Below are 56,042 nucleotides of genomic sequence, written 5' to 3' on the forward strand. Positions count from 1 at the left end.
GTCGTTGAAAACTGTTTCCTGACGCTCCGTCGCCTGCTCGAAAACGAACAGGCCGGATATGAAGGGAGTGTCTGAAGCGCCCGGCCTCTCTTTATCGTTACTGATGTACGATTGAGGCCGGGAAAGCGGCATTTTCCTGTCGCACTTCATGGAAACTTAGGTTAAAGAGGCGCCTTGAAACCTTAGGTATCCAGCCTTCGGCAGAAGGTTTTCGGGTACCGCAGCCTGCGACGGGGTTCCCCATTTCCATGACTATTTCCAATACGCGAGACATCACGCCTGAATTGATCGAAGCGCATGGTCTTAAGCCGGACGAGTATCAGCGCATTCTCGGTCTGATCGGACGCGAGCCCACCTTCACAGAGCTGGGGATTTTCTCGGCCATGTGGAACGAGCATTGCTCCTACAAGTCGTCCAAGAAATGGCTGCGCACCCTGCCAACCAGTGGACCGCGCGTCATTCAGGGGCCGGGCGAAAATGCGGGCGTCGTGGATATTGGCGATGGCGATTGCATCGTCTTCAAGATGGAAAGCCACAATCACCCCTCCTATATCGAACCCTATCAGGGTGCGGCGACCGGTGTCGGCGGCATCCTGCGCGATGTCTTCACCATGGGTGCGCGTCCCGTTGCGGCGATGAATGCGCTGCGCTTCGGCGAACCGGATCATCCAAAGACCCGTCACCTCGTTTCGGGCGTCGTTTCCGGCGTCGGCGGCTATGGCAATTCCTTCGGCGTGCCGACCGTCGGCGGCGAAGTGAATTTCGACAAGCGCTATAACGGCAATATCCTCGTCAATGCTTTCGCGGCGGGTCTCGCCAGAACCGATGGCATTTTCTATTCCAAGGCGGAAGGCGTCGGCCTGCCGGTCGTTTATCTCGGCGCGAAGACGGGCCGCGACGGCGTCGGCGGCGCGACGATGGCATCGGCTGAATTCGACGAGTCGATCGAAGAAAAGCGCCCGACCGTTCAGGTTGGCGATCCCTTCACCGAAAAATGTCTGCTTGAAGCCTGCCTTGAACTGATGGCTTCCGGCGCAGTGATCGCGATCCAGGACATGGGCGCGGCGGGCCTCACCTGCTCCGCCGTCGAAATGGGCGCCAAGGGCGACCTCGGCATCGAACTCATCCTCGATCATGTTCCTGTCCGTGAAGAGAACATGACGGCCTATGAAATGATGCTTTCGGAAAGCCAGGAGCGCATGCTCATGGTTCTGAAGCCGGAAAAGGAAGCTGAAGCGCAGGCCATTTTCCGCAAATGGGGCCTCGATTTCGCCATCGTCGGCAAGACGACCGACGATCTGCGTTTCCGCGTCATCCATCAGGGGGAGGAAGTCGCCAACCTGCCGATCAAGGATCTTGGCGACGAAGCGCCGGAATATGATCGTCCGTGGATGGAACCCGGCAAGCACGCGCCGCTTCCTGCCAGCAATGTGCCGCAGGTGGAAGATTATTCCGCGGCCCTTCTCAAGCTTATCGGCTCGCCCGACCTGTCGTCGCGTCGCTGGGTCTACGAACAGTACGACACGCTCATTCAGGGCAACTCGCTGCAGGTTCCGGGCGGTGACGCGGGTGTGATCCGCGTGGAAGGCCACGACGCCAAGGCTCTCGCCTTCTCTTCCGACGTGACGCCGCGTTATTGCGAAGCCGATCCGTTTGAAGGCGGCAAGCAGGCGGTTGCCGAATGCTGGCGCAACATCACCGCGACCGGTGCCGAGCCGCTGGCATCGACCGACAATCTGAACTTCGGCAATCCGGAAAAGCCGGAAATCATGGGCCAGCTCGTCAAGGCCATCGAAGGCATCGGCGAAGCCTGCCGCGCGCTGGATTTCCCGATCGTTTCCGGCAATGTCTCGCTCTACAACGAGACCAACGGTCAGGCCATTCTGCCGACGCCGACCATTGCCGGTGTGGGGCTCATCCCGGATTGGTCGCAAATGGCGAAGATCGGCGGCATGCAGGATGGCGACACGCTGGTGCTGCTTGGCGGCGACGGCACCCATCTCGGCCAGTCGGTTTATCTGCGCGATCTGTTCGACCGCGCCGATGGTCCTGCCCCGACGGTCGATCTTGCGCTTGAAAAGCGCAATGGCGAATTTGTCCGCTCAGCCATCCGCAACGGTCAGGTCACGGCCTGTCACGACCTTTCCGATGGCGGCCTGGCGATTGCCGTTGCGGAAATGGCAATCAAGTCCGGCAAGGGCGCCGTGATCGATGCCGGAGACGGCCTGCCTCATGCCGCACTTTTCGGTGAAGATCAGGCGCGTTATGTCGTCGCGGCCACGGCTGAAATGGCAAAGCTCATCGCCCTCAATGCCGAAGGCGCTGGGGTTCCGTTCCGCGTGCTCGGCACTGTCGGCGGCGACCGCCTGAAGATCGGCGATCTGGTCGATGTCAGCGTTGTCGATCTGACCGATGCTTTTGAAGGCTGGTTCCCGGCCTTCATGAGCGGCGAGCCTGCAACCGATAACTGACCTCGGTCCGCATCGTCGATACCTTTTGCCGCCCGGATGGAAACCCTGTCCGGGCGGTTTGCTTGTCTTTGATTTAAGCGTTAGACAGATGGTTGTTGACGTTCCACGATGGTGCGTTACGATTCGACCGAACGATAAGAAAAGGCCGGAAACGGCAGGAGATTTTGCATGGCTATGGACGCACATGAGATCGAAAAACTGATACGCGAGGGGATTCCCGACGCAAAGGTGACGATCCGCGACCTTGCCGGAGACGGAGACCATTATGCCGCCGAGGTCGTCGCGGAGAGTTTCCGCGGCAAGTCCCGCGTGCAGCAGCACCAGATGGTCTATGACGCGCTGAAGGGCAATATGGGCGGCGTGCTGCATGCACTCGCCTTGCAGACAAGCGTACCGGAATAACGGACGGCCGTTTCGGGGGGAGCAAGCCCTGCTGCGGCAAGATGCAGCTCCCCCGGAGACGGAATTCTCGCGCATTTGACTTGCTTTCGCCCGAACCGGGTGGTTACCAGCATTCAAAGCGACTATATTCGGGAAGACCTCCCAGTTTACGCCGGAATTTGCCTCGGCGTATTTGTTTAGCGCATGATCCTGTCCGGAAAGTCAGGCAACTTTTCGGGGTTATGCTTGGAAAGGACCGCAAATGACCGGCATCAACGATTTCATCAACAATGAAGTGAAGACCAACGACGTCGTGCTTTTCATGAAGGGCACGCCGGGTTTCCCGCAGTGCGGTTTCTCCGGTCAGGTCGTCCAGATCCTCGACTATCTCGGTGTTGAGTACAAGGGCGTCAACGTTCTGTCCTCGGACGAACTGCGTCAGGGCATCAAGGAATATTCGAGCTGGCCAACCATCCCTCAGCTTTATGTGAAGGGCGAATTCGTCGGCGGCTGCGATATCGTGCGTGAAATGTTCCAATCGAACGAATTGCAGGCACTTTTTACCGATAAAGGTATTGCCACCAAGGCGGCTTGAGGATTAATTGCCGGTTATACGGCTTCAGCCTCACCTTTTCCGAAGGCGCCGTTCCACGGCGCCTTTTGCATTTTGCTAGATGTTCAACGACGGATTTCCGTCTGTCTGCTTCTGCTTTCTAAATTTTGTCTTTCGTATCGTGTCCCCCGACGCGATGCGCTACTTTGCCAGGGAATGCCAGTCATGCCGCTCGACATCAAGAACGGTTCGCCGGACCAGAAAACCTCCATGCGCGGACGCGGCGAATTCATCGCGCTCATCGCAGCCATCATGGCCATCAATGCGCTGGCGGTCGACATCATGCTGCCCGGCCTGCCGCAGATTGGCGCAAGCCTTGGCGTGCAGTCGGAAAACCACGTCCAGTTCGTCATTACCGCCTATCTGCTCGGCTTCGGCGTTTCGCAGCTGTTCTACGGACCGTTGAGCGACCGCTTCGGCCGCAGGCTGCCGCTGTTCGGCGGGCTTGTCATCTACATTCTCGCCGCGTTGACGTCGGCTGTCGTCACCGACTTCACGACGCTGATCGTCCTGCGCGTCCTTCAGGGCCTTGGCGCAGCCGGTACGCGCGTGATCGCGGTCTCGGTGGTCCGCGACAAGTTCGCCGGCCGCCAGATGGCGGAAGTCATGTCGCTCGTCATGATGGTTTTCATGATCCTGCCCGTCGTCGCGCCTGCAACAGGCCAGCTCATCATGCTGCTCGGCGAATGGCACCTGATCTTCCTGTCGATGGCGCTGATGGCGCTTATCGTCGGCATGTGGGCCTTCTTTCGCCTGCCTGAGACCCTTCCCGCATCCAACCGGCGTCCGCTGACGGTCAGGAGCGTCATCGGCGGCTTCGGGATCGTTCTGTCGAACCGCGTCGCCCTGTTCTATATGCTCGGCACCTCGTTCATTCTCGGCGCGCTGTTCGGCTATATCAACTCGGCCCAGCAGATTTTCGTCGGCATTTATGAGCTTGGCGCGCTGTTTCCGCTGGCTTTCGCAGCCGTTGCCATGACGCTGGCACTTGCCTCGTTCATGAATTCGCGCCTTGTCGGCCGCTTCGGCATGCGCCGCATTTCGCAGTCGATGCTGCTGGTCTTCACCGGTTTCAGCCTGTTGTGGATGGTCCTTTCGGTCACGATGGAAGGACCTGTGCCCTTCCCGCTCCTGATGGCGATCTACATGACCATCATGTTCTCGTTCAGCCTCGTGACCGCCAACTTCAACGCGCTGGCGATGGAGCCGCTCGGCGAAGTCGCAGGCACGGCCTCCTCCGTTCTGGGCTTTGCGCAAACGGTGATCGGTGCGGCGTTGGGCGCGGTTATCGGTCAGGCCTTCGACGGCACCACGACGCCGGTTGCAACCGGCTATTGCGTGCTCGGATTTGTGGCGCTCGGCTGCGTTCTGATCGCTGAACGCGGGCGATTGTTCAGGGTACAAAACCCGCCCGCCGAACACGTGATCTGACCGACTTCACTATACAAAACAATAAAGGCCCGCCGATGTAGCGGGCCTTTCCATATCGGGCTTTATTCAAGCGGTATTACTCTGTCCAGAGCGCGGCCTGAATGGACTGCCAGCTCTCCCTGCTCGGCGCAACAATAAGCCCGCCGCCGGTGTGAGAAGGCAGGTACGCGCTGCCGTCCCAGCGCGCGATGTACCCACCCGCTTCCTGATGGATCAGCGCTCCGGGAAGATGGTCCCAAGGCATAAGCTTGTTGTAGACGGCGAAATGCGCCCCGCCGGTCGCGATAATCCGATATTCGTGCGCCGCGCAGCGATAGCCGATCTGCGACAGGAATTTCGTATGATTGCGCGCCAGCCGCGACCGTATTGGCTCGGCAGTATATTGCCATGAAATCGAGCCGGTCATCTGGTCGATCGGAGCAGGCTTCGCAACGCTTACCCGGCTTAGATCGCCGTTGGCATGGCGAATATGGCTCCCGCCGCCTCTGGACGCCATGATCCAGTCATTGCCGACGGGATCGTGAATGATACCGGCGACCGTTTCCCCCTTCGACACCACCGCCAGCATCACGCCAAAAAGCGGAACGCCTGATGCGAAGTTGAAGGTGCCGTCAACGGGATCGATTGTGAATGCAAGTTCCGCGTCGTTCAGACCATCCAGCAAGGCCGGATTGTCCGAGCAGGCTTCCTCGCCCACGATCACCGCGTCGGCAAACCGCTCCTTTAGCCTGGCTGTGATGTAGCGCTCCGCATTCACATCGGCTTCCGTGACCAGATCGGCAGCAGAAGTCTTCTGCTTGATATCGCCCGCATCCAGCCTGCGGAATCGCGGCATGATCTCCTCACGCGCCGCATCGGCCAGCAAATCGGCCAGCCAGTCCATCTGTCCTTCATCAAAGCGCATGATCGTCCTCTCCTGCATCGTTCAGCGTCAGTCCCGCGAAATCGAACAGCTTGCGATCCAGCAGGTGGCTTGGACGAACATTCGTCATGGCGCGGATCATCGTGTCCTTGCGGCCCGGCATGCGCTTCTCAATGTCGGTCAGCATGGCTTTCATCGCATTGCGTTGCAGCCCTTCCTGACTGCCGCACAGGTCGCACGGAATGATCGGAAACTGCATCGCGGTCGCGAATATCTCCAGATCATCCTCCGCCGCATAGGCCAGCGGACGGAACACCATCAGGTCGCCCTCGTCATTGACGAGTTTCGGCGGCATTGCCGCAAGGCGTCCGCCATGGAACAGGTTCATGAAGAAGGTTTCGAGAATGTCTTCCCTGTGGTGGCCGAGCACCACCGCCGAGCAGCCTTCCTCACGCGCGACCCGATAGAGGTTGCCGCGGCGCAAGCGCGAGCAAAGCGAGCAATAGGTGCTCGTTTCCGGCAGCTTGTCGGTGACGATCGAATAGGTGTCCTGATATTCGATGCGATGCTCGATTTCGTAGCGGTTCAGGAAATCCGGCAGAATGTGCTTGGGAAAGTTGGGCTGGCCCTGATCCAGATTGACCGCCAGCAGCTCGACCGGCAGCAGGCCGCGCCATTTGAGATCCAGCAGCAGCGCCAGAAGCCCATAAGAGTCCTTGCCGCCCGAAAGGCAAACCATCCAGCGTTCGCCGGGTTTGACCATCGAGAAATCCTCGATGGCCTGCCGCGTCAGGCGCAACAGACGTTTGCGCAGCTTGTTGAATTCAACCGTGGTCGGCACATCGCGGAACAGCGGGTGACAGCCGTCGCTGCCCGCATCTTCTGCAATATCTGGATCGAAAGCGTTCATGGTGCTTCCCGAAAATTGAGGATGTTGCAGGCTTCATACCGAAAAGCGGGCGCGGGGAAAACCGGGAAACCATAATTGTTTGCGAAAGACGCAAAACCGCTTCGCACTTTTGCTGGAAATGCTCTTTTAAACTACGCATTATCCCGCGCAAAACCGCTTCGCACTTTTGCTGGAAATGCTCTTTTAAACTACGCATTATCCCGCGCAAAACCGCTTCGCACTTTTGCTGGAAATGCTCAATCAAGCTACGCATTGCCCTGCGCAAAACCGCTTCGCACTTTTGCTGGAAATGCTCAATCAAGCTACGCATTGCCCTGCGCAAAACCGCTTCGCACTTTTGCTGGAAATGCTCATTCGAGCTACGCATTGTCCTGCGCAAAACCGCTTCGCACTTTTGCTGGAAATGCTTAACGAAAAAGCCGCGCTGATGGACAGCGCGGCTTTTCGATTTCGGCAAATATCCAGCGCGCCAGAGCGCGCATGGAATTAACGCGAATAGAATTCGACGACCAGGTTCGGTTCCATCTGAACGGCGTAAGGCACATCCGTCAGGGTCGGAACGCGGGAGTAGGTCGCAACAAGCTTGTTGTGGTCGACTTCGATGTAGTCCGGAACATCACGTTCAGCGAGCTGAACAGCTTCCAGAACGATAACCAGCTGCTTCGACTTTTCGCGAACTTCAACAACGTCACCGGCCTTCAGGCGGTAGGACTGGATGTTGACGCGGCGACCGTTCACATTCACGTGGCCGTGGTTGATGAACTGGCGGGCAGCGAAGATCGTCGGAACGAACTTGGCGCGGTACACGACTGCGTCGAGGCGCGATTCCAGCAGACCGATCAGGTTTTCACCGGTGTCGCCCTTGCGGCGAGCGGCTTCTTCGTAGGTCTTGCGGAACTGCTTTTCGGAGATGTCGCCGTAGAAGCCCTTGAGCTTCTGCTTGGCGCGCAGCTGCACACCGAAGTCCGACAGCTTGCCCTTGCGGCGCTGGCCGTGCTGGCCCGGGCCATATTCACGACGGTTTACCGGGGACTTCGGACGGCCCCAGATGTTTTCGCCAAGACGGCGATCAATTTTGTACTTAGCGGATTCGCGCTTGCTCATCGCATTTCCTTCAAAGGTTATAGCGCCCGAAGACGCTGGAGGAAACGCGCCCTCCTCTGCCCTCCGTTTTCGAGGACTGACAGGATGAAGCGCGCGAGCGCAATCTTCATCCACGGGACACGTCAAATGAAACGCCAGCGCGATGACGCGCCAGCGATGGCGGCTTTTAGTCATCCAGCTCTTATCTTGTCAAGCGCGCAGGGTCGAAAAAGCCGGAAAAACCGGTGTTCGGCATGCGTTTCCTACCATTTGCTACGCTCTGCCATCAAGCGTGAAGGAACGCCATTCCCTGTTTCGTCATTAGCCCTGACGGAACCGCTACTCATGAGGCGTCAATGGCTTTGTCTTTTTTTCCGTCCGGCAAGGGTGCATTCACCGCGCTGATCGCGCTTGGCCTCGTTGCAATGCCGTCCTTGTCCGGCATTCTTTCCGGCGAGGCGCAGGCGCAAACCTTCATCGAACGCATCCTCAAACAGGACGCCCAGAAGGCAAGGCAGCATCGCAAACGTCCGGTGGCAAGACATACCCAGAGAAAACCAGCCGCAAAGCAACAAACGGCAAGACAAGCGAGCCCCGCACCGACGGCTGAAGCAAAACCGGCGCCCGGCTTCGCCATACCCGTTCCCATCCCGCGGCCGGAGGATACAGCAAACAAGAAACCGGAGCCGGAACCCACGCCCCTTCCGGAGGAAAAGCCGGATTCCGAACCACAGGAACAACCCCGCCCGGCCCCGGCTCCATCTCCGGAGATTCCGACAAGACCTGCGGAACCGGCAGGCAATCCTAAACAGGCTGACGAGAAACAGCAGGACGCCAAGCCGGAAATCGAAGAACGAATCTATCAGGTGTCCTGCCCGGCGCTCATTTCCGGCCAGGTCGAGGGCAAGCTCCTGCCTCCGATCAAGGACGGCGAGCAATGCGGGGTTCATTCCCCCCTGTCCCTGACCGCCATCGGCAAGGACGAGCCGTTGAAATTCGCCAATGCAGTGACCACGAATTGCGCAATGGCCGTCACGCTGGCGCAGTGGAGCAGCGAAGTGACGAAAGCCGCGAAGGATGTTTACGGCCCGGATTCAAAAATCACGGAGATCGGCGTCGGCTCGGACTATCAATGCCGAAAGGTAAACGGAGCCTCGTCGGGGCGGGTTTCGGAACACGCCTTTGCCAACGCGCTCGACATCATGTCGTTCACATTCGCGGACGGCAGCAAAACGCAACTGGAAAGCGGCTGGAACGGCAACGACAAGGAAAAGGCATTCTGGCGCGCCGTGCACGGTGCAAGCTGCAAGCTTTTCATGACCGTGATCGGTCCGGATGGCGACGCCGCGCACCGCACCAACATGCATCTCGACCAAGGCTGCCACGGCAAATCCTGTCTTGCACGCATTTGCCAATAAGCTATCGTAAGCGTTGGAAATTCATAAAAAAATCAGAATTGCGCCTGTAATCTCGGTTCCATTATCGATTCAACCCCGCCTGATCGCCAGTGAAAGACGGGTCTCCAGAAGGACATGGGCATGAAATCGACCAAACTTGTAGTTTCCGCAATTTTCACACTTGGTTTTTGCGCTGCGGCTCATGCCGATGCCGTTCCGAAGCGCTCGAAGGATTTTACAGGAAATTACCAGACGCTCGTCAAGGATCAGCGGGTCGCGCCGCAGATCGCCGACTGTATCGCCAGCGGCTATGACTATGTGAAGAAGAGCAAGAAATATGATCGTCTCGGCTTCACCAAAGACGATATTTCCGACGCGCAAACCGATGATAAATCATCGAAATTCAGTTCCAGCGACCCGCGCAAGGTGTCGGCGGTGATTTCGGTTCCCGGTGAAGCCCGCAACAAGGGTGTTTCCGCGAAGTGGGACAGCATCACGCTGCGCTGCGGCATCACCGACGGCAAGCTGAAAGCAATCGAACTCGCCCCGAACAAGGCCGACAAGTAAAGATCACATGGCGAGTGCCAGACGGCGCTCGCCTGTCCTGTTCAGTGCTTCTTGCCGCCGTCTACGTGCTCCGGCAGGCTTTTGCGCTTGGTTTCGGCAAACTCTTCCAGTTCCTTTTCGGTCATCGATTCATACATTTCCTTCGACGCGCCGATGAGTTCGCTTTTCTTGATCTCGCCGCGTTTGGCAGCAAGGGCAGCTCCGGCTGCCTTCTGTTGGGCTTGTGATTTAGCGGGCATGGCTTTCTCTCCTGTCTGACAAGACAAACGCACGGCGAGTCGGCCCGGTTCCCCTTTTATTCGTTGCCTTCGTCAAAACGAGCGCGTGCATCGCGAAGCAGGTCGCGGTTCTTGACTGCCCATTGGCCGAGCACATCGATCGGCACGGCCAGAGAATGGCCAAGCTCGGTCAGTGAATATTCCACTTCGGGCGGAGATGTCGGGCGAACATGCCGCGAAACCAGCCCGTCCCGCTCCAGCGACCGCAGCGTCACCGTCAACATGCGCTGCGAAATGCCTTCGATGGATCGCCGCAAGGCATTGAAGCGCATCGAACCTTCCTGAAGATTGAAGACGACGAGAATGCTCCACGTGTCGCCCACCCGATCCAGCACTTCGCGGATCGGACAGGCGCCGTCCCCATCGGTTTTGAAGGCCGGAGTGGATGAGAGCAAGGGCGTCTTGCCGTCAGGCCGTGTCGATATCGTCATCTGCTTCTCCTCGGACAGGCGGTCCACCGCCCGGCGCGCATTTTATTCTTCGAGCCTCGCCGCTTTCGAACGCACATGGTCTATGTTGGCGGCAAAATCCCGGTAAAACAATTGGTTAGATCGATCCCTGCCTTTCGGCTTCGTCGAAACCGCCCTGAACACTTGCCTTCGACGCGGTTACTTCCATGTACCCTGAACATGTAAAAGTGCGTTCTTCACACGCTTGGCAGCATCACTTATGTAGTTATCAGAAATAACCTGATTACGAAACATACCTCAATTCATTCGATACGAGAAGATCGGAAAGGAAAATGCCATGACCAGAATCGCACTGATCGGCGCAACGGGTTTTGTGGGCGCCGCAATTCTCAAGGAAGCCGCAGCACGCGGCCACCAGGTGACCGCACTGGTTCGCCATCCGGAAAAAGTGGAAAAGCTCGCCAATGTCACAGCGTTAAAGGCTGACGTATTCGATACTGATGCGCTTGGAAGCCAGCTTGCGGGGCATGACATCGTGATTTCGGCCTACAATCCGGGCTGGAGCGACGAAAATATCCGCGAAAATCACATCAATGGCAGCCGCTCCATCACGGAAGCCACCAAAAAGGCCGGCATCAAGCGCCTTATAGCGATTGGTGGCGCAGGCAGTCTTTCGATCAATGGCAAGCAGCTGGTCGATTCGCCCGAGTTTCCTGCCGAGTGGAAGGAAGGCGCGCTCGGCGCCCGTCAGGCACTGGAAGACCTCCGCGGCGAGGACCAACTGGAATGGACATTCGTGTCGCCGGCGATCATTCTCCAGCCGGGCGAACGCACCGGAAAATACCGTCTCGGCGGCGACGAACCGGTGTTCGACGACAAGGGCGAAAGCAAGATTTCCGTCGCCGATCTGGCGGTCGCCATTCTGGATGAAGCTGAAAACGGCCAGCATATCCGCAAGCGTTTCACAGCCGCCTATTGAGGCAAATCACAGATTTGCCGCATTTTTGACGGGCGTTCGCCACAAAATCGGTGGTGAAATACACACATCACCACCGGTTTTTTGCGCAAAAAGAACGCAAAACGAGCTCGCCGCCACTCTGTCTTAATTACCTCAAACCAGTTCCACGTCCACGACACCGTGAATGGCTTTCATGGCGCTCGCGATCTGCGGGCTGACGCGATAACGGTGCGGCAGTTCGATCTCGACTTCGCGCTGGCCGTTGTCCTTGATGACGATGAGGCTCACCTGCCCGTCGCCGCGCGTATTGAAATGCGGCGCGATATGACGGACCGCATCGGCGGAGCGCAGATAAAGCCGCATCGCCTTCTGCATCCGACAGGCCTCGTCTTCGAGCGACTGCACCGTCTGGATACGCAGCCCGATGCCTTCGGGACGGTTTTCCGCCTGAACAGTAATCACCACCGACTTGCCGCTTTCCAGAAGATCGCGATATTGCGCGAGCCCTTCCGAAAACAGCACTGCTTCGAACTGGCCGCTGGCATCGGACAGTTGCACGATACCCATCTTGTTGCCGGTTCGCGTCTTGCGCTCCTGACGGGCTGTCACGGTGCCCGCCAGACGTCCGGCATTGGCGCCGCGCTTGACGGCTGCGGAAAAATCCGCCCAGCTTTGAACACGCATCCGGTTCAGCACATCGCGATATTCATCGAGCGGATGGGCCGACAGATAGAAGCCGACCGCCTGAAACTCGCGATGCAGCATTTCCGATGGCAGCCAGGGCGCTGCCTGCGGCAGGATGAGCGTTTCCTTGGGCGCGCCGGACAGGCCGAAGATATCGGACTGGCCGCTTGCGGCATTTTCCTGCGTGCGCTGGGCAAAGCCCATGATGCGATCCATGCCCGCACTCATGGCCGGACGCTCGCGACCGAAGCAATCCATCGCACCGGCATTGATGAGGCTTTCCAGCACCCGCCGGTTGACGATGCGCGGATCGACCCGCTCGCAGAAATCCTCAAGGCTTTCAAAAGGCTTCTCGGCCCGCACCTCGACGATATGATCGACCGCCGCCTCGCCCACGCCCTTGATGGCGGCAAGCGAATAGAAAATCTGCTTCTCGCCCACTTCAAACGGACGGAACGACGTCATCACCGACGGCGGCACGACCTCGATGCCCAGACGATTGGCCTCGCGGCGGAAATCGTTGAGCTTGTCGGTGTTCGACATATCGTAGGTCATCGACGCGGCGAGGAACTCGACCGGGTAATGCGCCTTCATATAGGCCGTCTGGTAGGAGACGATTGCATAGGCAGCGGCGTGCGACTTGTTGAAGCCGTAGTCGGCGAACTTGGCCAGCAGGTCGAAGATCATGTTGGCCTGCGCCTTGTCGACACCGCCTTCGATCGCGCCATCCACGAAACGGACGCGCTGCTTGTCCATCTCCTCGCGGATCTTCTTGCCCATGGCGCGGCGCAAAAGGTCAGCTTCACCGAGCGAATAGCCGGAAAGCACCTGCGCGATCTGCATCACCTGTTCCTGATAGACGATAACGCCCTGCGTTTCCTTGATCAGGTGATCGATCTTCGGGTGAATGGAGGCGATCTCCTCCTCGCCGTTCTTGCGCGCATTATAGGTCGGGATGTTCTCCATCGGGCCGGGACGATAAAGCGCCACAAGCGCAATGATATCCTCGATCCGGTCCGGGCGCATGCCGAGCAGCGCCTTTCGCATGCCGGCACTTTCAACCTGGAACACGCCGACCGTTTCACCGCGCGACAGCATTTCATAGGTGAGCGGATCATCGAGCGGCACATGGGACAGGTCGATCTCGATCCCCTTGCGCGCCACCAGCTTGACCGCCGTTTCCAGAACGGTCAGCGTCTTGAGGCCGAGAAAGTCGAATTTGACCAGTCCCGCCTGCTCGACCCATTTCATGTTGAACTGGGTGACCGGCATGTCGGAACGCGGATCCCGATACATGGGCACCAGTTCGGACAGCGGTCGGTCTCCGATCACGATACCGGCGGCGTGGGTCGAGGCGTGGCGATAAAGCCCCTCGAGCTTGAGCGCCATATCGAGAAGCCGCCCGACGACCGGCTCCTTCTCGCGCTCTTCGTTGATCTTGGGCTCGGTTTCGATGGCCTGCGCTAGCGACACGGGATTGGCCGGGTTCTGCGGCACCAGCTTGCACAGACGGTCGACCTGACCGTAAGGCATTTCCAGAACGCGCCCCACATCGCGCAGCACGGCGCGGGCCTGCAAGGTTCCGAAAGTGATGATCTGCGCAACCTGATCGCGCCCGTATTTTTCCTGCACATAGCGGATCACCTCTTCACGGCGATCCTGACAGAAGTCGATATCGAAGTCGGGCATCGAAACGCGGTCCGGGTTGAGGAAGCGTTCGAAAAGCAGCGAGAACCGCAGCGGATCGACATCGGTAATCGTCAGCGCATAGGCGACGAGGGAACCTGCACCGGAACCACGGCCCGGCCCGACCGGAATGCCATGGGCCTTCGCCCATTTGATGAAGTCGGCAACGATCAGGAAGTAGCCGGGGAACTTCATGCGGGTGATGATGCCGATCTCGTATTCGAGACGCTCGGCATATTGCTCCGCCGTATAGCCTTCCGCGAGGCCCGCCGTCTCGAGCCGCATCTTCAGGCCCTCGCGCGCCTGCCGCGCCAGCTCGTCGGCCTCCGCCTGGAGGGCCGCTTCCGGATCGTCCGATTCGCCCGTGAAGCGCGGCAGGATCGGCTTGCGCGTCTGCGTGTACCAGCTGCAGCGCTGGGCAATCTCAACGGTGTTTTCGAGCGCTTCCGGCAGATCGGCAAAGAGTGCCGCCATTTCCGCACGGCTTTTCAGATGATGATCCGGCGTCAGGCGGCGGCGATCATCGTTGGACAATATCTGCCCTTCCGCGATGGCCAGAAGCGCATCATGGGCCTCGAAGTCTTCCGCCTTGAGAAAGAACGCCTCATTGGTGGCCACCAGAGGCAGGTCCATCTCATAGGCAAGCGCCACGGTCTTTGCCTCCAGCGCACGGTCATAGCCCGCCTGACGCTGCAGTTCGACATAGAGCCTATCGCCGAAAGCTTCCCGCAGGAAAGCAAGCCGTGCTTCCGCCCTGTCCGGACGGTCGGCGGCAAAGGCGCGGCCGATCGGCCCCAATGCGCCGCCGGAAAGCACGATGACATCTTTCGCCAGGGGCGGCAGCCAGCTCGCCTCGACATGCACCGGATCACCCGCCGGAGTGTCCAGGAACGCGCGGCTGACAAGCCGCACGATATTGGCATAGCCCTCTTCCGTCGTCGCGAGCAACACGATGGGGGCAAGGTCCAGCGCAACCCGGCGATTGGCGCTGCGTCCATTGTCGGCATGGTCGCCAAAGGCAACATCGATCTGGCAACCGATAATCGGCTGCAACCCGTCCTTCGATGCCTTCTGCGCAAATTCAAGCGCACCGAACAGATTGTTGGTGTCGGTGACTGCGATAGCCGGCGCCTCGTCGGCAATCGCCTGTTTGATGATCTTGCCGAGCGGCAATGCGCCTTCCAGCAAGGAATAGGCCGAATGTACCCGCAGATGCACGAAACGTGGCGTCAAAGCACCGTCATTTGCTGCATTGGCTGCTGCTGCATCACTCATACATCGACCCCGATCATCTGCCGAGCCACCCGGATGGACATACATCCGGCGCTCCAAATCCATGTATCGGACTTTCCAGAAATCGATTTCGATCCTGGCGCCGATACAGTAGCCGCCTGATAGCACATTGCTTCAAGCATGAACCACATTCGTGATTCATCGCGGCTGGCGACTCTGTCGCCTGAAAGCATCAGTTTCGGGGAATGAAGTGGCGATGTCCAGTAAGACTATCGCCCCCGTGGCGCGGGTTCACAGGAACCCGCTATTTCCTTCAAATAGCGCTCACCCAGATGGCGAAAGTTGCAATGAACAGGCTTACCGAAATGAAAGACAGAACGTCGTGGACGAGATCGGTCATGTTGGAAACTCCTCTGTGTTCACGTATGTTTATTTTTTGTTCTATTTTTGTTCCTAAGTCAACACCGTTATGCAACGGCATTCATTTTAGGGTTTACGAATAGTGAATACACAACCGCAGGCGGGAACTGCGAGAACAGAGTGAGGGTGACGCTGCCGGGCTCTGTTCAGGCAGAGCCGCACCTCGCCCTTCGAGACGCCGCCTGCGGCGGCTCCTCAGGATGAGGTGCTGGCGGGGCGGTCCATCGCCGCCCGGCCGCCAGGACAAGGTTACAGGAATATAGGCAGGCCCAGAGGCTCGGCCCGATCAAACGCAAGCAGAACAGATGGGAGAGCACTGGCCTGTCCGGTCAGGAACGCGCTGGCAGCGGTGCCGCACCTCGCCCTTCGAGACGCCGCCTGCGGCGGCTCCTCAGGATGAGGTGCTGCTGGTGGAGGCGGTTTCATGGCCGCACGGCCACCAAGACAAGGGGTATGGGAATACGGGGAGGCCTAAGAGGCCCGGCCCGATCAAACGCACAGCAGAACAGATGGGCGAGCATCGGCTGTCCGGTCAGGAATGCGCTGACGGCGGTGCGCACCTCGCCCTTCGAGACGCCGCCTGCGGCGGCTCCTCAGGATGAGGTGCTGCTGGCGGAGGCGGTTCCATGACCGCCCGGCCATCAGGACAAGGGTATGGGAATATAGGCAGGCCTGAGACGCCCCGCCCGATCAAACGCACAAGAGAACAGATGAGAGAGCATCGGCTGTCCGGTCAGGAATGCGCTGACGGCGGTGCGCACCTCGCCCTTCGAGACGCCGCCTGCGGCGGCTCCTCAGGATGAGGTGCTGCTGGTGGAGGCCGTTCCATGACCGCCCGGCCGCTAAGGGGTATGGGAATACAGGCAGGCCAGAGGCCCGGCCCGATCAAACGCACAGCAGAACAGATGGGAGAGCACCGGCTGTCCGGTCAGACAGGAACGCGCTGGCAGCAGAGCCGCACCTCGGCCTTCGAGACGCCGCCTGCGGCGGCTCCTCAGGATGAGGTGCTATGTAGTGTGGACGTTTTAAAGGTCGACGACCTTGCCGTCCTTCAGCGTCACGCGGCGATCCATGCGGCCAGCCAGTTCGTGATTGTGGGTGGCGATCAGGGCTGCAAGCCCGGACTGGCGCACGAGCGCTTCCAGAGCACCGAAGACATAGGAAGAGGTCGTCGGGTCGAGGTTGCCGGTCGGTTCGTCCGCCAGAAGAACGAGCGGCGCATTGGCAACGGCGCGCGCGATGGCGACACGCTGCTGTTCACCGCCGGAAAGCTCCGAGGGGCGATGGGAGGCGCGCTTGCCGATCTTCATATATTCAAGAAGCTGCTGCGCACGTTCTGCCGCCTGCTTCTTCGACAGTCCGCGGATCATCTGCGGCATCATCACGTTTTCCAGCGCGGAAAATTCCGGCAGGAGGTGATGGAACTGGTAGACGAAGCCGATGTCGTTGCGGCGCACCGCCGTGCGCTCGTCATCGGAAAGCTTGCTGCAGGAGCGTCCGTCCAGGAAAACCTCTCCCTCATCGGGACGTTCCAGAAGGCCAGCCGTGTGCAGCAAGGTCGATTTGCCCGCACCCGACGGCGCGACAAGCGCAACCATTTCGCCGCGACGCAGCGTGAAATCGGCGTCCTTGAGGATCACCAGTTCGCGGTCGGCTTCCTTGTAGGCGCGGCCGACGCGTTGCAGCCGCATGATGATTTCAGCCGCCATTATTCATACCTCAATGCTTCGACCGGATCGAGCTTGGCAGCGCGCCAGGCCGGGAAAATGGTGGCGATGAACGACAGCACCAGAGCCATGACGATGACGGAAATCGTCTCGCCGGGGTCCATCTTCGCGGGCAGCTGGCTCAGGAAATAAAGTTCCGGATTGAAGAGCGTCGTGCCGGAGAGCCACGAGAAGAACTCGCGGATCCGCTCGACATTCAGGCAGACGACGACGCCCAGAACCACACCGGCCACCGTGCCGGTGACGCCGATGGCGGCGCCCGTCATCAGGAAGATGCGCATCACCGCGCCGCGGGTTGCCCCCATGGTGCGCAGGATCGCAATGTCATGCCCCTTGTCCTTCACCAGCATGATGAGGCCGGAAATGATGTTCAGCGCCGCCACGAGCACGATCAGCGTCAGGATCATGAACATGACATTGCGTTCGACTTCCAGCGCCGAGAAGAAAGTCTGGTTGCGCTGGCGCCAGTCGACAAGCGAGAGCTGGCGTCCCGCCGCCTCTTCCACCGGGGCGCGCATCGCATCCACCTTGTCGGGATTATCGACAAAGATTTCAAGCGATTGCACCTTGCCTTCCTGATTGAAGAAAAGCTGCGCCTCGGAAAGCGGCATCATGACGATGGAGGAGTCATATTCCGACATGCCGATCTCGAAGATGGCGACAATCGGATAGGCCTTTACGCGCGGATTGACGCCGAACGGGGTCACATCGCCGTCCGGCGAGATCACGCGCAGCGTATCGCCGATGGAAAGGCCGAGATTTTCCGCCATGCGGGTGCCGATGGCGACGCCGCCCGCCTGATCGAAGCCCTGCAGCGTGCCCTGGCGGATATTGCCGGAAACGAGCTTGAGCTTTTCGAGGTCTTCTTCACGCAAGCCCCGGATCAGCGCGCCATTGCCTGCGCCGATATTGCCCTGCACAAGCGCCTGCCCTTCCACCACGGGAATGGCGAACCTGATGCCGGAAATACCGTCGATCCGCTTGATGAGATCGGCATAATCATCCAGCGGGCGGTCAATCGGCTGCATGATGAGATGGCCGTTGATGCCGAGGATTCGCGAAAGAAGCTCGGCACGGAAGCCGTTCATCACCGCCATGACGATGATGAGCGTCGCCACGCCCAGCATGATGCCGGTGAAGGAAAACCCGGCAATGACCGAGATAAAAGTCTCGCGGCGGCGCGCACGCAGATATCGCCATGCGATCATCCGCTCAAAGGCCGAGAATGGACCCGACTTCGGAGCTTTCTGGGCTACCTTTGCCTTGTCCCCGGATTTTGCTGCCGCCGCGTTGCTCATGCTTCTGCCGTCAACAGGTTGATCGCAGCTTCGACGCTCAGGTTCTGGCGTTCGCCGGTCTTGCGATCCTTGATTTCGACTTCACCGGCGGCAACGCCGCGCGGTCCGACGATCACCTGCGTCGGCAGGCCGATCAGGTCCATCGTGGCGAACTTTGCGCCCGGACGGTCGTCCGTGTCGTCAAGCAGCGGATCGACGCCTGCATTGGTCAGCGCCTCGTAGAGCTTCTCGCTCACGGCGTCGCATCCTTCGTCGCCCGGCTTCATGTTGACGATGCCAGCGCCGAACGGCGCGATGGCCTTCGGCCAGATGATGCCTGCATCGTCGTGGAAGGCCTCGATGGCGGCTGCGACAAGGCGCGACGGGCCGATGCCGTAGGAACCCATGGAAACCAGATGTTCCTTGCCGTCCGGGCCCTGCACTTTGGCGCCCATCGGTTCGGAATATTTGGTGCCGAAATGGAAGATGTGGCCGACTTCGATGCCGCGCGCGGAAACCTGATCTTCAGGCTTGACCTTGGCCCAGTCGGCCTCGTCGTGCATTTCGTCGGTCGCCGCATAAGGCGTCGTCCAGCGCTGGACGATGTCGGTCAGCTGCGCATCGTTGCGGAAATCGGTGTCCGCGCCCGGCACGGCCAGATCGAGATAAGCCTTGTCGCAGAAAACCTGGCTTTCGCCGGTTTCGGCCAGAATGATGAATTCGTGGGAAAGGTCGCCGCCAATCGGGCCGGTATCGGCGCGCATCGGGATCGCCTGCAGGCCGACGCGGGCGAAAGTGCGCAGATAGGACACGAACATGCGGTAGTAAGCCATTTTCGCGCCCTCATAATCGAGGTCGAACGAATAGGCGTCCTTCATCAGAAATTCGCGTGAACGCATGACGCCGAAACGCGGGCGCACTTCGTCGCGGAACTTCCACTGGATGTGATAGAGATTGAGCGGCAGGTCCTTGTAGGAACGCACATAGGAGCGGAAAATGTCGGTGACCATTTCCTCATTGGTCGGGCCGAAGAGCATATCGCGCTCCTGCCGGTCCTGGATGCGCAGCATTTCCTTGCCATAGGCGTCGTAGCGGCCGCTTTCGCGCCACAGGTCGGCGGACTGGATGGTCGGCATCAGGATTTCATTGGCGCCAGCGCGGTTCTGCTCCTCGCGGATGATGTCGCAGACCTTGTTGAGCACCTTCAGGCCGATCGGCAGCCAGGCATAGATGCCGGCCGACTGTTGACGGATCATGCCCGAACGCAGCATCAGCCTGTGGGAGACGATTTCCGCCTCCTTGGGGTTTTCCTTCAGAATAGGTAAAAAATACCGCGACAGACGCATCGTAACCACCAATCAAGAGGGACTGCCTGAGTGCTTCAAGAATCAGGCAAAAATTAAGCATATTCGTCGGTTTCTTACCGGGTTATAGATCGGTTGGAAACCCGCCTGGAAAAGCTTTCGCGGCGGCGGATTTCCCCATCCACAGCCATGATCGCCTGCCGAAAGAACTGCCTCCGCCAAATCGGGCATCCAGATTCACATTCAAATTCAATATATTACAGATATATCACTCTCTCCGGGGAAATTTTGCGAAAGAAATATGACGCGATAGAAGATTTTTCGTGACAAAAGCTGTGCAGTTCGCTATTTTTTTCATCATAAGAGCAACAACGGAATAAAACCGTTGGTTTCACGCGGTCAAAGTCTTGGGAGGATGGATCCAGGCGCGACTTTCGCAGCCGCCAGTCAAATGGAAACGGATCGAACGCGTATTTGATTAGCAAGGCGAAAGCCTTGCTTTTTTTTTGCACTTGCGGGACGGCCATGGTCCCCGCAGTTTCGCTATTTTATTTGCGCGAATAACACATTGATTTTGTGGGATTTATCCCGGTGCCCTCTGCGCATCCAAGTATTAAATTTCACTTAAGTATAAATCGATTTATTCATGCACAATTGCCGGGGAAATAGCCTCGCCGTCACAAATGACGGCGGGTTGTAGCCTGTCGGAAATTCAACGGGTTACGCTTAAGGGCTGCTACAGACTACAACTTTTGGTGGAGTGATCCACTTTTCTTTATACAAAAAAGAGGCTGCCTAATTTTTAGGCAGCCTCAAAATTCGTGCCGGAACCGGACCCGTGAAACCCGGTCGGGTCAAGTCAGATCCGGGAAGAAATGCGGGATATCGTCGAGGCCGTAACCGCTGACCTGCGTCAGATAATAATAGAGCAGGAAGATGAGCGTCGCGACGACCGTCGTGCGCAGGAAGGCCCGGCCGATGCGCGGCCTTGCCGGAGCGCTGGCGACCGTGCCCAGGGTCACTTCGTTTTCTTCGGCCTGTGTACGCAAGCCGACCGGCAGCAGCGCGAACAGCGTGGTCCACCAGATGATGAAATAGATCGCGATTCCCGAAACCAGAGACATGATTACACCTCTTCCAGTTCGATCAGTGTGCCGTTGAAATCCTTGGGGTGCAGGAACAGAACCGGCTTGCCATGCGCGCCCGTCTTCGGCTCGCCGTCACCCAGGATGCGCGCGCCTTCTGCCTTGAGGCGATCACGGGCGGCGATGATGTCCGCAACCTCGTAGCAAAGATGGTGCATGCCGCCGGACGGGTTCTTTTCCAGAAAGGCCGCGATGGGAGACCCCTCGCCCAGAGGTTCCAGCAATTCGATCTTGGTGTTGCCGACGTCGATGAAAACCACGGTTACGCCATGTTCGGGCAGCGCCTGCGGCTCGGTGACTTTGGCACCGAGCTTGCCGCGATAAAGCGCTGCGGCGGCGTCAATATCCGGAACCGCGATTGCCACGTGGTTCAAGCGTTCGAGCATCAGCACCTCCCATGCCGGTCATTCTGCAAATATATGTGGTTACCGTATCCTATTGACGAACACGGTCACCACGGGCTTTTTGCCCCATGCTTCATTTGCCGCAGCGCGAACGGCACGGCGCACGGACTCCCGTACCAGCTCGATATCCTTGCGGCGAACACGCGGAATGCTGTCGATGGCCTCGATCGCCGCGTCCAGAAGGATATCTTCCAGCAGGTCGCCCTGCGCATTTTCCTCCGGCACGCCGAAAGTCACGAGGTCGGGTTCATCGATGATCTTGTGCTCGCGGTCGAGCAGCACGGAAACGGCGACATGGCCGACATAGGCAAGCTTGCGGCGCTCGACCATGCCGATTTCTTCCTCGTCGCCGATCAGCTTGCCGTCCTTGTAGATGCGGCCAACCGGCGCTTCATCGATGATCTCGGCCTTGCCGGGCGCCAGACGCAGCATGTCGCCATCGCGAACCTGCGCGACCTGCTCGATGCCTTCCATCGCGCCAAGCGAGCCTTGCGCGACCAGATGCGCGGCTTCGCCGTGCACCGGCACCAGAATCTGCGGGCGAACCCATGAATACATGCGGCGCAATTCGCTGCGGCGTGGATGGCCGGACACATGGACCAGTGCATCCTCGTCGCCGATGATCTTGATGCCGCGATCGATCAGGCGGTTCTTGATGTCGAGTATCGCCTTTTCATTGCCCGGAATGGCGCGCGACGAGTAGATGACCGTATCGCCCGCCGTCAGCGCGAGGCTGCGCATTTCGTCACGCGCAAGCTTGGCGAGTGCGGCACGCGGCTCGCCCTGACTGCCGGTCAGGATCATCACCACGTTCTCGCGGGGAATATAGCCGTAATCTTCTTCGCTGAGATATTCCGGCAGGCCTTCCATGTAGCCAAGCTCGGTCGCAACGGAGATGGCGCGCTTCATCGAACGCCCGACCACCAGTACCTGACGGCCCGCGTCCCGCGCCGCCTCGGTAATCGACCGGATACGACCGACATTCGAAGAGAAGGTGGTGATGGCCACACGACCACGCGCATTTTCGATCAGCTCACGCAGGCTTTCGCCCACCTGTCGCTCGGAAGGCGATTCACCCTCGCGCAAGGCGTTGGTGGAGTCGCAGATCAGCGCCAGCACGCCAGCATCGCCGATGGCGCGGAAACGCGCCTCGTCGATGACGGGGCCGAGCGAGGGTTCCGGGTCCATCTTCCAGTCGCCCGTATGCACGACCGTGCCGAGCGGCGTCGTAAGGGCCAGCGAAACCGGCTCCGGGATCGAGTGGGTGACGGCCACGGCCTCGATCTTGAAAGGCCCGACCTCAAACTTTTCGCCAGCCTTGTAGATCGTGATCGGAATGTCGGGCGCGCCATCCTCCGACTGCCGCTTGGCTTCCAGCAGGCCGGCGGTAAATGGCGTCGCATAGACCGGCACCTTCAGGCGCGGCCAAAGGTCAAGCAAGGCGCCGAAATGGTCTTCATGCGCATGGGTGATCACGATGCCGCGCAGATTGTGCTTTTCAGCTTCGAGATAGCGGATATCCGGCAGGATGAGATCGGCGCCCGGCTGTTCCGGCCCCGCAAAGCTCACACCCATATCCACCACCAGCCACTCGCGGTTGTCCGCCGGGCCGAAGCCGTACATGGCCAAATTCATGCCGATTTCGCCCACGCCGCCAAGCGGCAGAAAGACGAGTTCCGTAGTATTGGATCGGGCCATGAAATTTCCTCTATGACTATCGAGCGGTCTTGCCGCACCAACTGAACCCAAAGTTGTCCTGTTGCAACCCTGGCAAGACAAAACAAAGCAAATTATTTGCGTATTGTAGCAGCAGTTCCGAAATAGACATCGCCAGCCGTTACTGCAACCCGCGAACCATCGTCTTCGCGAATAACAAAACGGCATGCCTCGTCAATCGTATCAAAATGACCTTCGACGATACGGCCTTCGACCTGCATCGTCACACGCTGGCCGAGGCCATGGGCGCGCTCCAGCCAACGCTTGCGAATGTCATCAAGGCCGCGCCCCTCGTTCCAGACGCGGTAATTGACGGACCATGCATCCGACAGGGCCGCGAACAAGGTTTCGGCATCGCATTTGCTGCCAAGCGAGCGCAGGGAAGTCGCCGCGTAGGGCAGATCATCGGGAAAGGCGACCACATTGGTTCCGATGCCGATGGCAACGGCGAACAGGCCTTTTCCCATAATGGAAGATTCGAGCAGGATGCCGGACAGTTTCGCACCATTCAGCAGAACATCGTTCGGCCATTTGAGGCCGATTGTCGGCGGCACGGCAGGCCCGGTCGCGGCGAATACCGCGTCAAGCGCGTCTGCGAGCGACAGGCCCGCGACAAACCCGAGCGTTGCCGCCGTTTTCATTTCGTAGGATTCAACGAGAAGCAGCGTGGAGGCAAGATTGCCTTCCGGCGTGGACCAGGCACGGCCCCGTCTTCCACGGCCGCTTTCCTGTTTCTTCGTGACAAGCCAGAGCCTGCCCGGATCGCCCGCGGCTGCCCGTTCCAGGGCAACGGCGTTGGTGGAACCTACCGTCTCGAAGCTTTCGAGACGGTAGCCCTCATTTTTCGCAACAGGCGAAAGCGCAAAACTCATCTATGCTTCCGCCTCATGCATTTGTCAGAAGAACGTCTTGGCTGCGGCTTCGGCAAAACCACCGATCGGGCCAGCAATGAAGACGTAGAAGAGCACGAAGGCACCCGTTACACCGAGAACCAGGCGAAGCTCGCCCGCGACGGGAACGAAACCGCCGGTCGGCTCATCGAACCACATGATCTTGATCATGCGCAGGTAGTAGAACGCGCCCACGACCGAAGCCACGATACCGATGATGGCGAGCGGCAGGAGACCGGCCTGCACAGCGGCAAGGAAGGTGTACCACTTTCCGAAGAAGCCTGCGAGGGGCGGAATGCCGGCGAGCGAGAACAGGAAGATGGTCATGATCGTTGCCAGCACCGGATTGGTGCGGGACAGACCGGCCAGATCATCGATGTTCTCGACATTGCCGTCCTTGGTGCGCATTGCAAGAATGAACGCGAAGGTGCCGAGCGTCATGGCAAGGTAGACCGCCATGTAGATCATCACGCCCTTCACGCCGATCACCGTGCCTGCGGCCAGACCAACAAGCGCATAACCCATATGGCTGATCGAGGAATAAGCCATCAGGCGCTTGATGTTGCGCTGGCCGATGGCGGCAAAGGCGCCGAGGATCATCGAGGCAAGCGCGATGAAGATGACGACCTGCTGCCAGTCATGGGTGACCGGGGCAAAGGCTTCCGAGACGACGCGGATGATGAGCGCCATGGCGGCCATCTTCGGAGCGGCGGCAAAGAATGCCGTTACCGGGGTCGGCGCACCTTCATAGACGTCCGGCGTCCACATGTGGAACGGAACGGCGGAAATCTTGAATGCCAGGCCGGCCAGAATGAAGACCAGACCGAAGACCAGGCCCAGTTCGCGCTGTCCGCCGGCGACGGCCTGCGCGATTTCGGCAAAGCCAATATGACCGGTGTAACCGTAGACGAGCGAGATGCCGTAAAGCAGCATGCCCGAGGACAGCGAGCCGAGGACGAAGTATTTCAGGCCTGCTTCCGTCGAACGGACGCTATCGCGGTTGAACGCTGCCAGAACATAGAGCGCCAGCGATTGCAGTTCGAGGCCGAGATAGAGCGACAGCATGTTGGAGGCCGAAACCATCAGCAGCATGCCCAGCGTGGAAATCACGATCAGGACCGGGAATTCGAACTTGTCGAACTTCTCCGCCTTGGCGAAGCCGACCGACATGATCAGCGTCACGATGGAGCCGACCAGTGTCAGCACCTTCATGAAGCGGCCAAAACCGTCATTGACGATGGCGCCGCCGAAAACAGCACCGTTCGCCGGGAAAAGGATGACCAGAGCCAGCGCTGCAATAAGCACCGCGACGGATAATCCGTTGACGAGCGTGGCCGCCCGTTCGCCGGAGAACACGCCAATCATGAGCAGTGCCAAGGCGCCTACAGCAAGGAGAACCTCCGGTGCTGCAAGGGTCAGATGAGCTATCAGATCAGTCTGCATGACCTACGCCTTTATTTCTTACTGTGCCAGCACGGCGCTCGCGGAGCCCGCGAGTGCTGCGTCGTAATGTTGGACCAGGGCGTTCACGGCACCGGCGGTCACATTGAAGACCGGGGTCGGATAGACGCCGAAGAAGATGGTGAGCACCACAAGCGGGTACAGAATGAGCTTCTCACGCGGGCTGAGGTCGAGGAGCGCCTTGAGGCTTTCCTTGGTCAGCGCGCCGAAGATCACCTGACGGTAGAGCCAGAGCGCATAGGCCGCCGAGAGAATGACGCCCGTGGTTGCGAACAGCGCCACCCAGGTGTTGACCCGGAACACGCCGAACAGCGTCAGGAACTCGCCGATGAAGCCCGAAGTACCCGGCAGGCCGACATTCGCCATCGTGAAGATAAGGAAAGCCACCGCATATTTCGGCATGTTGTTCACCAGACCGCCAAACGCCGCGATCTCACGGGTATGCATGCGATCATAGATCACGCCGACGCAGAGGAAGAGCGCGCCCGACACGATGCCGTGCGACAGCATCTGGAAGATGGCGCCCTGTAGGCCCTGCTCGTTTGCCGCGAAGATACCCATGGTCACATAGGCCATGTGCGCAACCGACGAATAGGCGATCAGCTTCTTCATGTCTTCCTGCACCATCGCGACGAGCGAGGTGTAGATGATTGCGATCACCGACAGCGCGAAGATGAACGGAGCGAAATCAGCGGAAGCCAGCGGGAACATCGGCAGCGAGAAGCGGATGAAACCGTAGCCGCCGAGCTTCAGCAGGATACCGGCCAGAATGACCGAGCCTGCCGTCGGTGCTTCAACGTGCGCATCCGGCAACCAGGTGTGGACCGGCCACATCGGCATCTTCACCGCGAAGGACGCGAAGAAGGCGAGCCATAGCCATGTCTGCATACCGGCCGGGAAGTCGTATTTCAGCAGCTCCACGATGTTCATCGTGCCAGCCTGCCAGTACATGGCCATGATGGCGATGAGCATCAGGACCGAGCCCAGAAGCGTGTAGAGGAAGAACTTCAGGCTCGCATAGACGCGGCGCTTGCCGCCCCACACGCCGATGATGATGAACATCGGGATAAGGCTTGCCTCGAAGAACACGTAGAACAGGAACAGGTCGAGCGCGCAGAACACGCCGATCATCAGCGTTTCCAGAATGAGGAACGCGATCATGTATTCCTTGACGCGCTTTTCCACCGACACCCAGCTTGCCAGAATGCAGAAGGGCATGAGGAAAGCGGAAAGCACCACGAACAGGACGGAGATGCCGTCCACGCCCATGTGGTAGCTGATGCCGCCGCCCATCCAGTCGACCTGCTCGACCATCTGGAAGCCGGGGTTCGAATTGTCGAAACCGGCCCAGACGACGAGCGACAGGGCGAAGACGAATATCGTCGTCAGCAAAGCGACGTTGCGGATATTGCGACGCGATGCCTCGCTGTCGTCCTTGATCAGAAGGATCAGTAACGCGCCGACGAGCGGCAGAAACGTGACCGTTGAAAGAATTGGCCAGTCGGTCATCAGAAAGAGCTCCCGAGCATCATCCAAGTGACGAGCGCGGCGACGCCGATCAGCATCGCGAATGCGTAGTGATAAAGATATCCGGACTGCATCTTGACGACGCGGTTGGTAACGTCGAGCACGCGGGCCGAGACGCCATCCGGGCCGAAGCCGTCAATAAGCCAGCCGTCGCCACCCTTCCAGAACACGCGGCCAAGCCAGCGAGCCGGACGCACGAAAAGGAAATCGTACAGCTCGTCGAAGTACCACTTGTTCAAGAGGAACTGGTAGAGGCCACGATGACGGGCAGCCAGTTCCTTCGGCGTTTCCGGCGAACGGATGTAGAAGATCCAGGCGACGATGAAGCCGAGAACCATCGAAATGAACGGCGACAGCTTCACCCACAGAGGAACATGGTGATATTCCTCGAGGATCTGGTTGGCAGCCGAGGTGAACAGAGCGCCCTTCCAGAACTCGGCATATTCGTGGCCGAAGAAGAGTTCCTTGAACACGACACCGGCAAAGAGCGCGCCGACGCCGAGGATCAGCAGCGGAACGAACATGACGGCAGGCGATTCATGGACGTGATGCATGACTTCCGCCGAAGCGCGCGGCTTGCCGTGGAAGGTCATGAAAATCAGGCGCCAGGAATAGAAGCTCGTGAAGAGCGCGGCAATGATGAGAAGCGTCGAAGCGTAGCCGCTGGCAGCACTGTGCGAAGCGAAGACGGATTCGATGATCGCATCCTTGGAGAAGAAACCGGCGGTGCCGATGACCGTGCCCGGAATGCCGAGGCCGGTAATGGCGACCGTGCCGATGACCATCATCCAGTAGGTGATCGGGATCAGCTTGCGCAGGCCGCCCATGCGGCGCATGTCCTGCTCTTCCGAAACGGCATGGATGACCGAACCGGCGCAAAGGAACAGAAGCGCCTTGAAGAAAGCGTGCGTGAACAGGTGGAACACGGCGGCGCCATAGGCACCGACACCGAGTGCAGCAAACATGTAGCCGAGCTGCGAGCAGGTCGAATAGGCGATGACGCGCTTGATGTCGTTCTGCACGAGGGCGACCGTTGCAGCGAAGAAGGCAGTCGTCGCGCCGATGATGGTCACGACCAGAAGCGCGGTCTGCGACAGTTCGAAGATCGGCGACATGCGGGCGACCATGAACACGCCCGCGGTAACCATGGTAGCGGCGTGAATGAGCGCCGAAACCGGGGTCGGGCCTTCCATGGCGTCCGGAAGCCAGGTGTGCAGCAGGAACTGCGCCGACTTGCCCATCGCGCCCATGAAGAGCAGCAGGCAGGTGATGGTGATCGCGCCCTGCTTGTCGAGCTGATAGCCGAGGAAGTTCAGAACGACCTGATTGGCATCGGCGGCGCCTTCAGCGGGGAGGAAGTTGGCGGCAGCAGCGAAGATCGTGTTGTAGTCGACCGACTGGAACAGCGCGAACACGCCGAAGATGCCGAGCAGGAAGCCGAAGTCACCAACGCGGTTGACGACGAAGGCCTTCATGGCGGCGGCGTTGGCCGAAGGCTTCTGGAACCAGAAGCCGATCAGGAGGTACGAGGCCAGACCCACGCCTTCCCAGCCGAAAAACATCTGGACCAGATTGTCCGACGTGACCAGCATGAGCATGGCGAAGGTGAAGAGCGACAGATAGGCGAAGAAGCGCGGACGGTGCGGATCGTGGTGCATGTATCCAATGGAATAAATGTGCACGAGAGCCGACACCGAGTTCACCACCACCAGCATGACGCCGGTGAGCGTATCGATGCGCAATGCCCAGTCGAAGGAAAGCGCGCCCGAGGTTACCCAGTGCAGAACCGGGATGCGGACGGTTTCCGCGTCGTGGCCGAGCGGAATCTGGAAGAACACGACCCAGGACAGGACCGCGACGACGACCATGAAACCGGAAGTGATGTATTCGCTCGCCTTGGCTCCGATCTGATTGCCGAAGAGACCGGCAATCAGGAAGCCGAGAAGCGGAAGGAAGACGATCGCGTAGTAGAGCATTTGCCCGTCAACCTTTCATAACATTGACGTCTTCCACCGCGATTGAGCCGCGATTACGGAAGAAAACAACGAGAATTGCCAGACCGATGGCCGCTTCCGCAGCCGCGACGGTCAGAACGAAAAGGGCGAACACCTGCCCGACCATGTCGCCGAGCTGGCTGGAGAACGCCACGAAGTTGAGATTGACCGAAAGAAGGATCAATTCGATCGACATCAGGATGACGATGACGTTCTTGCGGTTCAGGAAGATGCCGAAGACGCCAAGCGTGAACAGGATGGCCGAAACGGTCAGATAGTGGGCGATACCGATTTCCATATGCTTATCCTCAGATGCCTTTGCCCGTTTCGACTTGTTTGATCTCGATCGCCGTTTCGGGCGTGCGAGCAACCTGGGCCGGAATGGACTGGCGCTTGACATTCGGCTTGTGCCGCAGCGTCAGAACGATGGCGCCGATCATCGCGACCAGAAGGACGAGACCAGCAACCTGGAAGTAGAAGACGAAGTCGGTGTAGAGAATGTCACCCAGAGCAGCGGTGTTGCTCCGCTCGGCGATATTCGGGATCGGCACGGCGCCCTGCCCGAGCTTCGGTGCAAACATGTTGCTTGCAAACACGAAGATCAGCTCGCCGAGCAGGATGAGGCCGACGAGAGCGCCAACCGGCGCATATTGCAGCGCGCCGCGCTTCAGCTCGGAGAAATCCACATCCAGCATCATGACGACGAAGAGGAAGAGAACCGCCACTGCCCCGACGTAAACGACGAGCAGGATCATGGCGAGGAACTCGGCCCCCGTCAGCAGGAACAAGGCTGCCGCATTGAAGAATGTGAGGATCAGAAACAGCACCGAATGCACGGGGTTGCGTGCCGCGATCACCATGAACGCGGATGCGATCATGATGAAGGCGAACAGATAGAAAAACGCTGCCGCAATACCTGTCAGCATGGGGATCCCCCAACACCTTTCCGTGAGCAAAGCCTTATTGCCTTGCCCTCTTTAGTCTTTGTTTGCCGCGAATAATCGCGAAACTTAAATTCCAGCAACAAGATGGGCCGCCCCTTCCTGTTGCCGCTTTTCAAACCGGATGCCGAAACCAGGTTTCAGCAGGACCAATCAGCGATATGGCGCATCCATCGCGATATTGCGCGCGATTTCGCGTTCCCAACGGTCGCCATTGGCAAGGAGCTTTTCCTTGTCATAGTAAAGTTCTTCGCGGGTTTCGGTCGCGAATTCGAAGTTCGGACCTTCCACGATGGCGTCCACCGGGCATGCTTCCTGGCAGAAACCGCAATAGATGCACTTCACCATGTCGATGTCGTAACGCACCGTGCGGCGGGTGCCGTCGTTGCGGCGCGGACCGGCCTCGATGGTGATGGCCTGCGCCGGGCAGATCGCTTCGCAAAGCTTGCAGGCGATGCAGCGTTCCTCGCCGTTTGGATAACGGCGCAGTGCGTGCTCGCCACGGAAGCGCGGAGAAACCGGGCCCTTTTCATGCGGGTAGTTCAACGTCGCCTTGGGCGCGAAGAACTGGCGCATGGAAAGAAAGAACGCGCCTACGAATTCCTTGAGAAGGAGCGATTTGGCTGCTTGAGCGAATGAAGCCATGATGATTACTCCTTACGCCAGACCGAAGACTTTGAGGAAGGTCGCGGTTGCGACGACCATGAAGAGCGAGATCGGCAGGAACACTTTCCAGCCAAGGCGCATCAGCTGGTCGTAGCGATAACGCGGAACGAAAGCCTTCACCATTGCGAAGAGGAAGAAGCAGAAGCAGAGCTTCAGCATGAACCAGATGATGCCCGGAACCCAGTTGAGGAACCACACATCCACCGGAGGCAGCCAGCCGCCGAGGAAGAGCGTCGTCATCAGGGCGCACATCAGCGTGATCGCCACATATTCGCCGAGGAAGAACAGAAGGAACGGCGTGGACGAATATTCGATCATGTGACCGGCCACGAGTTCGGATTCAGCTTCGACAAGGTCGAAAGGCGGACGGTTCGTTTCGGCCAGCGCCGAAATGAAGAAGATCACGAACATCGGGAACAGGCAGAGCCAGTTCCAGTCGAGGAACGAAGCCGGCAGGCCGAGCATGGTGCCGAGGCCGGTATTCTGCGAAAGCACGATGTCGGTGAGATTGAGCGAGCCAACCGTCAGCAGGACCGTGACAATCACGAAGCCGATGGAAACTTCGTAGGAAACCATCTGCGCGGCAGAACGAAGCGCGCCGAGGAACGGATATTTCGAGTTCGATGCCCAGCCGCCCATGATCACGCCGTAAACTTCGAGCGAAGAAATGGCGAAGATATAGAGCATGCCGACATTGATGTTGGCGATGGCCCAGCCTTCATTGACCGGAATGACCGCCCAGGTCGCCATTGCGAGAACGGCGGAAACGAAAGGCGCAAGGAGGAAGACACCCTTGTTTGCGCCCGACGGGATGATCGGTTCCTTGAAGACGAACTTCAACAAGTCGGCGAAGGCCTGGAACAGACCCCAGGGACCGACAACGTTCGGGCCGCGACGAAGCTGCACCGCTGCCCAGATCTTGCGATCCGCGTAAAGCAGGTAAGCGACGACGATCAGCAATACGACGAGCAGAACGACCGACTTCAGCGCTATGATAAGCGCGGGCAAGACGTAAGCTGCAAAAATTCCTTCCATTGTTCCGTCTCTCTCTCGCTTACTCAGCTGCCTGTTGGAAGCCGCCGGCCGCGAGCGCCGAGCATTCGGCCATGACGGCGGAAGCGCGCGCGATTGGGTTCGTCAGGTAGAAGTCCTTGACCGGGGAGACGAACGCAGCGCCGCCGCCCGGGTTTGTTGCCTTGGCCGCCAGCGCGACGAGATCGTCGGCGGAAGCAGGCGCGATGGTGTCGATAGCCGCCATATGCGGATAGTCCGCATAGAGCCGGGCGCGAAGCTGCTGCAGCGAATCGAACGGCAGACGCTTGCCAAGGCTGTCGGAAAGAGCGCGCAGGATCGCCCAGTCTTCCTTTGCCTCGCCCGGCGCGAAACCGGCGCGGTTGCCAAGCTGCACGCGGCCCTCGGTGTTGACCCAGGTGCCCGACTTTTCCGTGTAGGCTGCGCCCGGCAGGATAACGTCGGCGGCGTGGGCACCGGCATCGCCATGCGTGCCGATGTAAACGATGAAGCTCGATCCCTTGCGGGTCATGTCGAGTTCGTCTGCGCCGAGCAGGAACACGACATCCAGATTGCCGAGCATGTCGCCGGCAGCCTTGCCACCCTCACCCGGCACGAAGCCGAGGTCCAGAGCGCCAACGCGCGAAGCGGCGGTGTGCAGAACGGAGAAGCCGTTCCACTCGTCCTTGATCGCGCCAACGTCCTGAGCGAGTTTGGCGGCGGCCGACAGAACCGCCCGGCCGTTTTCGCCGGTGAGCGCGCCCTGACCGATGATGATCAGCGGACGCTCAGCCTTGGCCAGCACGTCGCGGAATGCATTCTGGCCGGCAGCCAGTTGGCCCAGCGTTTCGGCGCCAGCACCCAGATATTCGTAATCGTAACGCAGTTCAGCCTTTTCACCGATCAGGGCAACCGGGAAATGGCCCATGCGCTGACGCTTGCGGATGCGGGCGTTCAGAACAGCGGCTTCAACACGCGGATTGGAACCGATGATGAGCAAAGCATCAGCGTTTTCAATGCCTTCGATGGTCGAGTTGAAGAGATAGGTTGCGCGGCCCAGAGCCGGATCGAGAGCTGCGCCATCCTGGCGGCTGTCGATATTGGCGGTGCCGAGCGAAGCCATCAGGCCCTTCAGCGCGTAGATTTCTTCAACCGAAGCCAGATCGCCAGCGACAGCGCCGATCTTTTCAGCCGACGTTGCGGAGACCTTGGCGGCGATGGCAGCGAATGCTTCCGGCCAGGTTGCGGCGACCAGACGGCCATCCCTGCGAACATATGGGCGGTCGAGGCGCTGGGTGCGCAGGCCATCCCAGATGAAGCGGGTCTTGTCGGAAATCCACTCCTCGTTCACCGCTTCATTGACGCGCGGCATGACGCGCATCACTTCGCGGCCACGGGTATCGACGCGGATGTTCGAGCCGACCGCATCCATCACGTCGATGGTTTCGGTCTTGCTCAGTTCCCACGGACGGGCCTGGAAGGCATAAGGACGCGAGGTCAGTGCGCCGACCGGGCAAAGATCGATGACGTTGCCCTGCAATTCCGAGGTCATGGCGCGTTCGAGATAGGTGGTGATCTCGGCGTCTTCACCGCGGCCGATGAGGCCCAGTTCCGAAATGCCGGCCACTTCCGTCGTGAAGCGGACGCAGCGCGTGCAGTGAATGCAGCGCGTCATCACCGTCTTGACGAGCGGACCGATATACTTGTTTTCAACGGCGCGCTTGTTCTCGCGATAGCGGGAACCGTCGGTGCCGAACGCCATTGCCTGATCCTGCAGATCGCACTCGCCGCCCTGATCACAGATCGGGCAATCCAGCGGGTGGTTGATGAGCAGGAATTCCATCACGCCTTCGCGGGCCTTCTTGACCATCGGCGTGTTGGTGAAGATTTCAGGCGCTTCGCCATTCGGGCCGGGACGCAGATCGCGCACGCCCATGGCGCAGGATGCCGCCGGCTTCGGCGGTCCGCCCTTCACTTCAACCAGGCACATACGGCAGTTTCCGGCGATGGAAAGCCGTTCGTGGAAACAGAAACGCGGGACTTCCGCGCCCGCGGCTTCGGCAGCCTGAAGGAGCGTATAGTGATCGGGTACTTCGATCTCTGTGCCGTCAACCTTGATCTTTGCCATCGCTTATCCAAACCTGCGGCTTGTGCCGCATCTTCCAGATCTCAAACTCTTACCCTGCCCTTACTATTGGCATGGCCTTTACCGAAAACCGCCAGGCACTTTTCGGGGCCATGCCCTGCCGGGCAGGCTCACACAACTCATTCAGCCGCTTCCAGACGGATATTGCGGCTCTGAACGGCGTTGCGCGTATAATCGTCAATGCGCTTTTCAATTTCCGGACGGAAATTGCGGATCAGGCCCTGAATAGGCCATGCAGCGGCATCACCCAGTGCGCAGATCGTGTGACCTTCAATCTGCTTGGTCACGTCGAACAGCATGTCGATCTCGCGCTTCTGCGCGTTACCCTTGACCATGCGCTCCATCACGCGCCACATCCAGCCGGTGCCTTCGCGGCACGGCGTGCACTGTCCGCAGCTTTCATGCTTGAAGAACGCCGCCAGACGGGCAATCGCCTTGATGATGTCGGTGGACTTGTCCATGACGATCAGGCCGCCTGTGCCGAACGACGATTTCTTGTCGCGCATGCCGTCGAAATCCATGATGGCGTCCATCATGTCCTCGCCCTTGATGACCGGGCACGACGCACCGCCGGGAATGACCGCCAGCAGATTGTCCCAGCCGCCGCGAATGCCGCCGCCGTGCTTTTCGATCAGTTCGCGGAACGGAATGCCGAGGCCTTCTTCCACGACGCAAGGCGTGTTCACGTGACCGGAAATCTGGAACAGCTTGGTGCCGACATTGTTCGGCCGTCCGATTGACGAGAACCACGCCGCGCCACGACGCAGGATCGTCGGCGCAACGGCGATCGATTCCACGTTGTTCACGGTCGTCGGGCAGCCATAGAGGCCCATATTCGCAGGGAACGGCGGCTTGAGGCGCGGCTGGCCCTTCTTGCCTTCGAGGCTTTCGAGCAGAGCCGTTTCTTCACCGCAGATATAAGCGCCAGCGCCGTGGGTGACGAAAATGTCCATGTCCCAGCCGCACTTGTTGCCCTTGCCCAGCAGACCGGCTTCGTAGCATTCGTCGATTGCCGCCTGGAGGGCTTCACGCTCACGCATGAATTCGCCACGGATGTAGATATAAGCCGTGTGGGCGCCCATGGCGCAACCGGCGATCACGCAGCCTTCGATCAGGGTATGCGGATCGTGGCGCAGGATTTCGCGGTCCTTGCAGGTGCCGGGCTCGGATTCGTCGGCGTTGACGACCAGATAATGCGGGCGACCGTCGCTCTGCTTGGGCATGAACGACCACTTGAGACCCGTCGGGAAGCCAGCGCCGCCGCGGCCGCGCAGGCCCGACGCCTTCATCTCCTCGATGATCCAGTCACGGCCCTTTTCGATCAGCCCGCTGGTGTTGTCCCAATGGCCGCGCGCCATTGCACCCTTCAGGGAGCGATCCTTGAAGCCGTAGATATTGGTGAAGATGCGATCTTTATCAGCCAGCATGTCTCACCTGTTTCCGTTCGTGTTTGCCAATATCGAAGTCATCATACCGGCTTCTTTCCGAATACCTTGATGTATTCCTCGACGCCGCCCTTGGCCAAAGCCTTGGCCTGCTTCATCCAGTCTTCGCGGTCGATGCGACCGTGGAAGCTGAGATAGCCGTCGACCCAATCGCGCTCGGCCTTCTTCCACGCAGCGACCTGCTTGAAGGTGAAAATGCCAAGCTCGTGCAGGGTCTGCTCGATCTTCGGACCGACGCCCGAGATCAGCTTGAGGTCGTCGACCACTTCCGGCCGCTCCATGGGCTGCGGACGGTTCTTGTCGTCGAGTTTGTATTCCTGCGTGGTTTCGACGGAAGCGGCCTTTTCGGCTGCATTCGAAACCTTGACCTCCGAAGGCGACTTGAGCGCCGGAGCGGTTTCAGGCGCGTTGGTCACGGGCTTTGCCGCGTTGGACGGCGGAACATTCGCGGCTTCTGCCTTTGCCTTGGCTTCGGCTTCCGCCTTTGCCCTGGCAGCGGCGGCATCGGATGCCTTGCGGGTTTCGAGGCCGATCTTCTTGTAGTCCAGTTCTTCCGTCAGCGACGTCAGGCCATTGAGCGGATTGGACGTTTCACGGTCGATCTGCGGACCCGGCTTGACGGTGTCGCCCTTGCCGGCTTCAAACGCGTCGATGATTTCGGCAAGGCGTTCCGGCGTCAGATCTTCATAGGCGTCCTTGAAGATCATGACCATCGGTGCATTGGCGCAGGCGCCCTGGCATTCCACCTCTTCCCACGACAGCGTGCCGTCGGCATTGAGCTCGAACGGGTCGTGGTTGATCTTGTGGCGGCAGACATCCATCAGCGCTTCCGAACCGCGCAGCATGCAAGGCGTGGTGCCGCAAACCTGGATGTGGGCGCGCGTGCCGACCGGCTTGAGCTGGAACTGCGTATAGAAGGTCGCAACTTCCAGAACGCGGATCAGCGGCATTTCGAGCATGGCTGCAACGTGTTCAATGGCAGCTTTCGTGACCCAGCCATCCTGCTCCTGCGCACGCATGAGCAACGGAATGACGGCCGACTGCTGACGGCCTTCGGGGAATTTTGCAATCGTCTTGAGCGCCCAGACCTGATTTTCCGCGTTGAACGCGAAAGCGGCAGGCTGGACGGCATCATCTGCGAGACGGCGAACGGACATCAGCGGTCAACCTCACCAAACACGATATCGAGCGAGCCAAGAATTGCCGACACGTCAGCCAGCATATGGCCGCGGCACAGGAAATCCATGGCTTGAAGATGGGCAAAGCCCGGAGCGCGCAGCTTGCAGCGATAAGGCTTGTTGGAGCCATCCGATACGAGGAAGACGCCAAATTCACCCTTCGGCGCTTCAACTGCTGCGTAAACTTCACCGGCAGGCACGTGGTAGCCTTCCGTGTAAAGCTTGAAGTGATGGATGAGCGCTTCCATCGAGCGCTTCATCTCGCCGCGCTTCGGCGGCACGATCTTGTTGTCGGCGTTGGAAACCGGACCGACGCGTTCCTTGCCGAGGAGCAGGTCAACGCACTGGCGCATGATCTTAGCCGACTGGCGCATTTCTTCCATGCGGATCAGGTAGCGGTCATAGCAGTCGCCGTTCTTGCCGACAGGAATGTCGAATTCCATCTCGTTGTAGCACTCATATGGCTGCGACTTGCGCAGATCCCATGCTGCACCCGAACCGCGAACCATGACGCCCGAGAAGCCCCATGCCCAAGCGTCTTCCAGCTTCACGACGCCGATATCGACGTTACGCTGCTTGAAAATACGGTTCGGCGTGATGAGATCGTCGAGATTGTTGAGCGTCTTGAAGAATGGATCGATCCATTTGCCGATGTCTTCGACGAGTTGGTCCGGCAGGTCCTGATGGACGCCGCCCGGACGGAAATAGGCTGCGTGCATGCGCGCGCCGCAGGCGCGTTCATAGAACACCATCAGCTTTTCGCGTTCCTCGAAGCCCCAGAGCGGCGGCGTCAGCGCGCCAACGTCCATGGCCTGCGTGGTGACGTTGAGAAGGTGGTTCAGGATACGGCCGATTTCCGAATAGAGAACGCGGATGAGCTGGCCGCGCTTCGGCACGTCGATGCCCAGCAGGCGTTCGACGGCGAGCGCATAGGCGTGTTCCTGGTTCATCGGCGCCACGTAGTCGAGGCGGTCGAGATAAGGCAGGGCCTGAAGATAGGTCTTGGCTTCCATCAGCTTTTCGGTGCCGCGATGCAGCAGACCGATATGCGGATCGACGCGCTCGACCACTTCGCCGTCGAGCTCAAGCACCAGACGCAGCACGCCGTGCGCGGCAGGGTGCTGCGGACCGAAGTTGATATTGAAATTGCGGACCTGAGTCTCAGCCATGTTCAGCTTCCTGTTTGGCTGCAAGAGCCGCCAAGAACTCCTCGCCGGTCATCCGGTGGGTGTCGTTGGCAAAATCGTAATTCGCAGGCTTGTTATCGATGAAGATTTCTTCGGCAAAATGAAAACGTTCCGGCTCGGCAAAAGCCTGCATCGAAACGACCGTCATTCCATCATGGACACCGCGCCAGAACAGCGACGAACCGCACTTCGAGCAGAAGCGGCGTTCGCCCCATTCCGAAGACGAATAGGTCGAGAGGGCAGCTTCGTCTTCGATTTCGACCGAAGTGCCGCAGTTGACGGCCATGAAAGCACCGCCGGACCAACGCCGGCACATGCTGCAATGGCAGACATCCATTTCCATCTTTGCCGGAACAGCGGTGAACTTCACCGCTCCGCAAAGACATTGACCGTTCAATCTCTCGCCTGCGCCCATGAGTATGTCCTCAGTTCGCCTTGGCTTTCTCGTCGCCCGGCAGAACGTAGTCCGTTCCTTCCCATGGCGAGAGGAAGTCGAAGTTGCGGAACTCCTGACGCAGCTGCACAGGCTCGTAGGCGACGCGCTTCAGCTCGTTGTTGTAACGAACTTCAACGAAACCGGTGAGCGGGAAGTCCTTGCGCAGCGGATGGCCTTCGAAACCGTAGTCGGTCAGGATGCGGCGCAGGTCCGGATGGCCGGAGAACAGCACGCCGTACATGTCGTAGGTTTCGCGTTCGAACCATTCGGCGCCGACAAAGACCGGAACCGCGGAAGGCACCAGCGTGTCCTCGTCAGCCTGAACCTTGACGCGGATGCGCTGGTTCTGGCGCGGAGACATGAGCTGGTAGACGACATCGAAGCGCTTGGCGCGCTGCGGATAGTCGACGCCCGAAATATCCGTCAGGTTGACGAACTGGCACTGCACATCGTCGCGCAGGAAGGTCAGAACGCTGATGATGCTGGCAACCGGAACCGACAGGGTCAGCTCGCCATAGGCAAGCTTCGCCTCTTCGATCGCATCGCCGAGACGTTCCTTGATGTAGCCGGAAAGTTCACCGAGAGCTTCTTCGCTCATGATCAAATGTCCTTTTCTTCGGCCTTAGCGTTCAATGGTGCCGGTGCGGCGGATCTTCTTCTGCAGCATAAGAATGCCGTAGAGCAGAGCCTCAGCGGTCGGAGGGCAACCCGGAACGTAGATATCGACCGGAACCACGCGATCGCAGCCGCGCACCACCGAATAGGAATAGTGGTAGTAGCCGCCGCCATTGGCGCAGGAACCCATCGAGATGACGTAACGCGGCTCCGGCATCTGGTCGTAGACCTTGCGCAGGGCGGGCGCCATCTTGTTGGTCAGCGTGCCGGCGACGATCATCACGTCGGACTGACGCGGTGATGCGCGGGGAGCGATACCGAAACGTTCGGCGTCGTAGCGCGGCATGGAAATGTGCATCATTTCCACGGCGCAGCATGCCAGACCGAAGGTCATCCACATCAGCGAGCCGGTGCGCGCCCAGGTAATCAGAGCGTCAGCGGAGGTGACGATGAATCCCTTGTCGGAAAGCTCGCTGTTCAGATCGTTGAAGAATGCATCGTCGGAACCGACAGGCTTGCCCGTGCGCGGGTCAAGAATGCCCTTCGGCTGCGGAGCCACGAGCGTTGTGTTGGCTGAGGTCAATCCCATTCCAGCGCTCCCTTCTTCCATTCATAAATGAAGCCGATGGTCAGAACGCCAAGGAACACCATCATCGACGCGAAGCCGAACCAGCCGATTTCACCGAAGGACACGGCCCACGGGAAAAGGAAGGCGACTTCCAGATCGAAGATGATGAAGAGAATCGACACCAGATAGAAACGGATGTCGAACTTCATACGGGCGTCATCGAAGGCATTGAAGCCGCACTCGTAAGCAGAAAGCTTTTCGGGGTCGGGCTGTCTGTAAGCGACAAGAAACGGCGCAACCAGAAGGGCTACGCCAATTACCATCGCGATGCCGAGGAAGATGACGATCGGCAGGTAGGAACTTAAAAGCTCGTTCATGGTCCTTTATCCGGCTTGAATACGAGGCTGCGCCGCCTGTCATAAGCTTTTTGGAGCTGACGACCATGCGACACATTGCATCTGTTGCAACCCCGTCGCCCCAAGCAGCTTCAAAAGGCATGCCGTGCGAACTAAGCGCTTTTCGCCGGGACGGTTATCGCAGCGCGTGCGCAAGCGCAACCCCTCCGGCACGATCTATTGGGCAAAGTCGAACCAAGATGCTTAACAAGCCATGCATCCGGCCCGCTTATCCCCCTTAAAACCCCTATAACATGAAAAGATCATAATTTCGTGAGGAAAAGTCGCCCGGTCCGCGCTGTCCGGCAATCCTCCGCGAGAATCAATTGCCCACGACTTCGTGGGTGGAAACCGGCGATCCAGTCCCCCGCCTGAAAATGCGCTTACGGACCAGCGGAGGCCGCCGCCCCCACCAGTCGGCCCGGCAGATAGAGCACGAGCGACGCGGCTCCCTTGATCGCCGAAGCGCCGTCCGCCAGCACCGCCTGCCCCGTCGTCCGGGTCTCGCGCCCGTTCAGGGCGTTAAGCGAGAGCGTGCCGTCGCTGACCAGAGCCATGAGCGACGGAGAGGATGCAAAGACATTATGCGCGCCGCCATCCAGATCGGTCGCGTCGATCACCGCGATCCCGTATTTCTGCAGTATCGGAATGCTGGTGCCGTCCCCTACCCGCGCATGGCCACCGGTGATGAAGGACGAGACGCCGAGCGCCCGATCGCTGCGCGATGTCATCACCGCTGTCGGACGCGGCATTGGGTCGATGTCCCTGATCTGCTTTTCAAAGACGTCGAGATCGATATCCGGCGCCGCGAGCAACAGCGCGGTGATGCGGCGCAGCACATACTTTTCGCCACGCAGGGACAGGGTTCTCAAAGCCTCCATGGTGACGAAGCCGCCCATCGAGTGGCCGACGAGCACAATGCGCTCGGCCTTGCTGCGGGCGACAAGTTCGAGCAACCGGGCCAGACCATCCCGCGCAAAGTCCGCGCTGTCTCGATCATAGACATAAAGGCCCAGATCGCCGCCGGACGGCCAGGCATATTCGACCGCGACCGACTTCATCTTGTAATCATGGACGAACTGCGCGGTGCGGAATGTGCTGTCGGCAAAATTATTGTTGTAGCCATGCACGAAGATCAGGATTTCCCTGTCCTTCGGCCCCTGCTTCGCAAGGGCGGCATTCAATTGTGCGAGAAACTGCTCCGCATCCTCGTATGGCTGGAATGCGGTTGCCGCGAAATTTTTGGCCGGGTCGGGCTTGTAGCCGGTCGACTCGACCTGCCCTTTCACGTGGGCCGCCGGAATGCCGACATCGACCTGCGCGAAATTGAGCGTCTTGGAGCGATTTGAATTGTAGGGCTGCGAGAAATCGTCGGAGCGCTGGCGGCTCGTCGCAACATAGATGGGCACCACAGCCGCCGGTTTCGCCGGTTTGACGATGGCGGCTTGCGCCGCCGCCACCGATTGCGGGCTCGAATTGGGACCGTGCCACAACACGGCGCGCGGCGTGTCACAGCCGGCAAGAATCAAAAACGTTGCAAGCACACCAAGAAGAGCGTGTCGGGTCATCGTCGCAGCGATCCGTTCCTGTCATCCGGTTCCGCGCGATTGAAAACAGGAAATCGGGTCCTTGGCAATGCATGGTCAGGTGGCTGATTTTCCGCCGCCGCGATTTAAGGCGGAGGACGGCTTGCGTGAACGATGGAAAATTCCGTTCGCGTTTGCGGTGAAAGTTGGAATGGAAACATGCCTGATGGCGATGGCTTTGCGAAGCAATGCCTTCAGATCGCATTCGCACCGGCTATCATGGATGCATTGTCGGCCATAGCAGCGAAAGGAGATCACGCATGAGCCACTATCTGCTCGCCAGCGGCGATCTTCTTGTCATTGCGGCGATCATCCTGTCGGTTGCCTATCTGTCCTGGAAACAATTTTCCAAGTAGCAGGCTCACGGTTCGGCAATTCCATGATTTTCCTGAAGAAGGCGGTCCGGCGCCACTTTCGTGTCAACGTTCAATCTATCGATCTGTTGAGAGGAAAGTGGCGCGAGTGACGGGGCTCGAACCCGCGACCTCCGGCGTGACAGGCCGGCACTCTAACCAACTGAGCTACACCCGCGCATTTCTCGGCAGCCCTGAGGCTGCGTCGCACCGGCGTTTCCGTCCGGTGTGAGCGGTCGTTTAAGGGGTTCTCGGACAAGTGTCAAGCGCGTGTTTGGAGAAGATTTGCGATATTGGAAAAATCATTCACAGGACGTTTCAACGCCCGTTCAATTGCTGGAAATGCATGCTCTTTTTTTACGCATTATCCTGCGCAAAACCGCTTCGCATTTTTTGCTGGAAATGCTTGCTCTTTTTCTGCGCATTGTCCCACGCAAAACCGCTCCGCACTTTTGCTGGAAATGCTTGCTCTTTTTCTACGCATTATCCCGCGCAAAACCGCTTCTCACTTTTGCTGGAAATGCTGGATGAAAAGAAGTGAAACGGCGGTGGGCGCCACTTTCGTGTCAACGTTCAATCTATCGATTTGTTGAGAGGAAAGTGGCGCGAGTGACGGGGCTCGAACCCGCGACCTCCGGCGTGACAGGCCGGCACTCTAACCAACTGAGCTACACCCGCGCATTTCTCGGCAGCCTTGCGGCTGCGTCGCACCGGCGTTTCCGTCCGGTGTGAGCGGTCGTTTAAGGGGTTCTCGGACAAGTGTCAAGCAAGGGTCATGAAGAAAGGATAAGAATTTTCGATTTTGCTGCGGAACGCCTGTTTTGCGGGCATTTTCAATGACATCAAACTTATCCACAAGCGCCGCCATGGCCCCGGAATCAGTCCGGTTTCCAGAATCATCGCCACCCGCGACGGAGCGTGCCGGTTTCTCCGCTACTAAAGCGCTAGAATCTCGTTGCTTGCTTTCAGGCAAGTGACGTAGTTCCCTGAAACCGGACCGGAGTTCAATAAAAAGACAATCATACCGACAATCGATCCCGGTCATATCCAGATGCCCGGCCCGGAAACTACTTCGACGGGCGCTTTATCTCTCTGTTTGTATGCATCGCATTTTTCCGAAGCAGGTTTCTACTTTCGGACATTTCAATTGAGTTTCGACATTGGGAGGAGAATATATGTCGGCTTATCGGATCACACGGCGCGCGGGCCTCGCGCTCGGCCTTTCCATCCTGTCAGCATTCGCACTTGGCAGCCCTGCCCGTTCACAGACATTTCCAGACCGGGTGGTGACCATGGTCGTGCCGTTTGCGGCTGGCGGCTCGACGGACGTGGTTGCCCGCGTCATCGCGGCAAAAATGTCGGAGATTCTCGGCCAGCAGGTTATTATCCAGAATGTCGGCGGCGGCGGGGGCAGCCTTGGCGCTGCGAATGTCGCGCGGGCCGACCCGGACGGCTATACGATTCTGATGGGCACCGTGGCGACGCACGCGCTCAATCCGCTGATTCTGAAGACCAAGCCCTATGACGCGGAAAAGGACTTCGCTCCGATCTCGCTTCTAGTGATCGTTCCCAATGTGCTAGTGGTCAATCCGGACCTTCCGGTGAACTCCGTCAAGGAACTTGTCGACCTGCTGAAAGCCGAGCCGGAAAAATACAGCTATGCCTCATCCGGCAACGGCACGCCGCTGCATCTGTCCGGCGAGCTTTTCAAGAAGATGGCTGGCGTTTCGATGCAGCATATACCCTACAAGGGGTCCGGCCCCGCTCTCAATGACGTCATCGGCAATCAGGTTCCGATCATGTTCGACAACCTGCCCTCCTCCTCGTCACATATGAAGGGCGGTACACTGAAGGCCCTCGGTGTCACCACCAAGGAGCGCGCGCCGTCCTTCCCCGATGTGCCGACGATCGCAGAGACGATCCCCGGTTATGAGACCTATACATGGAACGCGCTGTTCGCACCCGCCGGAACCCCGCCCGAGGTCGTGGCCAAGCTCAATGAAGCCGCGAACAAGGCCATGGAAGATCCAACCGTGAAGGAGCGCATGAAGGAATTCAGCGCCACCATCGTCGGCTCGACACCGGAAGAACTCGCCGCGCATGTGAAGGCCGAAATCGCCAAATGGACGCCGGTCGTCAAGGATGCCAACGTCCAGATCGACTGACCGCCCGCGCCTATTCGCTGCCGGTAATGCGCCACGGGTGCAATACCGGCAGTTCATTCCACCTCCCAGATCCTGCCCGCTTCCAGAGCACCGAAGGACCAGATTCGTTCTCCCCTTGATTTAATACCGACCAGTTGGTATGATATAGTCAGGGAGCACGAAAATGGCACGCAAACAGAATCCATCGACCCGGTCCAATCTGCTTGATGCAGCGCTCGGCGTTATTCGCACCAAGGGTTATGCCGCAACGTCGGTCGATGACATCTGCGCCAGGGCATCGCTGTCGAAAGGCGCTTTCTTTCACCATTTCTCCAGCAAGGAAGATCTGGCCGTTGCCGCCGCCAATTACTGGTCGGAAACAACGGGCGCGCTTTTTGCGGATGCCGCCTATCACGCTCCCGAAGACCCGCTTGAGCGCGTGCTGGCCTATGTCGAGTTACGCAAGCAGCTCGTTCAAGGCGAACTACCTGACTTCACCTGCCTCGTCGGCACCATGACGCAGGAGGTCTATGAGACCAATTCCGTCATCAGGGATGCCTGCTGGGCCAGCATTTCAGGCCATGCGGACACGCTTGTCCCCGACATTGCAGCCGCGATGGAGCGCTATCCGGTTGCCGGTGATTTCACCGCCGAAAGCCTCGCGCTTCATACGCAGGCGGTTATTCAGGGTGCCTTCATCATCGCCAAGGCAAGCGGCGATCCGCAGCGTGCGGTCGAAAGCATCGATCATCTCAAGCGATATATAAGCCTGCTTTTCAAACAACCCGCCAACACCCGCTGAAAGCGACAATGGGAGGAAACCATGCCCAGCACTATCCGCCTGCACCGCGTATTCGCCACCAAGCCGGAAAAGGTCTATCGCGCATTCATCGAGCCGGATGCCATGGCAAGCTGGCTGCCGCCCTATGGCTTTGTCTGCTCCGTCCATGAGCTGGAGGCAAAGGTCGGCGGCAAGCACAAAATGTCTTTCCGGAACTTTACGACGGGCGAAAGCCATTCATTCGGCGGCACATATGTCGAACTCGTTCCGGGAGAAAGGCTCGTCTATACGGACAGTTTCGACGATCCGAACCTGCCGGGCGAAATGAAAGTCACGATCACGCTGAAAGCCGTATCGGTCGGCACCGAAATCAACATCGAACAGCAGGGCGTGCCGGATATAATTCCGGCTGAAGCCTGCTATCTCGGCTGGCAGGAATCCCTCGAAAAGCTGAAGAAGCTGGTCGAGCCTGAAATCACCCAGTAATCCCGTTTCAGGGATCACGCGCGGGGCTGGCGGCAGAGGCCGCCTGCCCCGCATCACCGAACGAATGAAATATCGGACAGAAAATTTCCCGTCTTCTTTGAGATACAACAAATCCGGTTCGCGCCTGTCACTCTAGAATGGCTCCAATGATGATGCGGCTGTCGTCATCATGCTTCGAAGCCTGACAGCCACGGAACAACAAGATGTCGGCAGAACCTGTTTCCCTCTCCCCCGTAATCGATGTCCGCACCATACCGCCCATTTCGCGACATGCGACGATCTTCGCGATGATCGACGCGCTCGAGCCCGGCGAAGCGCTGGAAATCGTCAACGATCACGATCCGGTGCCGCTGCGCCGCCAGCTCGAAAACCGCAATCCGGGCGCCTTCTCCTGGGTCTACAAGGAAACCGGCCCGCTATGGCGCGTCGAGATCGGCCGCCGGAAAATCCATCATGGCGCAGACCATGAATGCAGCTGCGGCAATCACTGAAGTCTTGCAGACCCATGTCCGGGACGAATTGAGATGATCGGCGCGACGCTTTCCCGTTGGACCCTGTCTTATTTTACTGCTTCGCTGGCTTTCCTCGTCTTCGGGCTTGGATTGATGGCGGGCGGTTTCGGCTTTCCGGTTCATGGGATTCGCGCCGCCGAAACGCTCATCGTCGTGCATGCCGTTTCCATCGGCTGGCTGGCCCTGCTGATGAGCGGCGCACTGCTGCAATTCGTCCCGGTTCTGGTGAACCGCCCCTTATGGGGAAGCGGTGCAAGCCTCCCCGCCTTGCTTCTGCTGGTGACGGGCCTTTCCGGCCTGCTTGTCGGCTTTGCGGGCATGGCGGGCCTGACGGAAAGTCCGGCATGGCTGCTGCCGGCCTCGGGCATGTTGCTGACCTGCGGATTTTCCCTCATTTTCGCAGTATTGGGCATGACGCTCTGGCTTGCCCGCCCGATCGCCCTGCCTGCGCGGTTCGTCGCGGCAGGCATCTGTTGTCTTCTGATAACGGCACTGCTTGGCAGTATTTTCACCTTCGCGCTGTCCGGCTTCACGGAGCAGGCCGTCCTGCTCGATATTGCGGGATCGGCATTGCCGGTTCACGCCGCGCTTGGTCTTGGCGGCTGGATGACCTTTACCGCCATGGGCGTCAGCTACAGGCTTTTGACAATGTTCATGCTGTCGCCCGACGCCGTGCGGCAAACAACCAGAATCATATGGTGGGAGGGCACTGCCGCCCTGACCATCCTTGCAGCCGGGATCGTCATTGCAGCGCTGGAAATGGGATCGACCGAGATTGCCGTCACGGCGGCTCTCGTTCCCGGCATTGCCTGCATCGCGCTTTATATCGTCGATATCCGCGCGATCTACCGGCAGCGCAAACGCAAGACGATTGAGCTGAACAGCGCGGCCAGCATTCCGGCCTTCATCGCGCTGGGGCTTTCGCTGCTGCTGGCCGTCGCCCTGTTCTGGACAGGCGTCTCCGACCGCATGATTGCCGGTCTCGTCTATCTGTTCACCTTTGGCTGGCTTTCCGGCCTGAGCCTTGCCCAGCTCTACAAGATCATACCGTTCCTGACCTGGCTCGAATGCTATGGTCCGGTGATGGGACGCGCACCGACGCCGCGCGTGCAGGATATGGTCAGCGAGGCGCGCGCACGCCAATGGTTCGCTCTTTATTATAGCGGCGTTGCGGTTGCGACGCTGGCCCTCATTGCCGGTTATCCGGCGGTGTTTCGCCTTGCCGTAGCCTTAAGTCTCGTCGCCATACTCGCATTGACCGTGCAATTCTTTCGCGCCCGGCGGCTTCTGGATGTACCGCATGGCCTGCGTCTGCCAAAAGGGGCAACCCTGCCGCATCTGATCTATGCCGGTGAACCAATCTTCAGGAGATCGAAATGACACTCTCAGTTCAGGACATCGCACACCATGTGCTGGACGTGCGCCCGCTGATCAAGGGCGGCGTGGAACCGTTCAACGCCATCATGGAAGCAGTCGATGGCCTTGCGCCGGGACAAGGCCTCCTGCTGATCGCGCCGTTCAAACCGGCACCGCTTTTCAGCGTCATGGAGCGGAAAGGCTTTTCCGCAAAGGCCGAGCCTCTGGAAAACGGCGACTGGCAGGTGCTTTTCAGCCCGGCGGCGGATGCTGCGCCGGAGTTGCAGTTTTCCGACAATGTCGTTTCGCCGGATGTCTGGCCGGAGCCATCGCGCTATCTCGACTGCTCGGACATGCAGCCGCCGGAACCCATGGTGCGCATTCTGGCCGAAGTGGAGGATATGCCCGCTGGTGCGGTTCTGTTCGCCCTCCTGCACCGGGAGCCTTTGTTCCTGTTTCCCGAGCTTGAAAAACGCGGCCATGCATGGGTCGGCAATTTCGATGAAACCGGCAATGCCTATCGCATCATGATCCGCGTCGGAGAACCGGGGTAGATGCCATGCAGCACATAGCCCATGCCCGAATGGAGCAGCAGATCATCGACAATCTGCGTCTGGTGCTCGATCCCGAACTCGGTTTCAACCTGATCGATCTCGGCATGATCTACAGCATCGACATAGATGATGGCGGCAAGGTCGATATCAGCATGACGACAACGACGCCCGGTTGCCCCGCAGCCGGTTTTCTGACCGATGCCGTGCGCGCCAGCGTCGAATCTGTCGAAGGCATTCGGGCGGTGAATGTCGAGCTGACCTATGAACCGGAGTGGATGCCCGAGATGGCGGCGCCTGAAGTACAGGCCCGATTTGGCGAGTAATCCAGGGTCACGCAACCCCTCATCGAGACCAGCGAATGGCGCCAGACTGTTCGCTGGTTTCTTTTTGGGCGGAACCCTTTGCCAAAAAGCCTTTGCGCCAGCGCAAACAAGGCGGAACATAAATCAAGAACTGAAGATAAGCTATTGATATTGCCGGGTTAATATTACCCGATTTTCTGCATCACCTTGATCGCAGTCAAGGACCATCCACACGGCCTTTTCTATAGTCGGCAAGACAGAGCAGGAAATGCTCGGTCCTATCGTAAAGGAGAGTATCGATGGTCGACCAGATGCAAATCAGCCGCCGCAGCATATTGGCGGGAGCCGCCCTCGCAGGGGCGCTTGCGCCGGTGCTGGCAACCACATCGGCCTGGGGACAGGGTGCGGTGAGAAAGGCAAGTGCTGCGGAGATTGCGGCGCTGCCGCGCCAGAAGGTGGAGTTGGTGGACCCTCCCTTCGTGCACGCCCACACCCAGGTTGCCGAGGGTGGCCCAAAGGTGATCGAATTCACCATGGTGATCGAGGAAAAGAAGATCGTCATCGATGACGCGGGAACCGAAGTTCACGCCATGGCATTCAACGGCACGGTTCCGGGGCCGCTGATGGTGGTGCATCAGGACGATTATGTCGAGCTGACGCTCATCAACCCCGAAACCAACACGCTGATGCACAATATCGATTTCCACGCCGCAACGGGTGCGCTTGGCGGCGGGCTGACGGAAATCAATCCGGGGGAAAAGACCATCCTGCGCTTCAAGGCGACCAAGCCCGGCGTCTTCGTCTATCACTGCGCACCTCCCGGAATGGTTCCATGGCATGTCGTCTCGGGCATGAACGGCGCGATCATGGTGCTGCCGCGCGAGGGACTGCATGACGGCAAGGGCAAGGCCCTGACCTACGACAAGATCTATTATGTCGGAGAGCAGGATTTCTATGTGCCGCGTGACGAGAACGGGAAATTCAAGAAATACGATGCGCCGGGCGACGCATATGAAGACACCGTCAAGGTCATGCGCACCCTCACCCCAACCCATGTCGTGTTCAACGGCGCGGTCGGCGCACTGACGGGCGACAAGGCGATGACGGCGGCGGTTGGCGAGAAGGTCCTGATCGTCCATTCGCAGGCCAATCGCGATACCAGACCGCACCTCATCGGAGGTCACGGAGATTACGTCTGGTCGACCGGAAAGTTCAACACGCCGCCCGATGTCGATCAGGAAACCTGGTTCATTCCGGGCGGTGCAGCCGGAGCAGCTTTCTATACGTTCCAGCAGCCTGGCATCTACGCCTATGTGAACCACAACCTGATCGAGGCCTTTGAACTTGGCGCAGCAGCCCACTTCAAGGTCACGGGTGAATGGAACGACGACCTGATGACATCGGTTCTCGCGCCGTCGGGCACATAAGGCAAATGCACGAAGGCGCTTCGCCTCCCGGAGCGCCTTTGGCAAATCTTCCCCAACTGTTGCTTTGCAAAGAAAGGCTCGGGGCTGCATCCGCCTGCCTCCCGGATGGATGCGGTCCCCTGTTATCCGATGAACAAATGCAAAGGAAAGAAGTGCCTGCGAGAGCTTGCGGTGGCCGTTCCGGCGGTTCTGCTGGCAGTTGTGGCGGGGCTGTTCGTCGTTGACGCCGTGGGGCGTCCGGGTCAATCGCTGCCGAGCGCATCCGCGCTGCGTCCCGAAACGGTTGTCATCACGCCCCGCACCATGACCTATCGGGCCGATGGCGACTTCCAGAAGAACAATTATCCCGTCGATGCGCCGCTGACGACGCGCAGGCTGTCACGGCCATTCGAGATCATGAAATATCAGGTCGGCACGGCCGACTACGAGCTTTGCGTGGAGGATGGCGCATGCCAGCCTGCCGAGGCCCTGCCGCACAATCACGATGCATCGGCTGCCGAGGCGCCGGTCGTCGGCGTGAGTTACGATGATGCACTGGCCTATGCCGACTGGCTGTCGCGCAAGACCGGCGAAAACTGGCACCTGCCGACAGACGAGCAGTGGGCTTTCGCCGCAGGGTCACGCTTTCCCGACGATGCGCTTGGTATCGAGGACGATGCCGCAAGCAATCCTGCAATCCGCTGGCTGAGGGATTATGAGAAACAGAGCGCCCGCAAGCTGGACAGAAGCCCCGCGCGACGCCCCGCCGGTGCCTTCGGCGTCAACGAACTGGGAGTAGCCGACATTGCAGGCAATGTGTGGGAATGGACACAGACCTGCCACCGCCGCGTCAATATCGATGCCTATGGCAAGCAGGTTGCGGAAGTGCCGTCGTGCGGGGTTTACGTGGTCAATGGCAAGCACCGCGCGGCGATGAGCTCGTTTATCCGCAACCCGAAAACCGGAGGATGCAGCGTCGGCGTCCCGCCCGACAATCTCGGTTTCAGGCTGGTGCGTGACAACCGCTGGTATGCCGTGGTGTGGAAGCGTATCCAGAACATAGGCGCATGAGCTGTGAATGCCCGGTCCCCGGCTGCGAAAACAATTCCAAGCCCGCTGTGCTGTGCTAAGGTGAACATGGGTCTTGGAGTGTGAGAAAATGCAATGTCCATGATAGATCGCGGACTTGTCAGGAAACTGTCCCTGTTCGCCAAAATGAGTGATGGCGAACTCGATAAGCTAGTTTCATATGCAACCACAAAGCGCGTTCTGCCCGGAGAGGCGATTTTTGAACAGGGCGACGATGCCGTCCTGTTCTATCTGCTCCTGCACGGGCGATTGAAGGTCAATCAGGTGACGCCGGACGGACAGCAGATCATCGTCCGCATGGTGCATCCGGGCGACCTTTTCGGCTTTGCGCGCGCCTTGCAGAGAAGCGACTATCCCGGCACGGCGGTCGCCGTGGCGGAAAGCATCGTTCTCGCCTGGCCGACCGAGCTTTGGGACTATTTCGTCGAGCAGAATCCCGGTCTGGCGATGAATGCGATCCAGACCATCGGCAAGCGACTGGAAGAAGCCCATACGCGCATCCGCGAAATGTCGACGGAAGAAGTCGAACGGCGTGTCGCGCACACGGTTCTGCGCCTTGCGCGTCAGGCCGGACGGAAAGAGGAAGACGGTATCCGCATCGATTTCCCGATCACGAAGCAGGATATCGCCGAAATGACCGGGACGACGCTGCATACGGTGTCGCGCATACTCACCGGCTGGGAAGGACAGGGATTTGTTCGCGGCGGACGCCAGAAACTGACCGTTCTCAACATGTCGGGCATCAGGCGGCTGGCCGATGGTGAGCGATAAGGCGGCGGAAAACGCCTGAAAATCGAGCGAAAACAGCCGCCGAAATCCAAGCAAAATTCAATCAAAACAAATATTTAAAGATATTTCTTTTCAAAGAGATTCGGGACGACGGGCAGCGCATTCGTGGCTCCCGTCTCCCTCGCCTACTGACCGAGGAAAAGGACGGCGGCAATCACGATGGAAGCCGCAACAGCGGACAGGGTGCCCGCGCCCTGCAAGGCTCCCATACGATAGAGAACCAGTGAAAAGCCGATGATCGCCGGTGTCGCGACCATCAGCCCGATCTGTGCGTCCGTCATTGAAGTTTCCTTTGCTATGGTGGCGATACACTGGCCCGGTCAGTGCGTTTGTTCTTTGCCAAAACGCAAAGAAGCTCCCGATTGCGGGCGCTAGGCATGTTCCATGTCTGGAACCGAAGATTTGACCTTAGTTGCAACGGGTTCGGAGGATCGCCCCGAAGACGATCTCCTGCTCTGGATTCTGGTGTGGAGCGAGCTTGCCGCCTTTGCAATCCTGCTGACCGCTTTCATGGTGATGTCGATCATCGACGTGGAAGGGGTGACGCAGTTGCGTTCGCATCTGAGCCCCGCCCTCGCCGCAACCAACACCGTCGTGCTTTTGATGAGCGGCTGGCAGGCGGCAATTGCCGTGCGCAGGCGCAACGATTTGAGCAAGGCTCGCCGTCCGCTTTTATATGCCGCATTTTTCGGTCTCGTTTTCGTGGCGATCAAGCTCGTGGAGTATTCGCATGAAATCGAGTTCGCGGGCGATGACGCTGCGGGCTCCTTTTTTGAGCTTTATTTTCTGCTGACCGGCTTTCACCTGATGCATGTGCTGTTCGGGTCGGTGGTGCTGGCGCTGGTCGCATGGCGGCCGACACGATCCAATGTCCTGCTGATCACGACGCTCTGGCACGCCATCGACCTCGTATGGCTGGTGATGTTCCCTGTCCTTTATCTTGCCTGAGGCCCACAGTGTCCGATCGCGCTTCTTCGCTCACCCGAACATTCATTGTCCTCGTTCTCCTTGCCCTGAGCGGCGCATTCATCGCAGCCACCAGCGCAGGAATGCTCGCAGCCGTGGTCATCGTGCTGATCCTCGCCTTCGCGAAAGGCTGGTTCGTCATCCTCGACTTCATGGAGATGCGCGGGACGGACGGCCTTTTGAGGCCTGCCTTGCTGGCCTGGCCTGCGCTCCTGCTGGCGCTTGCGCTCGGACGTTCCATCCTTGTCCGCATCCTCTTCTGAACAACTGTTCCATCTCCCGTTCTGCGCTTTTCTGGAAACGCTCCAGTCTTTGCCAAATCGCAAAGAAGGCTTTTGCCCGACCGATAGAACGGTCCTGTCCCGTGATGCTGGCGAGGGGAAATGACCAGCCACATTATCGACGGGGGATTTTGCCGGGCTTTGACCCCGGCCAATGAAAGGACGAAGGGATGGCAGAACGCCTAACCAAGACCGGCGCTCGAAACGTCTTCTACGGCGGGTCTATTTTCTTTTTCGCGATCTTCGTGGGGCTGACGGCGCACAGCCACTACTACATGAAAACGACATCCACGGATGAATCGACGCTGACGGCATCCGTCGCCCGCGGCAAGCACATCTGGGAGAAAAACTCCTGCATCAACTGCCACACGCTGCTGGGTGAAGGCGCCTATTTCGCGCCCGAGCTCGGCAATGTCTGGAAGCGCTGGGGCGGGGAAGAAGACCCCGAAGGCGCACGCGAGACGATGAAAGCGTGGATGCAGGCACAACCCACCGGGATCGAAGGGCGTCGCCAGATGCCCCAGTTCAACCTGAGCGAACAGGAACTCAACGATCTGGCTGATTTCCTTGAATGGACCAGCCGCATCAAGACGCAGGACTGGCCGCCCAACGAGGCAGGCTGAGCGCGGGAACGGAGTTACACATTATGAAGTATGAAAGCCAAAAGGTTGCGATGCTCTATTTCTATGGAGCACTCGTACTGTTCATCGCGCAGGTCGCATTCGGCGTTCTCGCCGGTACGATCTATGTCCTGCCCAACACGCTCTCCGAGCTGCTGCCCTTCAACATCGTCCGCATGATCCACACCAATGCGCTGGTGGTCTGGCTGCTGATGGGCTTCATGGGTTCGACCTATTATCTGTTGCCGGAAGAAACCGAAACCGAGCTTTACAGCACCAAGCTCGGCGTCATCCAGTTCTGGCTGTTCTTCGTCGCCGCCGGCATCGCCGTTGTCGGTTATCTGTTCCATATTCACGAGGGGCGGGAATTTCTCGAACAGCCGTTCATCATCAAGGTCGGCATTGTCGTCGTCTGCCTGATCTTCCTGTTCAACATCACGCTGACGGCGCTCAAGGGCCGCAAGACGACCGTGACAAACATCCTTCTGTTCGGCCTGTGGGGCCTTGCCCTTTTCTTCCTCTTCGCCTTCTACAATCCAATCAATCTCGCACTCGACAAGCTCTACTGGTGGTACGTCATCCATCTGTGGGTTGAAGGCGTGTGGGAACTGATCATGGCGTCGATCCTCGCCTTCCTGATGATCAAGCTCAACGGCATCGACCGCGAGGTCGTGGAAAAATGGCTCTATGTCATTGTCGGGCTGGCCCTGTTTTCCGGCATTCTCGGCACCGGTCACCATTATTACTGGATCGGCGCGCCCGGTTACTGGCAGTGGATCGGTTCGCTGTTCTCGACGCTCGAAGTCGCTCCGTTCTTCACCATGGTCATCTTTACCTTCGTGATGACATGGAAAGCCGGTCGCAAACATCCAAACCGCGCGGCTCTTCTCTGGTCCATCGGCTGTTCGGTGATGGCCTTCTTCGGAGCGGGCGTATGGGGTTTCCTGCACACGCTGTCCTCGGTCAACTATTACACCCACGGCACACAGTTGACGGCAGCCCATGGCCATCTCGCCTTCTTCGGTGCCTATGTCATGCTCAACCTCGCGGTCATGGCCTATGCGATCCCTGAACTGCGTGGACGGGCGCCATATAACCAGATGCTCTCCATGGTGAGCTTCTGGGCGATGTGCACGGCCATGTCCGTGATGACATTCGCGCTGACCTTTGCGGGCGTCGTGCAGACCCACCTTCAGCGCGTGCTCGGAGAAGCATTCATGACTGTGCAGGATCAGCTGGCCGAATTCTACTGGATACGCCTCGGCTCCGGCGTCGTGGTGGTGATCTCGGCCTTCATGTTCATCTGGGCCGTGCTGGTTCCGGGCAAGGAACGCCGCGAAAACACTTCCGGCTTCGTACAGCCCGCCGAATGATCGACGCCAGGCCCCGCCATCAGGCGGGACTTCACCGCTTGATGCAAAGGAAAACGGCCATGAACTCCATTCTCAGAAATGTCGACAATACCGGCGTCTCAATCCCTGCCTACAGCGCAACGGGCAATGAATGCGCGCTTTTTGAAATGGCATGGACGCGCAAGCTGCCATTACTCCTGAAAGGCCCGACCGGCTGCGGCAAGACGCGGTTTGTAAGCCATATGGCCGCAAAGCTCGGCCTGCCGCTCTCGACAGTTTCCTGCCATGACGATCTGGCAGCCGCCGACCTGACGGGGCGTTATCTGCTCAAGGGCGGCGATACCATATGGGTTGACGGCCCGCTGACCCGCGCCGTGCGCGAAGGCGGCATCTGCTATCTCGACGAGATCGTCGAAGCGCGCAAGGACGTGGCCGTGGTCCTGCATCCGCTGACCGATGACCGCCGCCTTCTGCCATTGGAACGCACCGGGGAGCTGCTCGAAGCGCCCGACCGCTTCATGCTCGTCGTATCCTACAATCCGGGTTACCAAAACCTGCTGAAATCCCTGAAGCCCAGTACGCGACAGCGCTTCGTCGCCATCGAGTTCGACTTTCTGCCGAAAGAGCAGGAAATCGCGGTGGTGAGTGAAGAAAGCGGACTTGCTGCGCAGAAGGTCGCGCCGCTGGTGGCGCTGGCGCACCGGCTGCGCGGGTTGAAAGGCCACGATCTGGAAGAAGGTGTTTCGACCCGCCTGCTGGTCTACTGCGCCACGCTGATCGAGGCGGGCATGCCGCAACGCGAAGCGGCGCGCGCCGCAATGATCGAGCCCTTGACCGACGAGCCGGACGTGAAGGCCGCGCTGATTGAAGTTGCCGATGCAATGCTGAAATAGGCGGGCGCACCATGCTGGATTTTCTGGAACTGGAGGAAACCGTCGGCCGGGCGTGGCATCGCCTGATCGGCAAGACGGGATCATGGCCGCATTATCCCGAGCAAGCCGTGCAGCTTGGCGATATTCGCCAGAAACTTGCCATCTGCTTTCGCGGTTTTGGCGGCGACGTGGCCGTGCAGATCGCTCCCGCCCGCGCGCGAACCTCCGGGCACAGGCTGGGCCTGCGGCAGCGAATGGCCCTGGGTGAAGAAAAACTCAGCCAACCGTTGCGGGATGAAGCGACATTGATGCTGCCGCCAGAGATCGCGCTTTTTCCCGACCGCACGCTCAATTACGATCTTTACGTCTGGCTTGCCGGTTACATGGCGGTGATGCCGGTTGACGTGAACGAGCTTCCCACCGATCCGCTGCGCCGCAATCTTGCCTCGCTTGCTGTCGCATCGGAAACGGTTGCGAAGACTTGCCGGGTATTTCCCGGCTTGCAGAAACGTTATGCGCGGTTGTGCGAAGCAGTGCTGGCTGCACGCCCCAAACGCCCGCTCCATGGGCTGGAGCGACAGGTGGAAGAACGGATTCTGGTGCTTCTGAAACAGGGCGCGGGACTGCCCGACGACAGCATCCCCACGATCTTTCCGCATTGCGCGCCCGCGAGCTATCTGCCTGCCCTGCCCGTCCCGCTATGGCCGGAATTGATAAGGCGCGAGGAAACCGCGCCGCGCGACAGCGACGACCACCCGGTGCCCGGCAGCAAGGTCGATGGCGTCGAAACCGGACGGCAAATCGCCAATCGCGAGAAGCAGGACCCGAGACTGGCCGACAGAAGCCCGTTCATTCTCAACCGCTTCGAAAAAATCCTGGCCATGGCCGAAATGGTGAGCGTCGACCGGCCAACCGACGATAGCGACGAGCAGAACGCCAAATCCGCCGATGAGCTTGACGATCTGACACTGGGTGAGCGCAAGGGCAGGCCTGCTGCCCGTTTCCGGTTCGACCTCGACCTGCCGCCGGAAGCCATCGACCGAACGGCTCTCACCGCCGGATTGACCTATCCGGAATGGGACTACCGTAAGGCAAGCTATCTTCAGGATCATTGCCACGTTCTGGCTGCCCCCGCGCAAGCTCGTGACGTGCCAATGGAACTCGATGATGAAGCAA

56 protein-coding genes and 2 tRNA genes (2 of these 58 cut by a window edge) are annotated in these 56,042 nt (G+C 59.1%); 26 read left to right on the top strand and 32 right to left on the bottom strand.

Going from position 1 to position 56,042, the window contains the following annotated elements; all coding sequences use genetic code 11:
* The 5 genes from ABWW28_RS05775 to ABWW28_RS05795 form a co-directional block, all read left to right on the top strand.
* On the top strand, positions 1–75 hold the 3' portion of the coding sequence (locus ABWW28_RS05775; protein WP_075041667.1) for an aminotransferase-like domain-containing protein. Its footprint begins 1,332 nt before the window's first position; the window shows 75 of its 1,407 coding nt (coding positions 1,333–1,407); its start codon lies beyond the left edge, outside the window; it ends in the stop codon at positions 73–75.
* A 173-nt stretch (positions 76–248) separates the two neighbouring features.
* Entirely contained in the window at positions 249–2,471 is a 2,223-nt protein-coding gene (gene purL, locus ABWW28_RS05780; protein ID WP_075041666.1) for a phosphoribosylformylglycinamidine synthase subunit PurL, read from the top strand.
* 168 nt (positions 2,472–2,639) lie between these two features.
* Positions 2,640–2,873, top strand: a complete 234-nt coding sequence (locus tag ABWW28_RS05785) for a BolA/IbaG family iron-sulfur metabolism protein (protein WP_006466620.1) — start codon at positions 2,640–2,642, stop codon at positions 2,871–2,873.
* Positions 2,874–3,114: 241 nt separating this feature from the next.
* A complete protein-coding gene (gene grxD / locus ABWW28_RS05790; RefSeq protein WP_006466619.1) occupies positions 3,115–3,447 on the top strand; it encodes a Grx4 family monothiol glutaredoxin in 333 nt (110 codons plus the stop codon).
* A gap of 183 nt (positions 3,448–3,630) precedes the next feature.
* Positions 3,631–4,896, top strand: a complete 1,266-nt coding sequence (locus tag ABWW28_RS05795; protein WP_075041665.1) for a multidrug effflux MFS transporter — start codon at positions 3,631–3,633, stop codon at positions 4,894–4,896.
* Between the two features lie 76 nt (positions 4,897–4,972).
* On the opposite strand, the gene ABWW28_RS05800 is transcribed toward ABWW28_RS05795, so the two are convergent.
* Positions 4,973–5,800, bottom strand: coding sequence for an inositol monophosphatase family protein (locus ABWW28_RS05800; RefSeq protein ID WP_075041664.1), 828 nt, complete (start codon positions 5,798–5,800; stop codon positions 4,973–4,975).
* On the bottom strand, positions 5,790–6,668 hold the full coding sequence (gene ttcA / locus ABWW28_RS05805) for a tRNA 2-thiocytidine(32) synthetase TtcA (protein WP_353390518.1): 879 nt from the start codon (positions 6,666–6,668) through the stop codon (positions 5,790–5,792). Before ttcA ends, ABWW28_RS05800 begins: the two co-directional genes overlap by 11 nt.
* Positions 6,669–6,743: 75 nt before the next feature.
* On the opposite strand from ttcA, the gene ABWW28_RS05810 reads away from it, so the two are divergent.
* Positions 6,744–7,079 carry a hypothetical protein gene (locus ABWW28_RS05810; RefSeq protein WP_253177139.1) on the top strand — a complete coding sequence of 112 codons (336 nt, stop codon included), beginning with the start codon at positions 6,744–6,746 and terminating at the stop codon, positions 7,077–7,079.
* A gap of 75 nt (positions 7,080–7,154) precedes the next feature.
* Here ABWW28_RS05810 and rpsD read toward each other — a convergent pair whose 3' ends face one another.
* On the bottom strand, positions 7,155–7,772 hold the full coding sequence (gene rpsD, locus ABWW28_RS05815; protein WP_031345968.1) for a 30S ribosomal protein S4: 618 nt from the start codon (positions 7,770–7,772) through the stop codon (positions 7,155–7,157).
* 335 nt (positions 7,773–8,107) lie between these two features.
* Here rpsD and ABWW28_RS05820 point away from each other — a divergent pair, with 335 nt between their 5' ends.
* Both ABWW28_RS05820 and bspC read left to right on the top strand, forming a co-directional pair.
* On the top strand, positions 8,108–9,169 hold the full coding sequence (locus ABWW28_RS05820; protein ID WP_502904573.1) for an extensin-like domain-containing protein: 1,062 nt from the start codon (positions 8,108–8,110) through the stop codon (positions 9,167–9,169).
* Between the two features lie 120 nt (positions 9,170–9,289).
* Complete coding sequence (gene bspC, locus ABWW28_RS05825) at positions 9,290–9,715, top strand: type IV secretion system effector BspC (protein WP_025091399.1); 426 nt, start codon at positions 9,290–9,292, stop codon at positions 9,713–9,715.
* A gap of 41 nt (positions 9,716–9,756) precedes the next feature.
* On the opposite strand, the gene ABWW28_RS05830 is transcribed toward bspC, so the two are convergent.
* Entirely contained in the window at positions 9,757–9,954 is a 198-nt protein-coding gene (locus ABWW28_RS05830; protein ID WP_021585016.1) for a DUF3008 family protein, read from the bottom strand.
* Positions 9,955–10,010: 56 nt separating this feature from the next.
* Positions 10,011–10,424, bottom strand: coding sequence for a winged helix-turn-helix transcriptional regulator (locus tag ABWW28_RS05835; protein ID WP_021585015.1), 414 nt, complete (start codon positions 10,422–10,424; stop codon positions 10,011–10,013).
* Positions 10,425–10,740: 316 nt separating this feature from the next.
* On the opposite strand from ABWW28_RS05835, the gene ABWW28_RS05840 reads away from it, so the two are divergent.
* Positions 10,741–11,382, top strand: coding sequence for an NAD(P)-dependent oxidoreductase (locus tag ABWW28_RS05840; RefSeq protein WP_021585014.1), 642 nt, complete (start codon positions 10,741–10,743; stop codon positions 11,380–11,382).
* Positions 11,383–11,514: 132 nt separating this feature from the next.
* Here ABWW28_RS05840 and dnaE read toward each other — a convergent pair whose 3' ends face one another.
* The 25 genes from dnaE to ABWW28_RS05965 all read right to left on the bottom strand — a co-directional run bounded on the left by dnaE (position 11,515) and on the right by ABWW28_RS05965 (position 41,534).
* Positions 11,515–15,006, bottom strand: coding sequence for a DNA polymerase III subunit alpha (gene dnaE, locus ABWW28_RS05845; protein ID WP_021585013.1), 3,492 nt, complete (start codon positions 15,004–15,006; stop codon positions 11,515–11,517).
* Positions 15,007–16,409: 1,403 nt separating this feature from the next.
* Positions 16,410–17,093: an ABC transporter ATP-binding protein gene (locus ABWW28_RS05850; RefSeq protein ID WP_006466608.1), complete on the bottom strand. Its 684-nt coding sequence runs from the start codon at positions 17,091–17,093 to the stop codon at positions 16,410–16,412.
* The gene (locus tag ABWW28_RS05855) at positions 17,093–18,409 is read right to left on the bottom strand and encodes a lipoprotein-releasing ABC transporter permease subunit (protein WP_021585012.1); all 1,317 of its coding nucleotides are present in this window, start codon (positions 18,407–18,409) and stop codon (positions 17,093–17,095) included. Before ABWW28_RS05855 ends, ABWW28_RS05850 begins: the two co-directional genes overlap by 1 nt.
* Positions 18,406–19,734, bottom strand: coding sequence for a proline--tRNA ligase (gene proS, locus ABWW28_RS05860; RefSeq protein WP_006471801.1), 1,329 nt, complete (start codon positions 19,732–19,734; stop codon positions 18,406–18,408). Before proS ends, ABWW28_RS05855 begins: the two co-directional genes overlap by 4 nt.
* A gap of 812 nt (positions 19,735–20,546) precedes the next feature.
* Positions 20,547–20,816, bottom strand: a complete 270-nt coding sequence (locus ABWW28_RS05865) for a DUF1467 family protein (protein WP_006466605.1) — start codon at positions 20,814–20,816, stop codon at positions 20,547–20,549.
* Between the two features lie 2 nt (positions 20,817–20,818).
* A complete protein-coding gene (mce, locus tag ABWW28_RS05870; RefSeq protein ID WP_006471802.1) occupies positions 20,819–21,223 on the bottom strand; it encodes a methylmalonyl-CoA epimerase in 405 nt (134 codons plus the stop codon).
* A gap of 39 nt (positions 21,224–21,262) precedes the next feature.
* Positions 21,263–22,939: a ribonuclease J gene (locus ABWW28_RS05875; protein WP_006471803.1), complete on the bottom strand. Its 1,677-nt coding sequence runs from the start codon at positions 22,937–22,939 to the stop codon at positions 21,263–21,265.
* 92 nt (positions 22,940–23,031) lie between these two features.
* A complete protein-coding gene (locus ABWW28_RS05880; protein ID WP_021585010.1) occupies positions 23,032–23,829 on the bottom strand; it encodes a biotin--[acetyl-CoA-carboxylase] ligase in 798 nt (265 codons plus the stop codon).
* A 24-nt stretch (positions 23,830–23,853) separates the two neighbouring features.
* Complete coding sequence (nuoN, locus tag ABWW28_RS05885; RefSeq protein WP_353390523.1) at positions 23,854–25,290, bottom strand: NADH-quinone oxidoreductase subunit NuoN; 1,437 nt, start codon at positions 25,288–25,290, stop codon at positions 23,854–23,856.
* 18 nt (positions 25,291–25,308) lie between these two features.
* Complete coding sequence (locus tag ABWW28_RS05890; protein WP_006471805.1) at positions 25,309–26,817, bottom strand: NADH-quinone oxidoreductase subunit M; 1,509 nt, start codon at positions 26,815–26,817, stop codon at positions 25,309–25,311.
* Complete coding sequence (gene nuoL, locus ABWW28_RS05895; protein WP_021585008.1) at positions 26,817–28,811, bottom strand: NADH-quinone oxidoreductase subunit L; 1,995 nt, start codon at positions 28,809–28,811, stop codon at positions 26,817–26,819. Before nuoL ends, ABWW28_RS05890 begins: the two co-directional genes overlap by 1 nt.
* A gap of 7 nt (positions 28,812–28,818) precedes the next feature.
* On the bottom strand, positions 28,819–29,127 hold the full coding sequence (gene nuoK / locus ABWW28_RS05900) for an NADH-quinone oxidoreductase subunit NuoK (protein WP_006466598.1): 309 nt from the start codon (positions 29,125–29,127) through the stop codon (positions 28,819–28,821).
* 10 nt (positions 29,128–29,137) lie between these two features.
* Entirely contained in the window at positions 29,138–29,755 is a 618-nt protein-coding gene (locus tag ABWW28_RS05905; protein WP_006471807.1) for an NADH-quinone oxidoreductase subunit J, read from the bottom strand.
* A 168-nt stretch (positions 29,756–29,923) separates the two neighbouring features.
* Positions 29,924–30,415: an NADH-quinone oxidoreductase subunit NuoI gene (gene nuoI, locus ABWW28_RS05910; RefSeq protein ID WP_006466596.1), complete on the bottom strand. Its 492-nt coding sequence runs from the start codon at positions 30,413–30,415 to the stop codon at positions 29,924–29,926.
* A gap of 12 nt (positions 30,416–30,427) precedes the next feature.
* Positions 30,428–31,471, bottom strand: a complete 1,044-nt coding sequence (gene nuoH / locus ABWW28_RS05915) for an NADH-quinone oxidoreductase subunit NuoH (protein ID WP_021585007.1) — start codon at positions 31,469–31,471, stop codon at positions 30,428–30,430.
* A 19-nt stretch (positions 31,472–31,490) separates the two neighbouring features.
* Complete coding sequence (gene nuoG, locus ABWW28_RS05920) at positions 31,491–33,575, bottom strand: NADH-quinone oxidoreductase subunit NuoG (RefSeq protein ID WP_021585006.1); 2,085 nt, start codon at positions 33,573–33,575, stop codon at positions 31,491–31,493.
* Positions 33,576–33,712: 137 nt separating this feature from the next.
* Positions 33,713–35,020, bottom strand: coding sequence for an NADH-quinone oxidoreductase subunit NuoF (nuoF, locus tag ABWW28_RS05925; protein WP_006466593.1), 1,308 nt, complete (start codon positions 35,018–35,020; stop codon positions 33,713–33,715).
* A gap of 41 nt (positions 35,021–35,061) precedes the next feature.
* Positions 35,062–36,195, bottom strand: coding sequence for an NADH-quinone oxidoreductase subunit E (locus ABWW28_RS05930; RefSeq protein WP_128006095.1), 1,134 nt, complete (start codon positions 36,193–36,195; stop codon positions 35,062–35,064).
* The gene (locus tag ABWW28_RS05935) at positions 36,195–37,385 is read right to left on the bottom strand and encodes an NADH-quinone oxidoreductase subunit D (protein WP_006471808.1); all 1,191 of its coding nucleotides are present in this window, start codon (positions 37,383–37,385) and stop codon (positions 36,195–36,197) included. The genes ABWW28_RS05930 and ABWW28_RS05935 overlap by 1 nt, the downstream gene beginning before the upstream one ends.
* Positions 37,378–37,818 carry a GFA family protein gene (locus ABWW28_RS05940; protein WP_112702310.1) on the bottom strand — a complete coding sequence of 147 codons (441 nt, stop codon included), beginning with the start codon at positions 37,816–37,818 and terminating at the stop codon, positions 37,378–37,380. The genes ABWW28_RS05935 and ABWW28_RS05940 overlap by 8 nt, the downstream gene beginning before the upstream one ends.
* A gap of 10 nt (positions 37,819–37,828) precedes the next feature.
* A complete protein-coding gene (locus ABWW28_RS05945; protein WP_006471810.1) occupies positions 37,829–38,437 on the bottom strand; it encodes an NADH-quinone oxidoreductase subunit C in 609 nt (202 codons plus the stop codon).
* A 24-nt stretch (positions 38,438–38,461) separates the two neighbouring features.
* Positions 38,462–39,043, bottom strand: a complete 582-nt coding sequence (locus ABWW28_RS05950) for a NuoB/complex I 20 kDa subunit family protein (protein ID WP_006466589.1) — start codon at positions 39,041–39,043, stop codon at positions 38,462–38,464.
* Positions 39,034–39,399 (bottom strand): NADH-quinone oxidoreductase subunit A, encoded by a 366-nt coding sequence (locus ABWW28_RS05955; RefSeq protein ID WP_006466588.1) that lies wholly within the window; start codon positions 39,397–39,399, stop codon positions 39,034–39,036. The genes ABWW28_RS05950 and ABWW28_RS05955 overlap by 10 nt, the downstream gene beginning before the upstream one ends.
* A gap of 401 nt (positions 39,400–39,800) precedes the next feature.
* Positions 39,801–40,985, bottom strand: a complete 1,185-nt coding sequence (locus ABWW28_RS05960) for an alpha/beta hydrolase (RefSeq protein ID WP_112702311.1) — start codon at positions 40,983–40,985, stop codon at positions 39,801–39,803.
* A gap of 472 nt (positions 40,986–41,457) precedes the next feature.
* Positions 41,458–41,534, bottom strand: a tRNA-Asp gene (locus ABWW28_RS05965).
* Positions 41,535–41,649: 115 nt separating this feature from the next.
* Here ABWW28_RS05965 and ABWW28_RS05970 point away from each other — a divergent pair.
* A complete protein-coding gene (locus ABWW28_RS05970) occupies positions 41,650–41,949 on the top strand; it encodes a hypothetical protein (protein WP_162718883.1) in 300 nt (99 codons plus the stop codon).
* Between the two features lie 8 nt (positions 41,950–41,957).
* Here the strand turns inward: ABWW28_RS05970 and ABWW28_RS05975 are convergent.
* A tRNA-Asp gene (locus ABWW28_RS05975) sits at positions 41,958–42,034 on the bottom strand.
* A gap of 497 nt (positions 42,035–42,531) precedes the next feature.
* On the opposite strand from ABWW28_RS05975, the gene ABWW28_RS05980 reads away from it, so the two are divergent.
* The 10 genes from ABWW28_RS05980 to ABWW28_RS06025 all read left to right on the top strand — a co-directional run bounded on the left by ABWW28_RS05980 (position 42,532) and on the right by ABWW28_RS06025 (position 50,757).
* Positions 42,532–43,521 carry a Bug family tripartite tricarboxylate transporter substrate binding protein gene (locus ABWW28_RS05980; protein WP_112702313.1) on the top strand — a complete coding sequence of 330 codons (990 nt, stop codon included), beginning with the start codon at positions 42,532–42,534 and terminating at the stop codon, positions 43,519–43,521.
* 163 nt (positions 43,522–43,684) lie between these two features.
* Positions 43,685–44,302 (top strand): TetR/AcrR family transcriptional regulator, encoded by a 618-nt coding sequence (locus tag ABWW28_RS05985; RefSeq protein WP_112702314.1) that lies wholly within the window; start codon positions 43,685–43,687, stop codon positions 44,300–44,302.
* Between the two features lie 21 nt (positions 44,303–44,323).
* Entirely contained in the window at positions 44,324–44,767 is a 444-nt protein-coding gene (locus ABWW28_RS05990; protein WP_112702315.1) for an SRPBCC family protein, read from the top strand.
* Between the two features lie 203 nt (positions 44,768–44,970).
* The gene (locus ABWW28_RS05995) at positions 44,971–45,258 is read left to right on the top strand and encodes a DUF2249 domain-containing protein (RefSeq protein WP_112702316.1); all 288 of its coding nucleotides are present in this window, start codon (positions 44,971–44,973) and stop codon (positions 45,256–45,258) included.
* Between the two features lie 33 nt (positions 45,259–45,291).
* Positions 45,292–46,659 carry a hypothetical protein gene (locus ABWW28_RS06000; protein ID WP_112702317.1) on the top strand — a complete coding sequence of 456 codons (1,368 nt, stop codon included), beginning with the start codon at positions 45,292–45,294 and terminating at the stop codon, positions 46,657–46,659.
* Positions 46,656–47,189 (top strand): DUF2249 domain-containing protein, encoded by a 534-nt coding sequence (locus tag ABWW28_RS06005; protein ID WP_021584993.1) that lies wholly within the window; start codon positions 46,656–46,658, stop codon positions 47,187–47,189. The genes ABWW28_RS06000 and ABWW28_RS06005 overlap by 4 nt, the downstream gene beginning before the upstream one ends.
* A gap of 5 nt (positions 47,190–47,194) precedes the next feature.
* A complete protein-coding gene (locus tag ABWW28_RS06010; protein WP_112702318.1) occupies positions 47,195–47,512 on the top strand; it encodes a metal-sulfur cluster assembly factor in 318 nt (105 codons plus the stop codon).
* Between the two features lie 278 nt (positions 47,513–47,790).
* Positions 47,791–48,918: a copper-containing nitrite reductase gene (gene nirK, locus ABWW28_RS06015; RefSeq protein WP_353390531.1), complete on the top strand. Its 1,128-nt coding sequence runs from the start codon at positions 47,791–47,793 to the stop codon at positions 48,916–48,918.
* A 129-nt stretch (positions 48,919–49,047) separates the two neighbouring features.
* Entirely contained in the window at positions 49,048–49,968 is a 921-nt protein-coding gene (locus ABWW28_RS06020) for an SUMF1/EgtB/PvdO family nonheme iron enzyme (RefSeq protein ID WP_121994442.1), read from the top strand.
* 93 nt (positions 49,969–50,061) lie between these two features.
* Positions 50,062–50,757: a Crp/Fnr family transcriptional regulator gene (locus tag ABWW28_RS06025; protein ID WP_006466568.1), complete on the top strand. Its 696-nt coding sequence runs from the start codon at positions 50,062–50,064 to the stop codon at positions 50,755–50,757.
* A gap of 143 nt (positions 50,758–50,900) precedes the next feature.
* Here the strand turns inward: ABWW28_RS06025 and ABWW28_RS06030 are convergent, their stop codons facing one another.
* Positions 50,901–51,056, bottom strand: coding sequence for a hypothetical protein (locus ABWW28_RS06030; RefSeq protein ID WP_010660610.1), 156 nt, complete (start codon positions 51,054–51,056; stop codon positions 50,901–50,903).
* Positions 51,057–51,159: 103 nt separating this feature from the next.
* Here ABWW28_RS06030 and ABWW28_RS06035 point away from each other — a divergent pair, with 103 nt between their 5' ends.
* From ABWW28_RS06035 to ABWW28_RS06060, 6 genes are all read left to right on the top strand, one after another.
* Positions 51,160–51,723: a cytochrome c oxidase subunit 3 family protein gene (locus tag ABWW28_RS06035; RefSeq protein ID WP_100651238.1), complete on the top strand. Its 564-nt coding sequence runs from the start codon at positions 51,160–51,162 to the stop codon at positions 51,721–51,723.
* A gap of 8 nt (positions 51,724–51,731) precedes the next feature.
* On the top strand, positions 51,732–52,004 hold the full coding sequence (locus ABWW28_RS06040; RefSeq protein WP_241084371.1) for a cytochrome C oxidase subunit IV family protein: 273 nt from the start codon (positions 51,732–51,734) through the stop codon (positions 52,002–52,004).
* Between the two features lie 188 nt (positions 52,005–52,192).
* Positions 52,193–52,645, top strand: a complete 453-nt coding sequence (locus ABWW28_RS06045; protein WP_006466562.1) for a c-type cytochrome — start codon at positions 52,193–52,195, stop codon at positions 52,643–52,645.
* 23 nt (positions 52,646–52,668) lie between these two features.
* Positions 52,669–54,015 (top strand): cbb3-type cytochrome c oxidase subunit I, encoded by a 1,347-nt coding sequence (locus ABWW28_RS06050; RefSeq protein WP_353390534.1) that lies wholly within the window; start codon positions 52,669–52,671, stop codon positions 54,013–54,015.
* A gap of 59 nt (positions 54,016–54,074) precedes the next feature.
* Positions 54,075–54,887: a CbbQ/NirQ/NorQ/GpvN family protein gene (locus tag ABWW28_RS06055; protein WP_112702322.1), complete on the top strand. Its 813-nt coding sequence runs from the start codon at positions 54,075–54,077 to the stop codon at positions 54,885–54,887.
* Between the two features lie 11 nt (positions 54,888–54,898).
* Positions 54,899–56,042, top strand: the 5' portion of a protein-coding gene (locus ABWW28_RS06060) for a nitric oxide reductase activation protein NorD (protein WP_151598741.1). Its footprint extends 758 nt past the window's final position; 1,144 of the gene's 1,902 nt are visible here — the first part of the coding sequence; it begins with the start codon at positions 54,899–54,901; its stop codon lies off the right edge, out of view.

Origin of the sequence: Brucella sp. NBRC 14130 (assembly GCF_040371715.1) — a bacterium.
GTDB classification, from domain to species: Bacteria; Pseudomonadota; Alphaproteobacteria; order Rhizobiales; family Rhizobiaceae; genus Brucella; species Brucella intermedia.

What these genes read in the sequence shown, in the direction of transcription:
- ABWW28_RS05985 (WP_112702314.1), top strand. Translation starts at nt 43,685, where the DNA reads ATGGCACGCAAACAGAATCCATCGACCCGGTCCAATCTGCTTGATGCA.
- rpsD (WP_031345968.1), bottom strand. Translation starts at nt 7,772, where the DNA reads ATGAGCAAGCGCGAATCCGCTAAGTACAAAATTGATCGCCGTCTTGGC.
- nuoN (WP_353390523.1), bottom strand. Translation starts at nt 25,290, where the DNA reads ATGCAGACTGATCTGATAGCTCATCTGACCCTTGCAGCACCGGAGGTT.
- ABWW28_RS05830 (WP_021585016.1), bottom strand. Translation starts at nt 9,954, where the DNA reads ATGCCCGCTAAATCACAAGCCCAACAGAAGGCAGCCGGAGCTGCCCTT.
- ABWW28_RS05875 (WP_006471803.1), bottom strand. Translation starts at nt 22,939, where the DNA reads ATGGCCCGATCCAATACTACGGAACTCGTCTTTCTGCCGCTTGGCGGC.
- proS (WP_006471801.1), bottom strand. Translation starts at nt 19,734, where the DNA reads ATGCGTCTGTCGCGGTATTTTTTACCTATTCTGAAGGAAAACCCCAAG.
- nuoH (WP_021585007.1), bottom strand. Translation starts at nt 31,471, where the DNA reads ATGGAAGGAATTTTTGCAGCTTACGTCTTGCCCGCGCTTATCATAGCG.
- ABWW28_RS05930 (WP_128006095.1), bottom strand. Translation starts at nt 36,195, where the DNA reads ATGTCCGTTCGCCGTCTCGCAGATGATGCCGTCCAGCCTGCCGCTTTC.
- ABWW28_RS05980 (WP_112702313.1), top strand. Translation starts at nt 42,532, where the DNA reads ATGTCGGCTTATCGGATCACACGGCGCGCGGGCCTCGCGCTCGGCCTT.
- ABWW28_RS05850 (WP_006466608.1), bottom strand. Translation starts at nt 17,093, where the DNA reads ATGGCGGCTGAAATCATCATGCGGCTGCAACGCGTCGGCCGCGCCTAC.
- nuoI (WP_006466596.1), bottom strand. Translation starts at nt 30,415, where the DNA reads ATGGCTTCATTCGCTCAAGCAGCCAAATCGCTCCTTCTCAAGGAATTC.
- ABWW28_RS05955 (WP_006466588.1), bottom strand. Translation starts at nt 39,399, where the DNA reads ATGAACGAGCTTTTAAGTTCCTACCTGCCGATCGTCATCTTCCTCGGC.
- nuoF (WP_006466593.1), bottom strand. Translation starts at nt 35,020, where the DNA reads ATGCTGGCTGATAAAGATCGCATCTTCACCAATATCTACGGCTTCAAG.
- ABWW28_RS05865 (WP_006466605.1), bottom strand. Translation starts at nt 20,816, where the DNA reads ATGTCTCTGGTTTCGGGAATCGCGATCTATTTCATCATCTGGTGGACC.
- ttcA (WP_353390518.1), bottom strand. Translation starts at nt 6,668, where the DNA reads ATGAACGCTTTCGATCCAGATATTGCAGAAGATGCGGGCAGCGACGGC.
- ABWW28_RS06045 (WP_006466562.1), top strand. Translation starts at nt 52,193, where the DNA reads ATGGCAGAACGCCTAACCAAGACCGGCGCTCGAAACGTCTTCTACGGC.
- grxD (WP_006466619.1), top strand. Translation starts at nt 3,115, where the DNA reads ATGACCGGCATCAACGATTTCATCAACAATGAAGTGAAGACCAACGAC.
- ABWW28_RS06010 (WP_112702318.1), top strand. Translation starts at nt 47,195, where the DNA reads ATGCAGCACATAGCCCATGCCCGAATGGAGCAGCAGATCATCGACAAT.
- ABWW28_RS05950 (WP_006466589.1), bottom strand. Translation starts at nt 39,043, where the DNA reads ATGGGATTGACCTCAGCCAACACAACGCTCGTGGCTCCGCAGCCGAAG.
- ABWW28_RS05835 (WP_021585015.1), bottom strand. Translation starts at nt 10,424, where the DNA reads ATGACGATATCGACACGGCCTGACGGCAAGACGCCCTTGCTCTCATCC.
- nirK (WP_353390531.1), top strand. Translation starts at nt 47,791, where the DNA reads ATGGTCGACCAGATGCAAATCAGCCGCCGCAGCATATTGGCGGGAGCC.
- ABWW28_RS06000 (WP_112702317.1), top strand. Translation starts at nt 45,292, where the DNA reads ATGATCGGCGCGACGCTTTCCCGTTGGACCCTGTCTTATTTTACTGCT.
- ABWW28_RS05800 (WP_075041664.1), bottom strand. Translation starts at nt 5,800, where the DNA reads ATGCGCTTTGATGAAGGACAGATGGACTGGCTGGCCGATTTGCTGGCC.
- ABWW28_RS05795 (WP_075041665.1), top strand. Translation starts at nt 3,631, where the DNA reads ATGCCGCTCGACATCAAGAACGGTTCGCCGGACCAGAAAACCTCCATG.
- ABWW28_RS05855 (WP_021585012.1), bottom strand. Translation starts at nt 18,409, where the DNA reads ATGAGCAACGCGGCGGCAGCAAAATCCGGGGACAAGGCAAAGGTAGCC.
- ABWW28_RS05935 (WP_006471808.1), bottom strand. Translation starts at nt 37,385, where the DNA reads ATGGCTGAGACTCAGGTCCGCAATTTCAATATCAACTTCGGTCCGCAG.
- ABWW28_RS05820 (WP_502904573.1), top strand. Translation starts at nt 8,108, where the DNA reads ATGGCTTTGTCTTTTTTTCCGTCCGGCAAGGGTGCATTCACCGCGCTG.
- ABWW28_RS06020 (WP_121994442.1), top strand. Translation starts at nt 49,048, where the DNA reads ATGAACAAATGCAAAGGAAAGAAGTGCCTGCGAGAGCTTGCGGTGGCC.
- ABWW28_RS05905 (WP_006471807.1), bottom strand. Translation starts at nt 29,755, where the DNA reads ATGCTGACAGGTATTGCGGCAGCGTTTTTCTATCTGTTCGCCTTCATC.
- ABWW28_RS06055 (WP_112702322.1), top strand. Translation starts at nt 54,075, where the DNA reads ATGAACTCCATTCTCAGAAATGTCGACAATACCGGCGTCTCAATCCCT.
- ABWW28_RS05990 (WP_112702315.1), top strand. Translation starts at nt 44,324, where the DNA reads ATGCCCAGCACTATCCGCCTGCACCGCGTATTCGCCACCAAGCCGGAA.
- ABWW28_RS06035 (WP_100651238.1), top strand. Translation starts at nt 51,160, where the DNA reads ATGTCTGGAACCGAAGATTTGACCTTAGTTGCAACGGGTTCGGAGGAT.
- ABWW28_RS05995 (WP_112702316.1), top strand. Translation starts at nt 44,971, where the DNA reads ATGTCGGCAGAACCTGTTTCCCTCTCCCCCGTAATCGATGTCCGCACC.
- ABWW28_RS06025 (WP_006466568.1), top strand. Translation starts at nt 50,062, where the DNA reads ATGTCCATGATAGATCGCGGACTTGTCAGGAAACTGTCCCTGTTCGCC.
- bspC (WP_025091399.1), top strand. Translation starts at nt 9,290, where the DNA reads ATGAAATCGACCAAACTTGTAGTTTCCGCAATTTTCACACTTGGTTTT.
- ABWW28_RS06030 (WP_010660610.1), bottom strand. Translation starts at nt 51,056, where the DNA reads ATGACGGACGCACAGATCGGGCTGATGGTCGCGACACCGGCGATCATC.
- ABWW28_RS06050 (WP_353390534.1), top strand. Translation starts at nt 52,669, where the DNA reads ATGAAGTATGAAAGCCAAAAGGTTGCGATGCTCTATTTCTATGGAGCA.
- ABWW28_RS05880 (WP_021585010.1), bottom strand. Translation starts at nt 23,829, where the DNA reads ATGAGTTTTGCGCTTTCGCCTGTTGCGAAAAATGAGGGCTACCGTCTC.
- ABWW28_RS05940 (WP_112702310.1), bottom strand. Translation starts at nt 37,818, where the DNA reads ATGGGCGCAGGCGAGAGATTGAACGGTCAATGTCTTTGCGGAGCGGTG.
- mce (WP_006471802.1), bottom strand. Translation starts at nt 21,223, where the DNA reads ATGCTCGAACGCTTGAACCACGTGGCAATCGCGGTTCCGGATATTGAC.
- ABWW28_RS05890 (WP_006471805.1), bottom strand. Translation starts at nt 26,817, where the DNA reads ATGACCGACTGGCCAATTCTTTCAACGGTCACGTTTCTGCCGCTCGTC.
- ABWW28_RS05840 (WP_021585014.1), top strand. Translation starts at nt 10,741, where the DNA reads ATGACCAGAATCGCACTGATCGGCGCAACGGGTTTTGTGGGCGCCGCA.
- purL (WP_075041666.1), top strand. Translation starts at nt 249, where the DNA reads ATGACTATTTCCAATACGCGAGACATCACGCCTGAATTGATCGAAGCG.
- nuoK (WP_006466598.1), bottom strand. Translation starts at nt 29,127, where the DNA reads ATGGAAATCGGTATCGCCCACTATCTGACCGTTTCGGCCATCCTGTTC.
- dnaE (WP_021585013.1), bottom strand. Translation starts at nt 15,006, where the DNA reads ATGAGTGATGCAGCAGCAGCCAATGCAGCAAATGACGGTGCTTTGACG.
- ABWW28_RS06005 (WP_021584993.1), top strand. Translation starts at nt 46,656, where the DNA reads ATGACACTCTCAGTTCAGGACATCGCACACCATGTGCTGGACGTGCGC.
- ABWW28_RS05945 (WP_006471810.1), bottom strand. Translation starts at nt 38,437, where the DNA reads ATGAGCGAAGAAGCTCTCGGTGAACTTTCCGGCTACATCAAGGAACGT.
- nuoG (WP_021585006.1), bottom strand. Translation starts at nt 33,575, where the DNA reads ATGGCAAAGATCAAGGTTGACGGCACAGAGATCGAAGTACCCGATCAC.
- ABWW28_RS05960 (WP_112702311.1), bottom strand. Translation starts at nt 40,985, where the DNA reads ATGACCCGACACGCTCTTCTTGGTGTGCTTGCAACGTTTTTGATTCTT.
- nuoL (WP_021585008.1), bottom strand. Translation starts at nt 28,811, where the DNA reads ATGCTCTACTACGCGATCGTCTTCCTTCCGCTTCTCGGCTTCCTGATT.
- ABWW28_RS05785 (WP_006466620.1), top strand. Translation starts at nt 2,640, where the DNA reads ATGGCTATGGACGCACATGAGATCGAAAAACTGATACGCGAGGGGATT.